Origin of the sequence: Streptomyces malaysiensis subsp. malaysiensis (genome assembly GCF_040653035.1) — a bacterium.
Classification (GTDB): Bacteria; Actinomycetota; Actinomycetes; order Streptomycetales; family Streptomycetaceae; genus Streptomyces; species Streptomyces malaysiensis.
This window is the reverse complement of record NZ_JBEZNG010000004.1, coordinates 229,326-285,614: the sequence shown is the minus strand read 5'-3', so window position 1 is coordinate 285,614 and position 56,289 is coordinate 229,326. Positions and strand designations below refer to the sequence as shown.

The 56,289-nt window shown below is 72.6% G+C and carries 51 protein-coding genes and 1 pseudogene (2 of these 52 running past the window's edge); 24 read left to right on the top strand and 28 right to left on the bottom strand.

Translation table 11 applies throughout. The features are described from left to right. Positions 1-1,091: the 5' portion of a 3-hydroxyacyl-CoA dehydrogenase family protein gene (locus tag AB0E24_RS10815; protein ID WP_359376084.1), read on the bottom strand. 748 nt of this gene lie to the left of the window's left edge; the window shows 1,091 of its 1,839 coding nt (coding positions 1-1,091); the start codon lies at positions 1,089-1,091; the stop codon falls past the left edge of the window. Between the two features lie 397 nt (positions 1,092-1,488). Here AB0E24_RS10815 and AB0E24_RS10810 point away from each other — a divergent pair, with 397 nt between their 5' ends. Further along, positions 1,489-2,160: a HEAT repeat domain-containing protein gene (locus tag AB0E24_RS10810; protein WP_069867031.1), complete on the top strand. Its 672-nt coding sequence runs from the start codon at positions 1,489-1,491 to the stop codon at positions 2,158-2,160. Positions 2,161-2,307: 147 nt separating this feature from the next. Here AB0E24_RS10810 and AB0E24_RS10805 read toward each other — a convergent pair whose 3' ends face one another. Beyond that, positions 2,308-3,342, bottom strand: a complete 1,035-nt coding sequence (locus AB0E24_RS10805) for an Rv2578c family radical SAM protein (RefSeq protein WP_359376082.1) — start codon at positions 3,340-3,342, stop codon at positions 2,308-2,310. A gap of 158 nt (positions 3,343-3,500) precedes the next feature. Here AB0E24_RS10805 and AB0E24_RS10800 point away from each other — a divergent pair, with 158 nt between their 5' ends. From AB0E24_RS10800 to AB0E24_RS10755, 10 genes are all read left to right on the top strand, one after another. Then, positions 3,501-3,944, top strand: coding sequence for an SRPBCC family protein (locus AB0E24_RS10800; protein WP_069867029.1), 444 nt, complete (start codon positions 3,501-3,503; stop codon positions 3,942-3,944). 208 nt (positions 3,945-4,152) lie between these two features. Then, entirely contained in the window at positions 4,153-6,702 is a 2,550-nt protein-coding gene (locus tag AB0E24_RS10795) for an MFS transporter (protein ID WP_435865262.1), read from the top strand. 169 nt (positions 6,703-6,871) lie between these two features. After that, positions 6,872-9,358, top strand: coding sequence for an ATP-binding SpoIIE family protein phosphatase (locus AB0E24_RS10790; RefSeq protein ID WP_359376079.1), 2,487 nt, complete (start codon positions 6,872-6,874; stop codon positions 9,356-9,358). Beyond that, a complete protein-coding gene (locus AB0E24_RS10785; protein WP_069867027.1) occupies positions 9,355-10,074 on the top strand; it encodes a class I SAM-dependent methyltransferase in 720 nt (239 codons plus the stop codon). The genes AB0E24_RS10790 and AB0E24_RS10785 overlap by 4 nt, the downstream gene beginning before the upstream one ends. Positions 10,075-10,211: 137 nt before the next feature. Beyond that, positions 10,212-11,045 (top strand): M55 family metallopeptidase, encoded by an 834-nt coding sequence (locus AB0E24_RS10780; protein WP_079259403.1) that lies wholly within the window; start codon positions 10,212-10,214, stop codon positions 11,043-11,045. Beyond that, positions 11,038-12,378: a M20/M25/M40 family metallo-hydrolase gene (locus AB0E24_RS10775; protein ID WP_069867025.1), complete on the top strand. Its 1,341-nt coding sequence runs from the start codon at positions 11,038-11,040 to the stop codon at positions 12,376-12,378. Before AB0E24_RS10780 ends, AB0E24_RS10775 begins: the two co-directional genes overlap by 8 nt. Further along, positions 12,375-14,498: a S9 family peptidase gene (locus AB0E24_RS10770; protein ID WP_359376076.1), complete on the top strand. Its 2,124-nt coding sequence runs from the start codon at positions 12,375-12,377 to the stop codon at positions 14,496-14,498. Before AB0E24_RS10775 ends, AB0E24_RS10770 begins: the two co-directional genes overlap by 4 nt. Further along, positions 14,495-15,238 (top strand): 4'-phosphopantetheinyl transferase family protein, encoded by a 744-nt coding sequence (locus AB0E24_RS10765; protein ID WP_069867023.1) that lies wholly within the window; start codon positions 14,495-14,497, stop codon positions 15,236-15,238. Before AB0E24_RS10770 ends, AB0E24_RS10765 begins: the two co-directional genes overlap by 4 nt. Further along, positions 15,231-15,785 carry a GNAT family N-acetyltransferase gene (locus tag AB0E24_RS10760; RefSeq protein WP_069867022.1) on the top strand — a complete coding sequence of 185 codons (555 nt, stop codon included), beginning with the start codon at positions 15,231-15,233 and terminating at the stop codon, positions 15,783-15,785. The genes AB0E24_RS10765 and AB0E24_RS10760 overlap by 8 nt, the downstream gene beginning before the upstream one ends. 200 nt (positions 15,786-15,985) lie before the next feature. After that, positions 15,986-18,229 (top strand): DUF5107 domain-containing protein, encoded by a 2,244-nt coding sequence (locus AB0E24_RS10755; RefSeq protein ID WP_359376073.1) that lies wholly within the window; start codon positions 15,986-15,988, stop codon positions 18,227-18,229. Between the two features lie 684 nt (positions 18,230-18,913). Here AB0E24_RS10755 and AB0E24_RS10750 read toward each other — a convergent pair. Further along, positions 18,914-19,270, bottom strand: a complete 357-nt coding sequence (locus AB0E24_RS10750; protein ID WP_359376071.1) for a hypothetical protein — start codon at positions 19,268-19,270, stop codon at positions 18,914-18,916. Here AB0E24_RS10750 and AB0E24_RS10745 point away from each other — a divergent pair. Then, positions 19,269-19,550 carry a hypothetical protein gene (locus tag AB0E24_RS10745; protein WP_359376069.1) on the top strand — a complete coding sequence of 94 codons (282 nt, stop codon included), beginning with the start codon at positions 19,269-19,271 and terminating at the stop codon, positions 19,548-19,550. The two genes, AB0E24_RS10750 and AB0E24_RS10745, sit on opposite strands and share 2 nt — an antisense overlap. 32 nt (positions 19,551-19,582) lie before the next feature. On the opposite strand, the gene AB0E24_RS10740 is transcribed toward AB0E24_RS10745, so the two are convergent. From AB0E24_RS10740 to AB0E24_RS10720, 5 genes are all read right to left on the bottom strand, one after another. After that, a complete protein-coding gene (locus tag AB0E24_RS10740) occupies positions 19,583-19,936 on the bottom strand; it encodes a VOC family protein (protein WP_069867020.1) in 354 nt (117 codons plus the stop codon). 23 nt (positions 19,937-19,959) lie between these two features. Further along, on the bottom strand, positions 19,960-20,769 hold the full coding sequence (locus AB0E24_RS10735; RefSeq protein WP_079259410.1) for a class I SAM-dependent methyltransferase: 810 nt from the start codon (positions 20,767-20,769) through the stop codon (positions 19,960-19,962). Between the two features lie 253 nt (positions 20,770-21,022). Continuing rightward, positions 21,023-21,406, bottom strand: a complete 384-nt coding sequence (locus AB0E24_RS10730; RefSeq protein WP_069867018.1) for a CBS domain-containing protein — start codon at positions 21,404-21,406, stop codon at positions 21,023-21,025. 146 nt (positions 21,407-21,552) lie between these two features. Further along, a complete protein-coding gene (locus AB0E24_RS10725) occupies positions 21,553-21,936 on the bottom strand; it encodes a DUF2795 domain-containing protein (protein ID WP_079259411.1) in 384 nt (127 codons plus the stop codon). A 90-nt stretch (positions 21,937-22,026) separates the two neighbouring features. Continuing rightward, positions 22,027-22,446 (bottom strand): hypothetical protein, encoded by a 420-nt coding sequence (locus AB0E24_RS10720; RefSeq protein ID WP_435865261.1) that lies wholly within the window; start codon positions 22,444-22,446, stop codon positions 22,027-22,029. Between the two features lie 333 nt (positions 22,447-22,779). Between AB0E24_RS10720 and AB0E24_RS10715 the strand changes: the two genes are divergently transcribed. Together AB0E24_RS10715 and AB0E24_RS10710 are read left to right on the top strand one after the other, a co-directional pair. Beyond that, a complete protein-coding gene (locus AB0E24_RS10715) occupies positions 22,780-23,247 on the top strand; it encodes a phage holin family protein (RefSeq protein ID WP_359376359.1) in 468 nt (155 codons plus the stop codon). Between the two features lie 6 nt (positions 23,248-23,253). Beyond that, a complete protein-coding gene (locus tag AB0E24_RS10710; protein ID WP_079259413.1) occupies positions 23,254-23,829 on the top strand; it encodes a TIGR03086 family metal-binding protein in 576 nt (191 codons plus the stop codon). A 985-nt stretch (positions 23,830-24,814) separates the two neighbouring features. Here the strand turns inward: AB0E24_RS10710 and AB0E24_RS10705 are convergent. The 5 genes from AB0E24_RS10705 to AB0E24_RS10685 form a co-directional block, all read right to left on the bottom strand. Further along, on the bottom strand, positions 24,815-26,914 hold the full coding sequence (locus AB0E24_RS10705; protein ID WP_359376065.1) for a catalase: 2,100 nt from the start codon (positions 26,912-26,914) through the stop codon (positions 24,815-24,817). Continuing rightward, positions 26,911-27,465, bottom strand: a complete 555-nt coding sequence (locus AB0E24_RS10700) for a type 1 glutamine amidotransferase domain-containing protein (protein ID WP_079259415.1) — start codon at positions 27,463-27,465, stop codon at positions 26,911-26,913. Before AB0E24_RS10700 ends, AB0E24_RS10705 begins: the two co-directional genes overlap by 4 nt. Before the next feature lie 92 nt (positions 27,466-27,557). Beyond that, positions 27,558-29,363 carry a thiamine pyrophosphate-requiring protein gene (locus AB0E24_RS10695; RefSeq protein ID WP_359376062.1) on the bottom strand — a complete coding sequence of 602 codons (1,806 nt, stop codon included), beginning with the start codon at positions 29,361-29,363 and terminating at the stop codon, positions 27,558-27,560. A 47-nt stretch (positions 29,364-29,410) separates the two neighbouring features. Next, positions 29,411-30,376 carry a TIGR03557 family F420-dependent LLM class oxidoreductase gene (locus AB0E24_RS10690; protein WP_359376060.1) on the bottom strand — a complete coding sequence of 322 codons (966 nt, stop codon included), beginning with the start codon at positions 30,374-30,376 and terminating at the stop codon, positions 29,411-29,413. Positions 30,377-30,602: 226 nt separating this feature from the next. Beyond that, positions 30,603-31,793 carry a PAS domain-containing protein gene (locus tag AB0E24_RS10685; RefSeq protein WP_359376057.1) on the bottom strand — a complete coding sequence of 397 codons (1,191 nt, stop codon included), beginning with the start codon at positions 31,791-31,793 and terminating at the stop codon, positions 30,603-30,605. Between the two features lie 174 nt (positions 31,794-31,967). Between AB0E24_RS10685 and AB0E24_RS10680 the strand changes: the two genes are divergently transcribed. Then, complete coding sequence (locus AB0E24_RS10680) at positions 31,968-32,756, top strand: ANTAR domain-containing response regulator (RefSeq protein ID WP_069867009.1); 789 nt, start codon at positions 31,968-31,970, stop codon at positions 32,754-32,756. On the opposite strand, the gene AB0E24_RS10675 is transcribed toward AB0E24_RS10680, so the two are convergent. Next, positions 32,680-33,222, bottom strand: a complete 543-nt coding sequence (locus tag AB0E24_RS10675; RefSeq protein WP_359376055.1) for a hemerythrin domain-containing protein — start codon at positions 33,220-33,222, stop codon at positions 32,680-32,682. The genes AB0E24_RS10680 and AB0E24_RS10675 overlap by 77 nt on opposite strands. A 104-nt stretch (positions 33,223-33,326) precedes the next feature. On the opposite strand from AB0E24_RS10675, the gene AB0E24_RS10670 reads away from it, so the two are divergent. From AB0E24_RS10670 to AB0E24_RS10655, 4 genes are all read left to right on the top strand, one after another. Then, positions 33,327-34,550, top strand: a complete 1,224-nt coding sequence (locus AB0E24_RS10670; RefSeq protein ID WP_359376052.1) for an aminotransferase class I/II-fold pyridoxal phosphate-dependent enzyme — start codon at positions 33,327-33,329, stop codon at positions 34,548-34,550. 61 nt (positions 34,551-34,611) lie between these two features. Further along, positions 34,612-35,766 carry an MBL fold metallo-hydrolase gene (locus AB0E24_RS10665; protein ID WP_079153166.1) on the top strand — a complete coding sequence of 385 codons (1,155 nt, stop codon included), beginning with the start codon at positions 34,612-34,614 and terminating at the stop codon, positions 35,764-35,766. A 117-nt stretch (positions 35,767-35,883) separates the two neighbouring features. Further along, positions 35,884-36,960: a right-handed parallel beta-helix repeat-containing protein gene (locus AB0E24_RS10660; RefSeq protein ID WP_359376049.1), complete on the top strand. Its 1,077-nt coding sequence runs from the start codon at positions 35,884-35,886 to the stop codon at positions 36,958-36,960. A gap of 11 nt (positions 36,961-36,971) precedes the next feature. After that, positions 36,972-38,045: a methyltransferase gene (locus AB0E24_RS10655; protein ID WP_359376047.1), complete on the top strand. Its 1,074-nt coding sequence runs from the start codon at positions 36,972-36,974 to the stop codon at positions 38,043-38,045. A gap of 93 nt (positions 38,046-38,138) precedes the next feature. Here the strand turns inward: AB0E24_RS10655 and AB0E24_RS10650 are convergent, their stop codons facing one another. The 9 genes from AB0E24_RS10650 to AB0E24_RS10610 all read right to left on the bottom strand — a co-directional run bounded on the left by AB0E24_RS10650 (position 38,139) and on the right by AB0E24_RS10610 (position 45,210). Continuing rightward, complete coding sequence (locus AB0E24_RS10650) at positions 38,139-38,864, bottom strand: class F sortase (protein WP_069867004.1); 726 nt, start codon at positions 38,862-38,864, stop codon at positions 38,139-38,141. A 198-nt stretch (positions 38,865-39,062) separates the two neighbouring features. Then, on the bottom strand, positions 39,063-39,638 hold the full coding sequence (locus AB0E24_RS10645) for a hypothetical protein (protein WP_069867003.1): 576 nt from the start codon (positions 39,636-39,638) through the stop codon (positions 39,063-39,065). A 348-nt stretch (positions 39,639-39,986) separates the two neighbouring features. Further along, positions 39,987-40,316, bottom strand: coding sequence for a TcmI family type II polyketide cyclase (locus AB0E24_RS10640; protein WP_069867203.1), 330 nt, complete (start codon positions 40,314-40,316; stop codon positions 39,987-39,989). A gap of 2 nt (positions 40,317-40,318) precedes the next feature. Further along, entirely contained in the window at positions 40,319-40,783 is a 465-nt protein-coding gene (locus AB0E24_RS10635) for an SRPBCC family protein (protein WP_069867002.1), read from the bottom strand. Positions 40,784-40,785: 2 nt separating this feature from the next. Continuing rightward, a complete protein-coding gene (locus tag AB0E24_RS10630; RefSeq protein ID WP_069867001.1) occupies positions 40,786-41,040 on the bottom strand; it encodes an acyl carrier protein in 255 nt (84 codons plus the stop codon). Beyond that, positions 41,040-42,278: a ketosynthase chain-length factor gene (locus tag AB0E24_RS10625; RefSeq protein WP_087684314.1), complete on the bottom strand. Its 1,239-nt coding sequence runs from the start codon at positions 42,276-42,278 to the stop codon at positions 41,040-41,042. Before AB0E24_RS10625 ends, AB0E24_RS10630 begins: the two co-directional genes overlap by 1 nt. Before the next feature lie 8 nt (positions 42,279-42,286). After that, a complete protein-coding gene (locus AB0E24_RS10620; RefSeq protein WP_069866999.1) occupies positions 42,287-43,555 on the bottom strand; it encodes a beta-ketoacyl-[acyl-carrier-protein] synthase family protein in 1,269 nt (422 codons plus the stop codon). Further along, positions 43,552-43,959: a cupin domain-containing protein gene (locus tag AB0E24_RS10615; RefSeq protein ID WP_069866998.1), complete on the bottom strand. Its 408-nt coding sequence runs from the start codon at positions 43,957-43,959 to the stop codon at positions 43,552-43,554. Before AB0E24_RS10615 ends, AB0E24_RS10620 begins: the two co-directional genes overlap by 4 nt. 72 nt (positions 43,960-44,031) lie before the next feature. Beyond that, complete coding sequence (locus tag AB0E24_RS10610) at positions 44,032-45,210, bottom strand: SchA/CurD-like domain-containing protein (RefSeq protein ID WP_069866997.1); 1,179 nt, start codon at positions 45,208-45,210, stop codon at positions 44,032-44,034. A 164-nt stretch (positions 45,211-45,374) separates the two neighbouring features. On the opposite strand from AB0E24_RS10610, the gene AB0E24_RS10605 reads away from it, so the two are divergent. Beyond that, the gene (locus AB0E24_RS10605; RefSeq protein ID WP_069866996.1) at positions 45,375-47,012 is read left to right on the top strand and encodes an FAD-dependent oxidoreductase; all 1,638 of its coding nucleotides are present in this window, start codon (positions 45,375-45,377) and stop codon (positions 47,010-47,012) included. Between the two features lie 429 nt (positions 47,013-47,441). On the opposite strand, the gene AB0E24_RS10600 is transcribed toward AB0E24_RS10605, so the two are convergent. Beyond that, complete coding sequence (locus AB0E24_RS10600; protein ID WP_167503854.1) at positions 47,442-48,107, bottom strand: DedA family protein; 666 nt, start codon at positions 48,105-48,107, stop codon at positions 47,442-47,444. Further along, positions 48,107-48,889, bottom strand: coding sequence for an MBL fold metallo-hydrolase (locus AB0E24_RS10595; RefSeq protein ID WP_099015359.1), 783 nt, complete (start codon positions 48,887-48,889; stop codon positions 48,107-48,109). Before AB0E24_RS10595 ends, AB0E24_RS10600 begins: the two co-directional genes overlap by 1 nt. A 132-nt stretch (positions 48,890-49,021) precedes the next feature. Between AB0E24_RS10595 and AB0E24_RS10590 the strand changes: the two genes are divergently transcribed. Both AB0E24_RS10590 and AB0E24_RS10585 read left to right on the top strand, forming a co-directional pair. Continuing rightward, a complete protein-coding gene (locus AB0E24_RS10590) occupies positions 49,022-49,246 on the top strand; it encodes a MarR family transcriptional regulator (RefSeq protein WP_347234018.1) in 225 nt (74 codons plus the stop codon). A gap of 60 nt (positions 49,247-49,306) precedes the next feature. After that, entirely contained in the window at positions 49,307-50,332 is a 1,026-nt protein-coding gene (locus AB0E24_RS10585) for a dipeptidase (protein WP_100809140.1), read from the top strand. Between the two features lie 148 nt (positions 50,333-50,480). Here AB0E24_RS10585 and AB0E24_RS10580 read toward each other — a convergent pair whose 3' ends face one another. Together AB0E24_RS10580 and AB0E24_RS10575 are read right to left on the bottom strand one after the other, a co-directional pair. Next, positions 50,481-51,236 (bottom strand): alpha/beta fold hydrolase, encoded by a 756-nt coding sequence (locus tag AB0E24_RS10580; RefSeq protein ID WP_359376043.1) that lies wholly within the window; start codon positions 51,234-51,236, stop codon positions 50,481-50,483. Continuing rightward, complete coding sequence (locus AB0E24_RS10575) at positions 51,233-52,402, bottom strand: FAD-dependent oxidoreductase (RefSeq protein ID WP_069866992.1); 1,170 nt, start codon at positions 52,400-52,402, stop codon at positions 51,233-51,235. The genes AB0E24_RS10580 and AB0E24_RS10575 overlap by 4 nt, the downstream gene beginning before the upstream one ends. A 130-nt stretch (positions 52,403-52,532) precedes the next feature. Between AB0E24_RS10575 and AB0E24_RS10570 the strand changes: the two genes are divergently transcribed. Next, positions 52,533-53,336, top strand: coding sequence for a TetR/AcrR family transcriptional regulator (locus AB0E24_RS10570; RefSeq protein WP_359376041.1), 804 nt, complete (start codon positions 52,533-52,535; stop codon positions 53,334-53,336). A 173-nt stretch (positions 53,337-53,509) separates the two neighbouring features. Here the strand turns inward: AB0E24_RS10570 and AB0E24_RS10565 are convergent. Further along, positions 53,510-53,950: pseudogene (locus AB0E24_RS10565) on the bottom strand (GNAT family N-acetyltransferase); the annotation flags it as partial. 305 nt (positions 53,951-54,255) lie between these two features. Here AB0E24_RS10565 and AB0E24_RS10560 point away from each other — a divergent pair. After that, positions 54,256-56,289: the 5' portion of a SpoIIE family protein phosphatase gene (locus AB0E24_RS10560; RefSeq protein WP_147967304.1), read on the top strand. 423 nt of this gene lie beyond the right edge of the window; 2,034 of the gene's 2,457 nt are visible here — the first part of the coding sequence; its start codon is at positions 54,256-54,258; its stop codon lies beyond the right edge, outside the window.

The following is a 56,289-nucleotide window of genomic DNA, read 5'->3' as shown; positions in this document are numbered from 1 at the left end:
TCCAGGGTCCGGCCGGCCAGCACCACCTCCAGGCCCGCCTTGGTGAAGACCTCGGCGATCCCGGCGGCCATCGTGCCCGACCCGGCGACGCCGACGGTGCGCACCGGGCGCGCGCCCTCCGCGGAGTGCCGCCCCTCGGCCGTCGCGGCGTCCGGGACGACGGTGCCACTGCCCGGCGCCTCGTACGTATAGAAGCCGCGGCCCGCCTTACGGCCGGTGAGACCGGCCTGGGAGAGCTGCCCCAGGATGGGCGCGGGCGCGTGCAGCCGGTCGCCGGAGGCGGCGTACATGGCCTCCAGGACGGTCCGGGCGGTGTCGACGCCGATCAGGTCCAGCAGGGCCAGCGGGCCCATCGGCAGCCCGCAGCCGAGTTTCATCGCGGCGTCGATGTCCTCCCGCGCCGCGTACCTGGCCTCGTACATCGCGGCGGCCTGGTTGAGATAGCCGAACAGCAGCCCGTCGGCGACGAACCCGGGCCGGTCGCCGAGCGCCACCGGCTCCTTGCCCAGATCGAGGGCGAGCGCCGTGACCGCCTCGACGGCCGCGGGGGCGGTCAGCACGCTGGAGACGATCTCGACGAGCTTCATCGCGGGCGCCGGATTGAAGAAGTGCAGGCCCAAGACCCGCTCCGGATGGGCGGATTCGGCGGCCAGCCGGGTCACCGACAGGGCGTTGGTGCCGGTCGCGAGGATCGCGGTGGGGCTGATGGCGGTGTCCAGCTCGGCGAAGACCTCGTGCTTGGTGTCGTAGTCCTCGGGCACCACCTCGATCACCAGCTCGGCGCCGGCGGCGGTACGCAGATCGGTGGAGACACGGAAGCGGTCGAGGATCGCGGCGCGCTCGCGCTCGCCGATCCGCTCGCGGTGCACGGCGCGGGCGGTGGCGACCTCGAGCGCGGTGACGGCTCGGCGGCAGGCGCTTTCGCTGATGTCGATACCGATCACCTCGCGGCCGGCCCGGGCCAGGATCTCGGCGATGCCGGTGCCCATCGTGCCGAGCCCGACGACGGCGACAGTAGTGAGCGGGGCCTTGGAGGGGGAGAGATCAGAGGGGGACGTAGTGCTGACGCCGGTGTGTGGGAGACGGTCCATCGCGGACTCCAGAGGGTGTTCCCCGGATGCGGGGATGAAGTGACGACTGAGGGGAGCTCGTGTCATGCCACGGACGCCGTACACGCCACACATGCGCTGGGGGCTGACGCGGCTGACACAAATCCCCGATGGAAGGGCTTGCACGCTCCCTTACGGACAGCGCCGCACGGAGGAGACTGCCCCTGGGAGACATGCGGCCGGCCCTGTCCCGGGGCCATGCCGTACTCGCTGTTCTGGAACTGCCGAACCGACGTCACACAAGGCGGCTGCGTCACCAGGCCGCCGGAGCAGGGGTGCTGCTCGTGTCGCCATATTAACTCGCGGGTAACCAAGATGCCAGAGCTCAATAGTGAGGCCGTGCGCCGGGGCGCGGCTCACCGGGGAGGGGAGACCTCGTATGGACGATGAATTCCGGACGCTGACGGAGCGGGTACGGGCCTCGCTCTCAACCCCCCAGGAAACCGCGGCCCATGCCTCGCTGCTCGCGCTCGTGCGCCAGGGCACCCCCGCCGCGCGTGAACAGCTCGCCCGCATCCTCGTCGCGCCGGAGCAGCCGCTGTGGGCGCGGGAGACGGCCGCCTTCGTGCTCGGCAGCGCCGGAGACCGCCGGGCCTTCGAAACCCTTGTCCTGTTGCTCAACTACCGCGAACCGGCCCGCTGTGCGACCGCCGCCCGGGTGCTGGCCCGCCTCGGCGATCCGCGCACCGCACGGGCCGCCGCCGCCCTGGCCACGAACCCGCTGCGCACCGCGTACTCCCTGCACCCCATCCGGCTGCTGGTGGAGCTGCGGGCCCCGGAGTCCGTACCGTCCCTGGTCGCCGCCCTGGAACGGCAGTTGGCGGCCCGCGACCGGCACTGGGCGATCGCCCGCGCCTGCGTCGAGGGCCTGGGCGCGATCGGCGACGAGCGCGCCATCCCGGCCCTGACCACCGCCGCCCAGCACATACGCCTCAGCGCGGCGGCCGCCGCCGCCCTCGCCCGTATCACCGGCGAGGGCGCCGTCACGGGCGGGGGCGCCCCGGAGCCGGCGGGCAAGGGCGGCGCGGCGGAGAAGGTGGGGGGTGGGTGAGACGCGCGTGCGGTGAGGGGAGCGGGGGCGCCGGGGGCGGGCCCTCGGGGCAGGGACGGCCGGGCCGACGCCGGCAGGCGTGCTCACGGCAGCGTCAGCCGGGACGGATCACAGCAGGGGCAGCCGGGCCGGCGGTCGCACGCCTCCTCACAGCAGCGTCAGCTGGGCCGGCTGTGGCGGTGGGTCGGTCCGGGCGTCGGGCTCCTCGGGCACATTGCGGTGGGTGCCCGCCGCGTACGGCCCGATGCCGTACTCGGCGGCGAAGTCATGGACCATCCCGGTGATCCGCCGCTGGTACCACTTCGGGGCGTAGGAGCCGCCCTCGTACAGCGCGTCGTACCGCCGCGGCAGCCGGGGGTGGTGGTGGGTGAGCCAGGTGGTGAACCACTCACGCGCCCCCGGGCGCAGATGGAGCACCAGCGGGGTCACGGAGGTGGCCCCGGCCTCCGCGATCGCCCTTACGGTGGCCCGCAACTGCTCGGGGGAGTCGCTGAGGAAGGGGATCACCGGGGCCATCAGCACCCCGCACGGGATCCCGTGGGCGGACAGCGTCCGTACGACGTCCAGGCGCCGCTCGGGCGAGGGCGTGCCCGGTTCGACGGTGCGCCACAGCTCGCCGTCGGTGAAGCCGACCGAGACGGATACGCCGATGTCGGTGACGCGCGAGGCCCGCCGCAGCAGCTCCAGATCGCGCAGGATCAGGGTGCCCTTGGTGAGGATCGAGAAGGGGTTGGCGCGCTCCGCGAGCGCCGTGAGGATGCCGGGCATCAGCTGGTACCGGCCCTCGGCGCGCTGATAGCAGTCCACGTTGGTCCCCATGGCGATGTGCTCACCGGTCCAGCGGCGGGAGGCCAGCTCGCGGCGGAGCAGCTCCGGCGCGTTGATCTTCACCACGATCTGGGAGTCGAAGCCGAGGCCGGTGTCCAGGTCGAGATAGCTGTGCGTCTTGCGCGCGAAGCAGTAGACGCAGGCGTGGGTGCAGCCGCGGTACGGGTTCACCGTCCATTCGAAGGGCATCCGGGAGGCCCCGGGCACCCGGTTGACGATCGAGCGCGCGCGGATCTCATGGAAGGTGATCCCGCGGAACTCCGGGGTGTCGAAGGTACGGGTGGTCACCGCGTCGGCGGCGAAGAGGGCCGGGGTGGCCGCCTTGTCGTCTCGGGTCAGATTGTCCCAGCGCATCGCAGGCACCTCCGGGTCTCGCTCGTTACCACAATAGAACACATGTTTGATTGGTTTTCGTCAACCCTGGATTTGGGCGGGTGCCGCTGAGGTGGTTGGCTTGCGCCTGTCAGGGCGTCGCGGCTCATGGCGCCACCTCGAGTGCGGAAGGAAATGCGATGGGGCAGGTCGAGGCCACCACGGAGCGGATCGTCACGGGTAAGCCCGAGGATGTGTTCGACGCGCTCGCCGATTACCGCGAGACCCGCCCCCGGCTGCTTCCGCAGCAGTTCAGCGAGTACGAGGTGCGCGAGGGCGGCGACGGTGAGGGCACCGTCGTGCACTGGAAGCTCCAGGCCACCAGCAAGCGGGTGCGCGACTGTCTGCTGGAGGTCTCCGAGCCGGCCGACGGCCAGCTGATCGAGAAGGACCGCAACTCCTCCATGGTCACCACCTGGACCGTCACCCCGGCGGGCGAGGGGAAGTCGCGGGTCGTCGTCACCTCGACGTGGACCGGTGCGACCGGTATCGGCGGCTTCTTCGAGCGGACCTTCGCCCCCAAGGGGCTGGCCCGGATCTACGACGAGCTGCTGGCCAAGCTCGACGCCGAGACCGCCCAGTAGTGCGCAAGGCGTCCTGATCCCGTCCCCCGGACCGAAGGTCGCACTCACCGGTTCGGGTGGTTTTCTCCGCGGTCCGGCATACCCCCGTACACACTCTCACCGGGGGTAATGCCGTTGGCGGCCCCTCGTCGGCGATTCGTCGCTGTTTGCCCCTGGTTGCGCGTGATGCGAGAAATGGGCGGCGCAGGTGTGACGAGGGGAGAAGGACGTGGGCGGCACCACCGGGGCCACCGTGCCGAAGCGGCGGGAGAGCCGCGAGCGGCGCGGGGGGTACGAACCGGCGGGCCCTCCCGCCCACGCCACCGACGGCGGGACCGACGGAGCCGGGGGCGCCGGGGCGGGTGCGCCCCTGGCGGCTGACGGTGCCGCACCGGCGCCGGTCCCGCTCAGCCCGGCCCGGGTGCGGACGGTCTTCTTCGGGCTGATGCTCGCGCTGCTGCTCGCGGCCCTCGATCAGACCATCGTCGCCACCGCCCTCCCCGAGGTGGTCGGTGAACTCCACGGTCTGGACAAGATGTCCTGGACCGTCACCTCCTACCTCCTCGCGGTCACCATCGTGCTGCCGCTCTACGGCAAGCTGGGCGACCTCATCGGCCGTAAGAGCGTCTTCGTCTTCGCGATCGTCGTCTTCGTCGCCGGATCCGCGCTCGCGGGCTGGTCACGCACAATGGACGAGCTCATCGCATTCCGGGCGGTACAGGGCGTGGGCGCCGGTGGTCTCATGATCGGCGTCCAAGCGATCATGGCCGATATTGTTCCCCCCAGGGAGCGCGGCCGGTATATGGGGCTCATCGGCGCCGCGTTCGGCCTCGCCTCGGTGGCCGGGCCGCTGCTCGGCGGATTCTTCACCGACCACGCCTCCTGGCGCTGGTGCTTCTACGTCAACGTGCCCCTCGGGCTGGTCACCCTCGCCGTCGTGGCCGCCGTCCTCAAGGTGCCGGAGCCGCCGCGGCGGGCGCGCTTCGACTATCTGGGCGCGCTGTTCCTGTCGCTGTTCTCCACCTGCGCGGTGCTGCTGACGAGTTGGGGCGGCACGGAGTACGCGTGGGGCTCCCGCGTCATCCTCGGGCTCGCGCTGGGTGCGGCGGGTTCGGCCATCCTCTTCGTCGTCGTGGAGTCCGTCGTCCCCGAACCGATCATCCCCATGCGGCTGTTCCGCGATTCGGTCTTCTGCGTCAGCGGGCTGATCGGCGCCGTCGTCGGCATCGCCCTCTTCGGCGCCGCCAGCTATCTGCCGACCTTCCTCCAGATGGTCGACGGCGTCTCGGCCACCGAGTCGGGGCTGCTGATGGTGCCCATGATGGGCGGCATGGTGCTGGCCTCCATCCTCTCCGGCCAGCTGATCAGCGCCACCGGCCGCTACAAGGTCTTCCCCGTCACCGGCGGGCTGATCTCCATCGCCGGTATGTGGCTGCTCTCCCGGCTGGAGGAGGACACCTCCCGCCAGGACTACAGCCTGTGGATGGGCGTCCTCGGGCTCGGCATCGGGCTCGTCCTGCCGGTGCTCGTCCTCGCCGTGCAGAACTCCGTGCCCGCCGCCGACCTCGGCTCCGCCACCAGTGCCAACAACTACTTCCGGCAGATCGGCGGCAGCGTCGGCGCGGCCGTCTTCGGCACCCTCTTCGCCAACCGGCTCGCCGACCGCCTCAAGGTCGATCTGCCCTCCGGGCCGGCGTACGGGCGCGGCGGAGGCGGGTCCGGTCCGCCCGACCCCGACTCGGTCACCCCGCAGATGGTGCACGCGATGCCGGGCCCCCTGCGCGACGGCTACATCGCGGCGTACGCCCACGCCATGCCGCGGATCTTCCTCTATCTCGTGCCGGTGCTCGTCCTGGGCTTCCTGCTCGCCTTCCTCCTGAAGGAGAAACCTCTGGTGTCCCACACCGACTATGCCGTCCAGCAAGACCCGCAAGATCTGCGAGACCCCGTGGTGCCTGCCGCGCGCATGGGCACCGGGCCCCGGCACGCCGGGGCGGCCGCCGCCGCGCCGCCGCCCACCGCGGGCGTCCCGGTCTGCGGCACGGTCCAGCACCACGACGGCACCTCGGTACCACGGGCCGCGTTGACCCTCATCGACGTCGGCGGACGTCAGATCGGGCGCGGTGCCACCGGGGAGGACGGGCGCTATGCGCTGAGCACGCCGGGCGCCGGGTCGTACGTCCTGATCGCGGCGGCCGGCGGCCATCAGCCGAGGGCGGTCAGCGTCACCGTCGGGGAGCGCCCGGTCGAGCTGGACGTGGTCCTCGGCGGCGCGGGGCGGCTCGCCGGTGCCGTCCTTACGGCGGACGGCACGCCCGTAAGGGAGGCGACCGTCACCCTGACCGATGTGCGCGGCGAGGTCGTGGCGGCCACTCGCAGCGGCCGTGAAGGGGGTTATGTGATGGACGAGTTGGTGGCGGGTGAGTACACCCTGGCCGCCAGCGCCCCCGCGTTCCGCCCCGCCGCCCTCCCCATCACCGTCCAGGCCGCCCGCGAGACCCGGCAGGACATCGAACTGGCCGGTGGCGCGGTGCTGCGCGGGGTCGTCAGGGCCACCGGGGGCCGGGTGGTGGAGGACGCCAGGGTCACGCTGCTGGACGCGGCGGGCAATGTGGTCGACACCGCGACCACGGGCCCGGAGGGCGCGTTCCGGTTCATCGATCTGTCGGCGGGCGAGTACACGGTCATCGCGGCCGGCTACCCGCCGGTGGCGACGGTCCTCCAGGTCGCGGGCGGCGGCCGTACCGAGCGCGATCTCCAACTGGGCTACGAGGACTAGAGCCTGCCATCCCCGCCGGGAGGTGCGCGAAAGCGCCTCCCGGCGGGGGCTCCCTCGCACGTCCCCGCACATGACACCTATTCGGGTATTGGCTCCCACGGGCGCCCGCGACAGCCGTACCGTTGGTAGCTGCTGTCGCGGATCTTGCGTGCGAAGGAGTCTTCCGCCTATGGAGTACGGCACGTCGCGCCGCGACGACGGCCTGGGCGAGCCGCCGGCGGTGCCGGAGCAGCGCGGGGGTGTCCACGGGAGGATGCCGCTCGCGGTGGTCGTCATCGACGCCGAGGGGCGTGTCACGCACTGGAGTTCGGGGGCGCACAGGCTCTTCGGGCCCACTCGCGGCCAGGCCGTCGGCCGTCCCGCCGTCGACCTGATGCCGGTCTCGGGGGCGTTACGCGGCGCGGAGGTGCGCACCGACGCGTCGGGCAGGCCGGAGCTCGACGACTCGCTGCTCGGCCCCGTGTACTACCGCACCGCGGGACGGGCCCGTATGGCGGACCCGGCGCATGGCCAGGTGGACGTGGTGTGGTGGGCGTATCCGCTGGTGGGCCCCGGGCCGGAGCGGCTGCTGGTGCTGTCGGCGGACGCCAAGGGGGTGGGCGGGGACGCGCTGGGGCGGGACGAGCGGATCGCGCCCGGGTTCGCGCTGCACACCGAGTTCCCCGGCGCCGAGCGGCTGGCCGGCCGACTGCCGGACCTCCTGCCCAACATGGGCCCGGCCACGGCCGGCCGGATCGTCGCCCAGGTGCTCGACCTGGGCTATCCGGTGCTGGAGATCAGCCACCACGAGCGCGTCCCGGTCACGCCGGACTGGGGGATGCCCCGCTACCGCGAGCGCCGGGCGCGCCAGGACGCCGTACGGCGGAGCGCGGTCACGGTGGACGGCGCACACGATGGGGCGCACGCCCCCGAGCGGTGGCCGGACCCCGGCGATGTGGACCTGGAGTACGCGGCGGTCCGTGAGCGGCTGGAGTTCCTCAACGAGGTCAGCGGGCGCATCGGCACCTCCCTGGACCTCACCCGCACCATCCGCGAGGTGACCAGCGCCGCCGTGCCGCGCTTCGCGGACTTCGCCGGTACCCATCTGCGCGCCCAGGTCCTGGCGGGCGAGGGCTTCCCCGACGGCCCGCCCGACGTCACCACCGTCTGGCACCGCGTCTGGGTCGAGCACAACGACGAACCGGGCCGCTGGGACGACACCGTGCCGGTCGGGGAGAGCATGGCGTTTCCCGAGCACACCCCGTTCTTCCGGTGCATGGTCACGGGTGAGCCGGTGCTGATCCCGCACCTCAGCGATGAGATGGGCGACCGGATCGCCGGGCAGTTCGAGAAGCGCGACCTCAGGCCCCTGATCAACGGGCGGTCGATCCTGATCGTGCCGCTCAAGGCGCGCGATGTGGTCCTGGGCTTCATGGTGCTGCTGCGGCGCCCCGGGCGTGAGCCGTTCGACGAGATGGACCGCACGACCGGCGCCGAACTGGCCGCCCGCGCCGGGCTCGTCCTGGACAACGCGCGTATGTACGCCTACCAGGAGAGCGTCGCCGAGACGCTCCAGGACAGCATGCTGCCCCAGGTGACCCCGCGCATGGCGGGCTGCGACACCGCCACCCGCTATCTGCCCGGGACCCGGCTCGGCCGGGTCGGCGGCGACTGGTTCGACACCATCAAGCTGCCCGGGTCGCGCACCGCGCTGGTGGTCGGCGACGTCATGGGGCACGGGCTCACCGCGGCGGCGATGATGGGCCAGCTGCGCACCGCCGTACAGACCATGGCCGCGCTCGACCTGCCGCCCGCCCAGCTGCTGCGCAACCTCGACGATCTGGCCCAGCGGCTCGGTGAGCACTATCTGGCCACCTGTCTGTACGCCGTCTACGACCCCGTCCGCTCCGAGCTGGTGCTCGCCAACGCGGGCCATATCCCGCCCGTGCTGGTACGGGCCCAGGACGGCCGCAGCGAACTGCTGGACCTGCCGACCGGCGCCCCGATCGGTGTCGGCGGGGTGCCCTTCGAGGCCGTGACGGTGCGGGTGGCGCCCGGTGACCGGCTGGTGCTGTGCACGGACGGCCTGGTCGAGGTGCGCGGCCAGGACATCGGCGCCGGGATCGCCGCGCTGTGCGAGTCCGCGGCGCATCCGGCGGCGTCCATGGACGACGCGTGCGACACCATCATCCGGGCGCTGGCCGCCGCCTCCCGGGACAAGGACGGCCGTGGCGGCCGTAAGGACGACGTGGCGCTGCTGATGGCCCGGCTGAACGGCATACCGGCCGGTGATGTCGCCCAGTGGCGGCTCGCGCTGGACCCCAGCGAGGTCGGGCGGGCGCGCCGGCTCGTCCGCGAGCGGCTGCTCAGCTGGGGGCTGCCGGAGTCCGTGGAGACCGCCCAGCTTCTGGTGAGCGAGGCGGTGACCAACGCGATACGGCACGCCCACACCCACCATGTGCGGCTGCGGCTGGTCCGCACCGACGCCCTGCTGTGCGAGGTCACCGACGACGACCACGAACTGCCGACGCTGCTGGGCGCGGACGGTGAGGACGAGAGCGGACGCGGGCTGCGGGTGATCAGCGAACTGGCACGCGAGTGGGGTACGAGCCGCACGGGGCGCGGTAAAACGGTCTGGTTCGAGCAGGCGTTGGCACACCCAGGGGAGCGGCGATGAGCGTCTCGGAGCGCTACCAGCAGGCATGGGAGAGCTACTGGCGGGAGACCTCGGACGCCCCGGGGGAGGCCATCTGGGACGCGGACCCCTCGCTGAGCGCCGCCCCGCATCTGGACCTGCTGGCGCCGCACGCCGACCTCTCGCTGCCGATCGTCGACCTGGGCTGCGGCAACGGCACCCAGACCCGCTATCTGGCCTCCCGCTTCGGACGGGCGGTGGGCGTCGATCTGTCCCTCGGGGCGGTGGAGCACGCACGGCGCGCCGACCCGGCGGGCGCGGCGGAGTACCGGCAGCTGAACCTGACGGACGCGGCCGGGGTGGCGGAGCTGGCCCGGCGGCTCGGCGACACCAATGTGTATATGCGCGCCGTCATCCACCAGAGCGACGCCGCCGACCGGCGTCCGGTCGCGGAGGCGGTGGCCACGCTGCTGGGGCGGCGCGGGCGGGGGTTCGTCGCGGAGCTGACGGCGGAGTCCAAGGCCGTGCTGGCGGAGCTGGCGGCGGGCCCGGGAGGTCCGCCGGCGAAGCTGCGCCGGGTCTTCGACCACGGGCTGCGGCCGGCCGACGCGGCGGACAAGGAGGTTCCGGAGGTGCTGGCGGAGGCCGGTCTCGAGATCCTGGCCGAGGGCCCGACGGCGCTGGCCCAAACGGAGCAGTGGCCGGACGGTTCACGGGTCGAGCTGCCGGCTCGCTGGTTCGTGGTGTCGCGGGCGTAGGACCGCTGGTCCCGGGGCGGTTCGGGCGCGGTCGACACCCGCCGGACGGGGCGGGCGCGGGCCCGGCGCGACGGTGGACTGGACCAGTTATCCACAGGGGTGGTTCGGGTCCGGCGCGGCGCGTAACGTGACGAGGCATGAAGATCCTCATCAGCGCCGACATGGAGGGCGCCACCGGCGTGACCTGGCCGGCCGATGTGCTGCCCGGCACCCCGCAGTGGGAGCGCTGCCGCCGTCTGTTCACCTCCGATGTGAGCGCGGCCGTCGCGGGGTTCCTCGAAGGCGGTGCGGACGAGGTGCTCATCAACGAGGCGCATTGGAGCATGCGCAATCTGCTGCTGGAGGAGCTGGACGATCGCGCCCAGATGCTCACCGGCCGGCACAAGAGCCTGAGCATGGTCGAGGGCGTGCAGCACGGTGATGTGGACGGTATGGCGTTCGTCGGCTATCACACCGGCGCGGGCACCGAGGGCGTCCTCGCCCACACCTACCTCGCCAACTCCATCACGGGAGTGTGGGTGAACGGCGCGCGGGCGAGCGAAGGCCGGCTCAACACCCTGGTGGCCGCCGAGTACGGAGTGCCGGTGGTGCTGGTGACCGGCGACGACAAGACCTGCGAGGACGCCGGGGACTATGCGCCCCAGGCCCGTTCGGTCGCGGTCAAGGACTATGTCTCGCGCTATGCGGCGGTGTGCCGCACCCCCGCCCGCACGGCCGCGGACATCCGGGCGGCCGCGCGGGAGGCGGCGGTGCTGGCGGTGCGCCATGAGCCCGCCCGCGGCGGGCCGTTCACCGTGGAGCTGGAATTCGACGCCGAGCATCTGGTGGGGGCGGCGAGCGTCGTGCCGGGCGTCGAGCGCAGCGGCGAGCGCCGCGTCGCGTACACCTCACCGACCATGTACGAGGGGATCCGCTGCTTCAAGGCCGTCACGACGGTCGTCTCGGCCGCGGTGGAGGAGCAATATGGCTGACACGGACCGTCCCGAGGCGATCGACGCCCAGGCGCTGGATGAGGTGGTGCGGTTCACCTCAGACCTGATCAGGATCGACACCACCAACCGCGGCGGCGGTGACGGCTCGGAGCGCGCGGCCGCCGAGTATGTGGCCGAGATGCTCGGTGATGTGGAGATCGAGCCCACCCTGCTGGAGCGGTCGCCGGGGCGCACCAATGTGGTGGCCCGCATCGAGGGCACCGATCCCTCCGCGCCCGCGCTGCTGGTCCACGGCCATCTGGACGTGGTGCCCGCCGAGCCCGCCGACTGGACCGTGCACCCCTTCTCCGGGGAGGTGCGCGACGGGGTCGTCTGGGGCCGGGGCGCCATCGACATGAAGAACATGGACGCGATGGTGCTCGCGGTCGTCCGGGCCTGGGCGCGGGCGGGCGTGCGGCCGCGCCGGGACATCGTGCTGGCCTTCACCGCCGATGAGGAGGACAGCGCCGCCTGGGGCTCGGGCTTCCTCGCCGAGAGCCACGCCGAGCTCTTCGAGGGCTGCACCGAGGGCATCAGCGAGTCGGGGGCCTTCACCTTCCACGCCGGGCCCGGTATGCGGATCTACCCCATCGCGTCGGGGGAGCGCGGCACGGCCTGGCTGAAGCTCACCGCACACGGCCGCGCCGGACACGGCTCCAAGGTCAACCGGGACAACGCGGTCAGCCGCCTGGCCGCCGCCGTCGCCCGGATCGGTGAGCACCGCTGGCCGGTCCGGCTGACGCCCACGGTGAAGGCCGCGCTCACCGAACTGGCCGAGCTCCAGGGCGTCACCGCCGATGTGGACGCCCCGGGCTTCGATGTCGACGCCCTGCTGGCCAAGCTGGGGCCCGCCGCCGCCCTGATCGAGCCCACTGTGCGCAACAGCGCCAACCCCACGGTGCTGGAGGCCGGTTACAAGGTCAATGTGATCCCGGGAAGCGCCACCGCCTATGTGGACGGGCGGCTGCTCCCCGGCGGCGAGGAGGAGTTCCACGACACCCTCGACCGGCTCACCGGACCGGATGTGGAGTGGGAGTTCCACCACCGGGAGCCCCCGCTGGAGGCGCCGATGGACACCCCCACGTACCGGGCGATGCGCGCCGCCGTCGAGCACTTCGACCCGGGCGCCCGCGCCGTGCCGTACTGCATGTCGGGCGGCACCGACGCCAAGCAGTTCTCCCGGCTGGGCATCGCCGGATACGGCTTCTCGCCGCTGCGGCTGCCCGAGGGCTTCGACTACCAGGCGCTCTACCACGCCGTGGACGAGCGGGTGCCGGTGGAAGCCCTGCACTTCGGCGTCCGGGTGCTCGACCACTTCCTACAGAGGGCGTGAGGATCACGGTGCAGCAGCAGACGGTTGTCACGGCCCCCTACGGAGCCTGGCCCTCCCCGGTCGACGCCGCGCTCGTCGCCTCGCACGACGGCCATCCGGAGTATGTGGGCACGGTCGGCGAGGAGGTGTGGTGGACCGCGCCACGCCCAGGCGAGGGCGGCCGCCGCGCCCTGATCCGGCGGCGGATCGACGGCGCGGAGGTCCCGGTGCTGGCCCCGCCGTGGAATGTGCGCAGCAAGGTGATGGGGTACGGCGGAATGCCCTGGGCCGCGGTGGACCGCGTGCGCTCCGGCCCGCTGGTGGTGTTCGTCCACTTCGCCGACCAGCGGTTGTACATCCATGAGCCGGACGCCCCGGGCGGGGGCGCGCCGCGCCCGCTGACCCCGCTGTCGGCGGTGGGGGAGGGGCTGCGCTGGGCGGATCCGGTGCTTCACCCGGAGCGCGGCGAAGTGTGGTGTGTGCTGGAGGAGTTCACCGGCCCCGGGCCGACGGATGTGCGGCGGGTGATCGCCGCCGTGCCACTGGACGGTTCGGCCGCCGGGGACCGCGCGGCGGTGCGCGAGCTGACCGACGACCGGCATCGCTTCGTCACCGGGCCCCGGCTCTCGCCCGACGGCCGGCGGGCCGCCTGGATCGTCTGGGACCACCCCCGGATGCCCTGGGACGGCACGGAGGTGATGCTGGCCGATGTCGCGGAGGACGGCTCCTTCGGCGGCGCACGGGCGGTGCTGGGCGGGCCGGAGGAGTCGGTCGCCCAGATCGAGTGGGCCGAGGACGGTGCGCTGCTCGTGGCCACCGACCGCACCGGCTGGTGGAATCTGCACCGTCTGGAGCCGCACGTTCTGGAGCCGCACCGACCCGAGCCGCACCGCCCCGAGCCCCCGGCGGAGGCGGCCGGTGGGCGGGAAGAGGCCCTGGGCGGGCGGCCGGTGGAGCTGTGCCCCCGTGAGGAGGAGTTCGCCGGGCCGCTGTGGAAGCTGGGCCACCGCTGGTTCGCCCCGCTGGCCGGCGGTCTGATCGCGGTGCTGCACGGCCGGGGCGCGCCGGTCCTCGGCGTCCTCGACCCACGGACCGGCGAGCTCGCCGATGTGCCGGGCCCATGGACCGAATGGGAGCCGGCGCTGGCGGTGAACGGCACCCGCGTGGTCGGCGTCGCGGCGAGCCCGTACAGCGGCCATGAGGTGGTGGAGCTGGATGTCTGCACCGGCCGCTCCCGGGTCATCGGCAGCGCCCACGCCGACGCCGTGGAGCCCGCCTACTACCCCCGGCCGCTGGCCCGCACCTTCACCGGACCGGACGGCCGGGAGATCCACGCCCAGCTCTATCCACCGCACCACCCCGGCCACACCGCACCGGACGGTGAGCTTCCGCCGTATGTGATCTGGGCCCACGGCGGGCCCACCGGCCGCGCCCCGCTCGTGCTCGACCTGGAGATCGCCTATTTCACCTCACGCGGCATCGGCGTAGCCGAGGTCAACTACGGGGGCTCCACGGGTTACGGCCGCGCCTACCGCGAGCGGCTGCGCGAGCGGTGGGGCGTGGTCGACGTCGAGGACTGCGCCGCCGTCGCCGATGCGCTCGCCGACGAGGGCATCGCCGACCGCGCCCGGCTCGCGATCCGCGGCGGCAGCGCGGGCGGCTGGACGGCGGCGGCCTCCCTCACCGCCACCGATCTCTACGCCTGCGCCACCGTCAGCTACCCCATCCTCGACCTGGTCTCCTGGGCCGCCGGGGGCACCCATGACTTCGAGTCGCGCTACACCGAATCGCTGGTCGGCCCGTTCGCGGAGGTGGCCGACCGCTACCGCGAGCGCTCCCCGCTCCACCGGGCCGACCGCGTCGGCTCGCCCTTTGTGCTGCTCCAGGGGCTGGACGACACCATCTGCCCGCCCGAGCAGTGCGAGCGGTTCCTGGAGGCGGTCTCCGGGCGCGGCGTTCCGCATGCGTACCTCACCTTCGAAGGCGAGGGCCATGGCTTCCGCCGCGCCGATACGATGATCCGCGCCTTGGAGGCCGAATTGTCGCTGTACATCCAGACCTTCGGGCTGATCAGATCCGATGTGCCTACCCTGGAGCTGCTGAAATCAGCGGTCCCGAACTCCACTGGAGGAGCGAGTTGACCACCTCACCGGCCCCGCGCATCGTCGGCCGCGAGCCGCTGCCCGCCGCCGTCGCCGATGGCTGGCCGCAGGGCGGCGAGCCCGAGACCTGGCTGCTCAGCGTCTCCCGGTACACCGCGGCCATGGACGCGGGCGCGCCCGGCACGATCCTGGACGCCGAGGAGCGGGAGCGGGCCGGGAAGTTCCTGCGGGCGGAGGACCGCGAGCGCTATACGGCGGCCCATCTGGGGCTGCGGGAGCTGCTCGGCGCCTATCTGGGCATCTCCCCGGCCGATGTGCCCTTCACCCGCGAGGCGTGCCCCGGCTGCGGCGGTCCGCATGGCCGCCCCGCCGTGTCCGGCACCCCCCTGCACTTCAATATGTCGCACGCCGGTGATCTGGTGCTCTTCGCCTTCGCGGGCACCCCGGTCGGCGTGGACGTGGAGAAGCTCCAGCCCGCGTCGGTGGTCGACCAGGTCGCCGAGAGCCTGCACCCGAAGGAGCGCGCCGAGCTGGACGCGCTGGCACCGGCCGGCCGGTCCGCCGCCTTCGCCCGCTGCTGGACCCGCAAGGAGGCGTATCTCAAGGGCCTGGGCACCGGACTCTCCCGGGACCCGGCGGTCAACTATGTGGGCACCGGGCTCTCCCCCGTGCCGGTCGGCCCGTGGGAGATGACCGACATCCCCGTGGACGGGGCCATACCGGGCGGCTCCGGCTATGCGGCGGCCATGGCGCTGCTGTCATCATTGCCGCATGCCTGACGTCCGGTATGTCACCCAGGGAACCCGGGCGGCCATCCGCCGCACCACCCGCGAGGACGGTGCGGAGTTCGTCAGGCTCGCCCGGGAGAGCGCGGCGTTCCACCGCCCCTGGCTCACCCTTCCCACCACTGAGCGGGCCTATCTGCACTACATCGGCCAGCTGGAGCGCGAGGACCGCGAAGGCTTTCTCGTCTGTGTCCGGGAGACGGGTGACATCGCCGGGTTCATCAACATCAACAACATTGTGCGCGGCGCCTTCCAGTGCGGCTCGATCGGCTACGGCGCCTTTCCGCCCGCCGCCGGACAGGGCTATATGTCCGAGGGGCTCGGGCTCGTACTGCGCCATGCCTTCGGGCCGCTGGGGCTGCACCGCGTCGAGGTCAACATCCAGCCCGGCAACAAGGCGTCGATCGGGCTGGTGAAGCGACATGGCTTCCGGCTGGAGGGGTTCTCCCCTGACTTCCTCTATATCGAGGGCGCCTGGCGCGACCATGAGCGCTGGGCCATGACCAGCGACATGCTGGACCAGCGGACCGGTGCCGGCTGAACGGTGGCCGTGGTCGGTGGTGGTTCTGACCGACGGCGGTCCTGGCCGGGGGCCGGTCCTGGACTGTTGCCGGTCCTGGCTGACGGGTCACCATGATCGGTCCGAAGCGGCTCTGTTCAGCGGGCCCATCGGCGTTGTTCCATGGTCATCGGACGGTCGCCGCACCGAGGTGACCCAAGGCAGTCGGAGCGAGGCAGCCCGTGGCCACGATCGTGCGACGTACCACCCTGACCCTTCCCACCGCCCCCGTAGGGCCCGACAACCCCCTGCCCGCGCTGCGCCCCCTCGACGAGGTGCACCACGTGGACGACCACGTCCGGGCCACCCTCCCCGCCGATATGGCCCGTCAGGTCGCCTATGAGCCACTGCGGTCGGTGCTGCCGGTGCGGCTGCGCGACGGCTACGGCCGTGACCGCGCCCCCGCCGAGCTCGACGCCATCGTCCTGGAGAACGACCATCTGCGGGCCACCGTGCTGCCCGGGCTCGGAGGCCGGGTCCACTCGCTGATCCACAAGTCCCGCGGCACATCCGCCGACCGGGAGCTGCTCTACCGCAATCCGGTGCTCCAGCCCGCCGACTTCGCCCTCAACGGCGCCTGGTTCTCCGGCGGGATCGAGTGGAACATCGGCGCCACCGGCCACACCACCCTCTCCTGCTCACCCCTGCACGCCGCCCGCGTTCCCGCCCCCGACGCCGCCGACGGGGGCGCGATGGTGCGGCTGTGGGAGTGGGAGCGGCTGCGCGATCTGCCCTTCCAGGTGGATCTGTGGCTGCCCGCCGACTCCGCGTACCTCTACGTGGGCGTCCGGATCCGCAACCCCCACCACCTCCCCGCCCCCGTCTACTGGTGGTCCAACATCGCCGTCCCCGAGGACGAGCACACCCGCGTCCTCGCCCCCGCCGACGACGCCTGGCACTTCGGCTACGCCCGCACCCTGAGCAAGGTGCCGGTCCCCGAGTGGGACGGCGCCGACCGCACCTATCCGCTGCGCGGCGCCTACCCCGCCGACTACTTCTACGAGCTGCCCGAGGACGCCCGCCGCTGGATCGCCTCGCTCGACGCCGACGGCAGCGGCCTCGTCCAGACCTCCACCGATCTGCTGCGCGGCCGCAAGCTCTTCGTGTGGGGCGCGGGCCCCGGCGGACGGCGCTGGCAGCAGTGGCTCACCGAGCCCGGCACCGGCGGCTACGCCGAGATCCAGGCCGGGCTCGCGCGCACCCAGCTGGAGCACATCCCGCTGGAGGCGGACGAGGAGTTCGCCTGGCTGGAGGCGTACGGCCCGCTGACCGCAGACCCGGCCGCCGTCCACGGCACGGACTGGGCGGCCGCCCGCCACGAGACCGAGACCCGGCTGGAGGCGGCGCTGCCGCGCGCCGCGGTCGACGCGGCCTACGCCGCCTGGCGTCCGCACGCCGACGCGGAACCGGCGGAGCGCCTCGCGACCGGCTCCGGGTGGGGCGCGCTGGAGGTCGAGCGCGGCGGGTTCCAGCTGCCCGGTACGCCCTTCGACCCGGGCACGCTGGGGGAGGAGCAGGAGCCGTGGCGCCGGCTGCTGCGCTCCGGCGCCCTCCCCGACTGGGAGCCCGGCCCCTCCCAGGCCGACCCCGGCGCGTCCCTGGTCGCGCCCGCCTGGCGTGACCTCCTCGAAGCGGCCCCCTCGACCGCGGCCGCCGAGTACCACCTGGGCGTCGCCCAGTGGCACGCGGGCGACCGCGCCCAGGCCGAACGCAGCTGGGAGCGGTCGCTGCGCTGCGCGGAGACGCCCTGGGCGCTGCGCTGTCTGGCCGTCGCCGACACCGCCGCGGGCCATCCGGCACGGGCGGCGGAGCGGCTGCTGCGCGCCGTACGGCTGCTCCTCGCCTCGGCCGTCGCCGTCCCGCCACCGGAGGAGGCGGCCCCGGTGCTCGAAGCGGCGGGTACGGGGCAGGAATCGGGAGCGGGAGCGGGGCAGGGACCGGAGCCGGTACCGGGAGCGGGGCAGGGGACGGCCGTCTCACTGGCCGCACCACCCGTCGCCGCCGAGCCGGTCGACCCGGAGGCGGTCGAGTCGGAGGCGGTCGACCTGGAGGCGGCCGAGGCGGCCGAGGCGGCGCTCGGCCGGGAGGCGATCCTCGCGCTGCTCGCGGCCGACCGCGCCGACGACGCACGGGCGGTCCTCGACGCACTGCGCCCCACCATCCGGGCGCGCGGCCGCTTCCGGCTGCTGCGCGCCCAGGTGCTCATGGCCCAGGGCGACGCCCCGGCCGCCCGCGCCGTCTTCGACGAGGGCTTCGAGGTCTGCGATCTGCGCGAGGGCGACGAGGCGTTGAGCGACACCTGGTACGCGATCGTGGAGCGCCTGGCGGCAGGGCCCGAAGAACCACTGACCGAGGAGGCGCGGGCGCAAGCCAGGACCGAGCACCCGCTCCCCGCCCCCTACGAATTCCGAATGCGCCCCGCGTAGCGGGCCTACGGCCCGCACTGGGCCGGTCAGGGGCGCTGCCCGCCCAAGCGCTCCGCTGGAAGCGCGCTGAGCTGCCGTCGATCGGCCGCGACGCCGTCGTGGCCGATCGCCCGCGCGGCGGAGCCGCATATCGACACAGCCGCGGCGGAGCCGCACATCGACACAGCCCCGCGCCCCTTTGGCGCGCCTTGCGAACCGCGGCCGACTTCCGCCGAGTCGCCGAGCCGCCGAGCCGCCGAGCGAACGGCCCAACCGGCGCGCCTGGGAGGCGGGCGCTGTCCGGGACGCGCCCGCAGACGGTCTCGCCCGGAGGCGGCCTGCCCGGCCCCCGCACGATGTCCAGCTCCGGGTAGCGGGCGAGACCGGTGACATACCGGCCGAAGATGTTGCCGCTGCTCAGGATGCCGATGCGATGGGTCTTTCCGGCCATGGCCGTGATACCTCTCCCAGGAGTGGCGCACGGAATGCCCGGTGGCCCTCGCCACCAGGGCGGACGTCTTCGGCGACCGAGGGGATGGCCCGGTGTCGCGCCGTAAGTGGCCCGCGTCCTGCGAGTGGTGTGCGGCTGTACGGGGCCTGCCCGGCTCGCCCGCGCGGGCGGGTTGTGCCTTGTACGTGGCGTGGCCTGGGGTCCGCATAACGGCCCGTAACGGCCCGTCCGGCTTGCGCTCAAAACGGGCGGTCTCACCCGGGACGAGGCTGGTCGGGGTGCGCCCGCCAGACGCCGACTTCCCGTATCGCGGTCTGTCCGGTTCGGGCGTCGCGCCGCGGGTTCACGTCCGCGTCCGCATAGGACTGCCCGTCCAGGGGCACCCGGGCACGGATGTTGACGCGGATGTCGCTGTGGTGCGTGAGCGGGAAGGAGGCGCCGAGATGAGGAGAGTGCATGATCCCGGGGCGGATCCCGAGGACGAGGGGATGCCCGATCTCCAGGACGGCACGCCCGAGCAGCAGCGGGCTGGGGATCCTGAGCAGTTGCCCGTGGCCGGGGACGAGCCGACGATCGCCGTGTACCGGGACACCACGAGCGCGGAGACGCATGAGCGGGAACCGCTCGAGGAGCGTTTGGCCGACGAGGAGCCGGAGACGGGCGAGCCGGTCGGCACCGGCGGGGCTGCTCTACGACGAGCCGGACCCCGATCTCCCGCGCGAGCAGGACATCTACTCCCAGGAGGGCTCGACCAGCGGGCTGTCCGCCGAGGAGGAGGCGGTCCGGATCAAGAGCGATGAGCTCCGTGACGTGGACGATCTCTACGATCTCTACGAGGACGAGGAGTTCGCCGACGAGGAGCCCACCGAGGATCCGGGACCGCCCTCCTGACGGGTCTGCCGGACGGTGTGTTCACGCGCGGGTCACGCCATCGGATTCCGGTCGACGTACTCGAAGATCGAGCCGTCGGGGTGGCGCGCCACCAGCGTGCGGCCCACCGGCGCGGGCAGCGGACCGGCGACGATCTGCCCGCCGACCGCCGTGAGATCGGCGATCGCCTCGTCCACGTCCTTCACCGCGATCGTCGCCGTGATCTTGCGGAGAATCGACAGCTCCGACTCCGGTCCGCTCATCAGAAAGAAAGGGCCGACCGCCGCGACCGCGACGGGGCCGCGCTGGAAGCGAACCGCCTCGGCCCCCGTCAGCCGTTCGTAGGCGGCGATCGCCGAGTCCAGATCGTCGACGCACACACGCAGTGAAGTCCCCAGAATATCCATGCGGGCGAGCCTAGTTGAACTGCTCAGACGCGGCAGAGGATCTCACCGTGCAGGACGGCGAACCATCCGTCCGTGGCCCCGCCCCACGTCCGCCACGCCGCCTCGATCGACCGTAGCTCCTCCTCGGTGGCATGGCCGCCGTCCACCGCGAGCCGGGCGTAGGAGGAGGCGACCGTGCGGTCCGCCCACAGGCCGCTCCACCACGTCCGCTCCTCCTCGGTGGCGTAGCACCACGCCGTGGCGGTCGAGGTGATGTCGGTGAACCCCGCCTCCAGGGCCCAGGAACGCAGCCTGCGACCGGCGTCCGGCTCACCGCCGTTGGCCCGCGCGACCCGGCGGTAGAGGTCCAGCCAGCCGTCCAGCCCGGGGACGGACGGATACCAGGTCATGGCGGCGTAGTCGGAGTCGCGCACCGCCACGATCCCGCCGGGCGCGCACACCCGTCGCATCTCGCGCAGCGCGCCCACCGGGTCGCCGACGTGCTGGAGCACTTGATGGGCGTGGACCACGCAGAAGGAGTCGTCGGGGTGGTCCAGGGCGTGGACGTCGGCGACCGCGAACGACACATTCGCCAGCCCGCGCTCCTCGGCCACGGCGCGGGCCCGCTCCAGGACGGACTCCTCGGCATCGACGCCCGTGACCTGCCCCTGGGGGACCAGCTCGGCCAGGTCCGCGGTGATCGTGCCGGGGCCGCAGCCGATGTCCAGGATCCGCATATGGGGCCGGAGATGGCCGGTCAGATACGCGGCGGAGTTGGCCGCCGTACGCCAGGTGTGCGAGCGCAGCACCGACTCATGGTGGCCGTGGGTGTAGACGGCGGTGTCCTTCGGCATGGCGGAACTCCCCCTTGGGGACCGGTGAGCGGGTGGTCGGGTGGCTCCACCGTAGAAGGCATCTCGTATCACGAGAAGATCTGTCTCGCTATTCGGGCAGGTTGGTGCGGGGTCACGAGGCCACGGGGTCGCGGGGCCACGGGTTGCAGGGCCATGGGGTCGCCGGGCCGTATGGCCGCTTTGCCTCATGGCGAAGGGGCGGTGCGGGAACGCGGTCCCCACCGCCCCTTCGGCGGAATGTGATGGCCGGTGTTCAGGGCGGCTCCAGCACATCGCCCAGGCTGATCACGCCCAGCGGACGCCCCGCCTCGACCACCGGAAGCCGTCCCACCGCATGCCGCCGCATCCGTGCGGCCGCCTCGGCCACCTCCTCGTCCGGCCCGATGGTCACCGGGTGCGGAGTGCATACCGCATGGCAGGTGACGGCGAGGGGGTCGACGCCCTCGGCGACGGCGCGCAGGGTGATGTCGCGGTCGGTGAGCACACCGAGGAGCTCCCCGTCGCCGGCGACAAGCACATCGCCGATGTCCTGTGCGCGCATCAGCTGAGCGGCCTCCACCAGCGAGGCATCGGGGTGCACCCAGATCGCGGGCCGCGTCATGACCTCCCGCACATAGCGAGGTGGGTTCTGGGACATCTGTCCACCTCCCCTTCGTGGGTGATGTGCTGCCCGCAGTACCCGCGTGCGGCGGGGCTATGCGCGACGGATGCACACCGTCCCCACGCGGCGGTCCCTGCGTGTACGCGCCGTACGCCGTACGCGCCGTTTCTACGTGCTCGGGCCTACGTGCTCGGGCGCAGCCCCAGCGCCGAGACCACCTCCTGCACGGTGTGGAACGTCCGGTCCGTGGGCAGCTCCTCGGCCAGAGCGATCAGACCGTCCGGTGCGTGCCGGTCCTCCAGGACGCTCAGCAGCCCCTCACGGTCGGTGGGGAACGACGTACGTCCCAGTCGGCGCGCGAACTCGAACCGCACCGCCTCGGCCTCACCGGTCGTCCCCCGCGCGGGGACCGGCCCCAGGGTCACCTCCGGGTCGTCGTCGGCGGCCGGCTCCGGGTCGTGCCACTCCTCGGCGCGGGTCGGATGCCCGGAGCGGATCAGCCCCTGGAGCTCGTGCTTCATCTCATCGTCCTTGTGGACGCTCAGCCGATCGCTGCCTCGCTGCATGTCGGTCCCCTTCCTCAGCGGGTCCGTATGTCTCCCGGGTCGGTTGTCTCCCGGGGGTGTGTCGGGTCGCGGTGTGTCGGTCGCGGTGTGTCAGTTCATACCGTTCATGCCGTTCGTGCCGCCCTCGTACGGCCGGCGCGGCAGTGCGCCGAGGCCGCCCACCGGGATGTCGCCGCCGTTCGTGCCCCCGTCGGCCGACGGTGACACCGTCGGCACCTCGGCGCCGGTGACCGCGGCCGAGCGGATCAGCGCGTCGTCGGCGCGGGCCGGGGACGGCCGGGAGCCGCCCGGATACTGGACAGCGGTACGGCGCACGGCCGGCTGGTCCGGTTCGGTGCCCACCCATACCTCGCGGTGGAGGTCGGGCCCGTCGGGGCGTATCAGCAACGAGCCTATGCGGTGTTCGCGCGCCGCGTCGACCAGCGCCGGAACCCCCTCGGCGGCTTCCACGCGCCCGCCCGAGGGCATCCGGCCCGCCCGGAACCGCTCCCTCGCCGTCTCGCCTCGCATGTACTCCCTCCAGGTGTCGCGTCCCGGTTTCGGGTCCCCCACACGTACCCGTCTCGGCGGCATCGACACGAGGTCGTCGGGACGACGTCGTCCAGGACGTTTGGGGCCCGGTTTCGGGTTCGACGTTTGAGGGTCTCGGGGGATGGGGACTCGTCGTTCGGTCGAGCGGCCCGTAGGGAGTGAGGAGCGGCGTCGGACGTGGGAAATCAGGGGCCCCCGTCCGGCGCCGTGCCCTGCGGATGTGCCCGCGCGTACCCGTGCCGTGTGCGTGTTAACGCGGGCGAGGCACGGGTACCCGGCGGCACATGAAAATCGGCCTACCCGAAGGCGGGCCTGCCCACGGCCGGGGACCTGGCGGAGCCGGTCGCACGGGCCGTCCGCGAAGAAGTCCGCCGGGAGCTGCGTGAGCGGTCCGGGCGGCGCGCGTTCCGGCTCTACGGCGGCGCGGCGGCGGCCGCGCTCTACGCCGGGGGTGCGCTGACGGCGTGCCTGGTACTGCTCTTCGCCATCGCGCTTCCGGCGTGGCTGGCGGCGCTGATCGTTTTTGTGCTGTTGCTGGGCGTGGCCGCGTGGCTGAAGACCTCCGCGGCGCGGGGGGCGGGGCCCGGTGCGGCTGCTGGGCCGCCCGCGCCGTCGACGCCTTCCGCCCCTTCGGGGCCCGCCGATTCTTCCGGGCCCTCCGCGCCTCCGACGCCTCCGACGCCTCCGGGGCCCGGGGCGGCTCCGGGGTCTGGGGCGGCTCCCCAGCCCCCACAGTCCCCCTATCCTCATCAGCCTCCTCATCCTCCTCAGACGGGGTGATCGCCCATGGCGGAGAATCCGCTGCTGGCCAGGCATCGCGAGGCCCTGGACCTCTTCACCGAACGGGTGCACACGATCCGGCCCGATCAGTGGGACGACCCGACGCCCTGCACCGAGTGGACCGTGCGCGACCTGGTGAACCATCTCGCGGTCGAGCAGATGTGGGTGCCGCCGCTGGTCCGGGAGGGGGCGAGTGTCGCCGACCAGAGCGATGAGCTGGAGGGCGATCTGCTCGGTGAGGACCCCGTCGCCACGTGGGACGTGGTGGCGGCCGCGGCACGGGACGCCTTCCGCGAGCCGGGGGCGCTGGACCGGATGGTCGATCTCTCGTACGGGGAGAGCCCCGCCACGAACTACTGCGCCCAGATGACGGCTGACGCGGCCGTGCACGCGTGGGATCTGTCGCGGGCCATCGGGGCGGATGAGCGCATTCCGAAGCCGCTGGTGGACTTTTCGGTGCGGGAGGTCGCGCCGTATGCGGCGGATCTGGAGGAGACTGGGCTTTTCGCGGCGCCTGTTGAGCCGCCGCGGGGGGCGGATGCGCAGGCGCGGCTTTTGGCGTTGCTGGGGCGTGAGCCGTAGGGGCTTCCCCCACCCCGCCCCTCCCCGAAACCGGGGGACTCCGCCCCCGGCCCCCACCGGGGCTCCGCCCCGAACCCCGCTCCTCAATCGCCGGAGAGGCTGAAATGCGGCCCAAGGCCGCGCCCGCATAACAGCGCCTCACCATGCGGGGCGCACCCCGCTGCCGAGATGGGAGGGCCCCGGCAACGGGGCAGGATCGCCCACAGTCGCGCCCCACCCGTGAGCGCCTGCGGTCGGGAGGGGATCCGCACATGGACGTGCCCCGAGGACGCGTGCGACCCGCACACGGGCGCGCTCCGCAGTCGGGCGCGCCGCGTACACGACGCGACGCAGCCTGGTGCGCCCCGTTGGTCGGGACCGGCACACGGACGTGACTCGGCCGGGAGCGATCCGTAGGCGGCCCCGCATCCCGGCGGATCAGCACTCGGGCGGGATCCGTAGACCGGCGCGCCCCAGGACAGGTGGGGGCCCGTCGCGCATGGGCAGGACCCGTTGCGCATCGGCGGGGCCCGCGCATGGGGCGCGCCCCATGCGCGGACGCGAGTGAGCCGGGCGGGCCAGCACACGGTCGCGCCCATGAGCTGGGCGCGACCCGCACCCGCCTGGGCGGCCCCCGGCAAACGGACGCGACCCGCACTCGTACCCGGGCCCGTCCAGTACGCCCGGGCGCGGGCCGGGGCCCGCCCATGAGGTGCCCTCGCGCATGAGGTGCCCTCGTGTATTGCAGTCCACCGGCCGGCCGTGCATCGAGACCTCGTGCCGTGCCGGAGCGATGGTCAGGGGGCCGACGGTGAGCACCGGTTCCGGCGGCGTGGCGGCGGCGGTGGCAGCGGTGGAGGTGCCCTTGCCCATGAGGTGTCCTCGCCCATGAGGCCCTTGCCCAATAGGCGCCCTCGCGCAAGACGCCCCGGCAGGGGTGTGGGCCGGAGGCGTTCTCCGGCCCACGTCCCTGCCGGTCACCCCGCCCCACCGCGGCCCGCGGAATTCAGCAGCGGACCGGTGGGCGGTTCCAGTGGCGGTGGGCGGCTATGGCTTCTGTGAAGGCTCGGGTGAAGTCTTCGCTGGCGGCGCCCGTTGTGGTGTCGGTGACGACGCCGCGGTCGGTGCAGACGTGGCCGTGGCCCGAGGCGATGTGGAGGCCCTCGGGTTCGAGGGTGGAGAGGATGCCGACGCCGGAGCCGAGTGCGCCGATGGGTTTGCCGTGACGGTAGGCGTCGCGGACGAAGCGCATGGCGGCGCTGTCGGAGCCCAGGGCGGGGGTGCCGGTGGGGCCGCCGGGGAGGAGGACGGCGTCGTAGAGGACGGAGGCGACGGTGGGGAGGGCGCGGTCGACCGCGTAGCCGTTGCCGTCGGCGCCGAGGACCTTGCCGTCGTGCGGGGCGATCGCCTCGACGACGGCGCCCTGGTTGGTGAGCGCCTCCTGGGCCTGGGCGAGCTGGCCGGTGTCGACTCCGTCGGTGACCAGCACCGCGATCTGGCGGGTGCGGATCGAGCCGTCGCCATGCAGGTTGTCCAGGCTCAGCGCGGGTGATGCCTGGGGTTTGTGGTTGTTGGCGCCGGGTTCCGGCATGGCCACGCCGATGCCCTGGGCGACCCGTGAGGCGAGGTCGTAGTCGACATGGGCCAGCTGTTCGACGGTGCGTTCCCGCACATGCACCGCGTCGACCTTGCCCAGCTCGAATTGGAAAGCCTCCACGATGTGGCGCCGCTCCCAGTCGGTCATGCTGTTCCAGAACAGCGCGGCCTGGCTGTAGAAGTCCTTGAAGGACTCGCTCCGTTTGCGGATCTTATGGCCCTCCACCCGCTCCGCGTAGTGGGAGAAGGCGTAGCCGTCCGCCCCGGCGAGGGCCGGGCAGCCTCCGCCGAGTGAGTTGGGGGAGTAGCTGGTGCCCTTGTGGATCATGGTCTGGTGGTAGCCGTCCCGGTGGTTGGTGCGGGCCGGGGCGACCGGCTGGTTGACCGGGATCTGTGAGAAGTTGGGCCCGCCCAGCCGGATCAGCTGGGTGTCCAGGTACGAGAAGTTCCGGGCCTGGAGCAGCGGGTCGTTGGTGAAGTCGATACCGGGGACGACGTTCCCGGTGTGGAAGGCCACCTGCTCGGTCTCCGCGAAGAAGTTGTCCGGGTTGCGGTCCAGGACCATATGGCCGATCGGCCGCACCGGCACCTGCTCCTCCGGAATGATCTTCGTGGCGTCGAGTAGATCGAAGTCGAAGTTGAACTCGTCCTCCTCCGGGACCAGCTGCACCCCCAGCTCGTACTCGGGGTACTGTCCCGCCTCGATCGCCTGCCACAGATCGCGCCGGTTGAAGTCGGGGTCGCGGCCCGCGCACTCCTGCGCCTCGTCCCACACCAGCGAGTGGACGCCCAGCTTCGGCTTCCAGTGGAACTTCACAAAGGTGCCGTGCCCCTGCGCGTCCACGAAGCGGAAGGTGTGCACCCCGAAGCCCTGCATCATCCGGAAGCTGCGCGGAATCGCCCGGTCCGACATCAGCCACATCATCATGTGCATGGTCTCGGGCTGGAGCGAGACGAAGTCCCACAGCGTGTCATGGGCGGAGGCGCCGGTCGGGATCTCGTTCTGCGGCTCCGGTTTGAGCGCGTGCACGAAGTCGGGGAACTTGATCCCGTCCTGGATGAAGAAGACCGGCATGTTGTTGCCGACCAGGTCGTAGTTGCCCTCCGAGGTGTAGAACTTCGTGGCGAAGCCCCGTACGTCCCGCACTGTGTCCGCCGAGCCCCGGGGCCCCTGCACGGTGGAGAACCGTACGAAGACCGGGGTGCGCACGGACGGGTCCTGGAGGAAGGCGGCGCGGGTGAACTCCGCACAGGACTCGTACGGCTCGAAGTAGCCGTACGCGCCCGCGCCCCGCGCGTGCACCACCCGCTCCGGGATGCGCTCATGGTCGAAGTGGGTGACCTTTTCGCGGAAGTGGAAGTCCTCCATCAGGGTGGGGCCGCGTTCGCCCACGGTGAGGGAGTCATCGGTGTGGTCGACCGCCACGCCCTGGTCGGTGGTCAGCGGTCCTTCGGCGGGGTCGGCGGCACGGTACTTCTCGCGCTGCCGCTCCTTGCGGTCCTCCGTCATCGTGCCGCTCCCTTCGTCGTCTTCGCGAACTCCTCCAGGAACGCCTCGCGGAACGCCTTGAGATCATCGGGGTTACGGCTGGTGATCAGCGTGTTGGGCCCGGCCGTGCAGACCTTGACCTGCTCGTCCACCCAGGTACCGCCGGCGTTGCTGATATCGGTCCGCAGGCTCGGCCACGAGGTCAGGGTGCGGCCGCGCACCACATCGGCCTCCACCAGCGTCCAGGGGGCGTGGCAGATCGCGGCCACCGGTTTGCCCGCGTCGAAGAAGCCCTTGGCGAAGGCGACGGCCTTGCGGTCCAGGCGCAGGAAGTCGGGGTTGGCGACCCCGCCGGGCAGCACCAGGGCGTCGTACTCCTCGACCGTCGCGTCCTTCACCGCCTGGTCGACCTCGAAGGTGTCGGCCTTGTCGAGGTGGTTGAACGCCTGGATACGGCCGGGTTTGGTGGACACCAGACGGGGGGTGCCCCCGGCGTCCCGGACCGCCTGCCAGGGGTCGGTCAGCTCGACCTGCTCCACGCCTTCGGGGGCGACGAGAAAGGCGACCTTCATTGCTGCTCACGTCCTTCCGGTCCGGGTATCGCATTCGTCCGGTGCGGCGGGTAGCCAGCGGGGACGGGGTCGAAACGGGAACATCGGGAACATCAGGAGTCGCCCGGAGCCTTCTTCCGGTGCGGCAGGAACTCCTGCACCTTCGCCTTCAGCCCCTGGCGGACCATGCCGGCCCGGTCCGTGTCGCCCTTGACGATCGACCCGACGGTGGCCTCCATCTGCTCCCAGGTGGCATGCGGCGGGATCGGCGGTACGGCCGGATCGGTGCGGAACTCCACCACCGCCGGGCCGTCCGCGCTCAGCGCCTCGTGCCACGCCCCCTCGACCTGCTCGGGCTTCTCCACCCGGATGCCGGTCATCCCCAGCGATTCGGCGAACCGCGCGTAGGAGACATCGGGGAGCTCCTGCGAGGGCAGGAACTGCGGTGCCCCGCCCATCGCCCGCATCTCCCAGGTGACCTGGTTGAGGTCCTGGTTGTTCCAGACGCCGACCACCAGCCGGGGGTCCTCCCACGAGGTGTGGTACTTGGCCACCGTGATCAGCTCCGCCAGGCCGTTCATCTGCATCGCGCCGTCCCCGACCAGCGCGACGGCCGGCCGGTCCGGACGGGCGAACTTGGCGCCGATCGCGTACGGCACCCCGCAGCCCATCGTGGCCAGCGTGCCCGAAAGCGAGGCCCGCATCTCGCCGCGCATCCGCAGATGGCGGGCGTACCAGTTGGCGACGGAGCCGGAGTCGCAGGTGACGATGGCGTCGGTGGGCAGCAGCGGATCCAGGCAGTGGGCCACATACTCGGGGTTGATCGGGTCGGCGGACACCTCGGCGCGCCGCGCCATCACCTCGCGCCAGCGCTGCACCCCCGCGATGATCCTCTCCTGCCAGTCGCGCGACTCCTCGCGCTCCAGCAGCGGCAGCAGCCGCAGCAGGGTCTCGCGCGCGTCGCCGACCAGGTTGACCTCGTACGGATAGCGCATCCCGATCATGTGCGGATCGAGATCGACCTGGACGCCGCGCGCCTTGCCGAACTCCGGCAGGAACTGGGCGTACGGAAAGCTGGAGCCGATCGTCAGCAGCGTGTCGCAGTCCCGCATCAGCTCGTACGAGGGCCGGGTGCCCAGCAGTCCGATGGAGCCGGTGACATAGGGCAGTTCATCGCTGAGCACATCCAGGCCGAGCAGCGCCTTGGCGACCCCCGCGCCGAGGGTCTCGGCCACCCGCTGGACCTCGGCGCGCGCCCCGGCGGCGCCCTGGCCGACCATGATCGCCACCCGCTCGCCCGCGTTCAGCACCTCGGCGGCCCGCTCCACCGAGGTCCCGGAGGGCACCGCGGACCAGCCGCTGCGGTCCAGGCTGGAGGGCACCATCTTGAACTCATGGGTGGGCGCGGCGTAGTCGAGCTCCTGCACATCCGCCGGGATGATCACGGCGGTGGGGGCGCGGCGGGCGTAGGCGGTGCGGATCGCCCGGTCCAGGACGTTGGGCAGCTGTTCGGGGACGGTGACGGTCTCCAGGAAGTCGGAGGCCACGTCCTTGAACAGGCTGTGCAGATCCACCTCCTGCTGGTACGAGCCGCCCATCGCGCTGCGGTGGGTCTGGCCGACCAGCGCCACCACCGGCACATGGTCCAGCTTGGCGTCGTACAACCCGTTCAGCAGGTGGATCGCGCCGGGGCCCGAGGTGGCGGCGCACACACCGAGGCGGCCGCTGAACTTGGCGTAGCCGACGGCCTCGAAAGCGGCCATCTCCTCGTGCCGGGCCTGGATGAACCGGGGCTCGTTCCCGGCCCGCCCCCATGCGGCGAGCAGACCGTTGATGCCGTCCCCCGGGTAGCCGAACACATGCTCGATACCCCACTCGGACAGTCGGGCGAGGATGTAGTCGGCCACTTTCATGGTCATGGTGGGTCATCGCTCCTCTCGGTGATCGCCTTTCTGAGCGATCACGGTCAACCGGCCACCTGCGGCAGCACCTTGGTGCGGTAGAAGTCGAAGAAGCCGCGCTGGTCGGGGCCGATCTGATTGACGTAGACGGTGTCGAACCCGGCCTCGGCGTAGGCGCTCAGCGCGCCCACGTGCGCGTCCGCGTCATCCCCGCAGACCACCTTCCCGGCCATCCGCTCGGGGGTGACCAGCTCGGCGGCCTGCTCGAACTGGCCCGGGGTGGTCAGCGTCGACAGCAACTCACCGGGCAGCCCCTCGGTCGGCCACAGTCGGTGGGCGGTGCCCAGCGCCTCGTCCGGATCCGGGCCGTAAGCCACCTTCAGGCCGCCGCTGGCCATTTTGCTGTTGCCCCCGGCGCCGCTGCCGCGCCGGAACCGCGCCACCAGCTCCGCGTCCGGGGCCATGGTGATGAAGCCGTCGCCGACCCGTCCGGCCAGCGCGGCGGCGGTCGATCCGAAGGCCGCGATGTCGATGGGCACCGGCTCCTCGGGCACGGTGTACAGCCGGGCGTTCTCCACCGTGTAGTGCTTGCCGTGATGGGTGACGCGGCGCCCCTCGAACAACTGGCGCATCACCGTCACGGCCTCCTCCAGCATCTCCAGCCGGATCGGCGCCGGCGGCCAGCGGTCGCCCAGCACATGCTCGTTCAGCGCCTCTCCGCTGCCCACGCCCAGCCGGAAGCGGCCCTCCAGCAGCACCGAGCTGGTCGCGGCGGCCTGGGCCACGATGGCCGGGTGCATACGGATGGTGGGGCAGGTCACCGCGGTCTGCACGGGCAGGCTGGTGGCCTGCGCGAGGGCGCCGATCACCGTCCAGACGAACGAACTCTGGCCCTGGGCGTCGTTCCAGGGGTGGTAGTGGTCCGAGATCCACAGATGGCTGAAACCGGCCTGCTCCGCCATCCGGGCCTGCTCGACGAGTTCCGCGGGCCCGTGTTCTTCGGCGGCCAGGAAATAGCCGTACTCGGTCATGGGGCCCTCCTCGAGCGCGGATGCCGGCAGACGCCGGCAGATGCGACGGGTAACCGGCGCCCAGGGAAGGAAACCTCGTTTGACACCGCGTGGGAGGGGCACGCGGCTCTGTGTACTTCGGCATCCGTATCTTCGGCATCTTGGGCATCCGTATGACGAAGCCCTGGGGACCGCCCGCCCGGCCGGGCGGGTCGGCCCCGGCGCCGCCCGAGCCCATGTGCGCGGGTTACGCCCCGGGAGCCGCGGCGCGCGGGGCGGTGCGCGGCATGGCCAGGGCGATATGGCGGGCGATCCGGTCCGCCACGCCCGCCTCCGCCATCTCGAAGACACCGCGCCCGCCGGTGCGGAAGAACGTGAGCGCCCCGCGGACCGGGCCCGTGGCGGAGGCGCGCAGGGGTATGCACAGCAGCGAGGTGACTTCTTCCCGCACCAGCACGGGCGCGCCCGTGGCGTCCTGCCCGAAGGCGTCGGCGTCGTACGGGCTCATCCGCAGCGCGGAGACCCCCTCGCGCAGCGCGTCCACCACCAGGGGGCAGTCCGCCGGGTCCTGTTCGGCCAGGGACGCCGTACGGTCGCCCACCGCCTCCCGCGGGCCGAGCGCCACCACCCGGCGCGGGGCGCCCGGATCCGCCTCCGGTGCCAGATCGGCGATCACCCAGTCGGCGAACCGGCCGTGCAGCACCTCCGCTGCCCCGGCCAGCACGGCCTCCGGACCGGCCCCGGCCAGCGCCGTCCGCAGCAGCGCCGCCGCCATGTCGTCCACCAGGTCCAGCAGCTCGGCATGGCGGGTCACCTCCGCCAGATCCGGCCGGGACTCCGGGCGCCGCGCCCCGGCCGCCCCCTCGCCCGGCGGGCCGGCCATCCCGGGCTGGAACGCCGCCAGCACCGCCGGATGGGGCTCGCCCGGCGGCCGCAGCGCGGCCAGGGTCACCCGCGCCTCGCCGTCGGCCGTCGGCTGCGACAGCCACACCGTCAGGCTGCGGTCGCCCTCGCCGCGCGCGACCGCGGCGACCTGCGAGCGCAGCGCCGCCTGCGCGTCCTGCCGCAGCGAGGTGGTGAGCGGGCGCCCGGTGGCGTATCCGGCGCGGGTGTTGAACAGCTGGGTGGCGGCGAAGTTCATACGCCGCACCACGGCGTCGCGGTCCAGCAGCACCGCCGCGACCGGCAGCCGCTGGAACAGCGCCCGCAGCAGCTGCTGCTCCTGCGGGTCGGCGCGGCCACCGCCGGGGCCACGGGTGGCGGCCGCCAGCTCCTCGTACCGCGGCCACAGCACGTCCACCGCGTGCTGGAGCTCGAAGAGGGCGGCGTCCAGCAGGGACGGCCGCTCCTGTGAGGGCAGCGCCCGAGCGGTCCGCAACTCCTCGACCCGCCTGCGGAAGTCCGTGAGCTCCGCACCAAACTCCTGTGCGCCTGGCATGGGCACACCGTAGCCTGACCGACCCCACCGGGCCGCATGGGCGTTGTTTTCCTCCCCAATGACGTGGAGAGGCGAAAAATCGGGGCCCCGGGAGGACGGGGCCGGACCAGCACATCCCACCGCAAAGCAAGCACATCGCACCGCGGCGAAAGGACGAAAGGAGCGGATCCGGCGATGCCCGACCGTACGCATCTCCGCGTGGCCCGTCAGACCGACGCGCCCTCCCTCGGGCGCGGCCTGGCCGAACTGGCGGAGCAGGCCGCCGCGGGCACCCCCGACAGCTGCGGGGCCACCGCCACCGCGGTACTCGCCGATGCGCCCTCCGGCGGTGTGGCCGCCGAGCGGACCACGGCGGCCACCCACCCCGATCTGTCCGCGCTGGTGGCGGTCCAGCTGAGCGCGGGCGAGGGCCCGATCCCCATGGCGCTGGACACCGGCCGCCCGGCGGGCGCCGACGATCTGCTGCGCGACGACCGCTGGCCGCACTACCGGGCGCGGGCGCTGGACGCGGGCGTACGGTCCTCCGCCGCGCTGCCCTTCGTCCGCGACGGGCTCACCGTGGCCGTCTCGGTCTACGGGCTGCGCCCAGGGCCCCTGGGCAAGGCCGCCCAGGGCGCCACCGAACTGCTCGGCGACCTGGCCACCGAGAGCATGGCCCGGGACCGGCTCTACCGCGCAGCGCTGGTCCAGGTCGACCAGCTGGACACGGCGCTGCGCACCCGGCCGGTGGTCGACCAGGCGTGCGGCATCGTCATGTACGTCCTGGGCTGCGACCCGGACCAGGCGTTCGACCTGCTGCGCCGCCTCTCCCAGCGGACCAACCGCAAGCTGGCGGAGCTCGCCGGGACCGTGGTGCGCACCCGCGGCCGCGGCCTGGAGGAGAACCTCATCGCGTTCGGCCGGTCAGCCGCTCCCGGACCCGGTCGGCCAGCGTCCGGCCCGGACCTGGACCCTCCGGGCTGACCGGGGGCACGCCCCGCGCCGCGGCCGCCGCCTCGCCGACGCGCAGGCCCAGCACCATCCGCTCCTCGGGGGTGAGCCGCTCCCGCAGCTCGGGGAAGACCAGGTCCTCCTCGCCGCGGATATGCATGGACACCACGTCCATCAGATCCCGCACCAGCGGGTCGAAGCTCCGGTCCCCGGGGTCCACCGCGTCCAGGTCGGACAGGATCCGCTCGGCCTCGGCCAGCTCCTCGATCTCCTCGTCGGCGATCCGGTCGCCGTTCGGCAGCGCCTTGCGGACCGTGGGGTACAGATAGGTCTCCTCGGTCACCGAATGGCGCACCACCTCCACCGTCATCCGGTGCACCAGCTGCCTCCGCCGCTCCGGGTCGGTGGTGGCGCGGTACCCCTCGAAGAGGGTGCGCACCGTGTGGTGGTCCGCGGTGAGCACGTCCACCACATCGTGTTCTTCCGGCATCGCTGTCATGGCGCCCGGGTCCCCCGGGCCACTTCCGCGAAACGGCGCCGGAGATCTGCGAAGGTGGACATACGTGGGCGGAGGCGCGCCGGACACGGGCGGAGGTGTGGACGATGCAGCGGCAGTGGACCGCTCCGGCTCCGGCGGACCGGGACGACGGCGGGCTGCCGGTCCTCCCGGAGCTGCTGGACAGCTTTGTCGCGGCGGCCGGTCACACCGCGCCGCAGCCGGTCGGCGGCTCGGCCGAGCTGCGCTCGGCCGCCTGTGGCTACTGGTCGCGGCGCGGGCTGTGGACCGACCCGGAGCACGTCGTGGTCGCCCCCGGCGCCGAGCCGCTGCTGCTGGCGCTGCTGGCCTCCGCGCCCGGCGGCGATGTGCTGCTGCCCCGCCCCTGCGCCGCCTGGTACGCGCCGCTGGTGCGGCTGGTGGACCGGCGGGCCCACCACGCTCCCGTCCCGGCCGAATGCGGTGGGCTGCCCGATCCGTTCGCGCTGCTGGAGACCGCCCGCAGGATCCGCGCCGAGGGCGGGGTGCCCCGGGTCCTGCTGCTGTCGGCGGCCGACGACCCCACCGGCACCGTGGCCCCGCCCGAGCTGCTGCACGAGGTGTGCGAGGCGGCCGTGGCCGAGGGGCTGCTGATCGTCAGCGACGAGACCTGGCGGGACACCGTCCACCATCCGCAGGGCACGGTGCTGCTGAGCCCCGCCGAGATGAGCCCCGAGCATGTGATCGTGCTCTCCGACCTGGTGAGCGCCTTCACCCCGGCGGGCTGGCCCGCCGCGATCGCCCGGTTCCCCGCCACCGAGCGCGGTGCGGAGCTGCGCGGCCGGGTGCTGTCCCTGCTCGCCGCCGTACGCTCCGGGCTGCCGACGTCCATCGCCGCGGCCGCCGCGTACGCCCTCGGCGAGCCGGAGCCGGTCCGGGGCCGGATGGCGGCGGCGGCCCGTGCGCACGGGGCCGTGGCCGCGGCCGTCTACCGGGCGCTGACCGCCGTCGGGGCGCTGACCCGCCCGCCGCAGGCCGGCCGGCACCTCTACGCCGACCTCGACGAGCTGCGCGGGGTGCTCGCCGCCCGTGGCATCACCGACTCGGTGGAGCTGGAGCGCGAACTGGTCCGGCGGATCGGTCCGAGCGTGGCCGGGGGCCATCGTTTCGGCGACCCCCCGCACACCCTGCGGCTCCGGCTGGCGACCCTGCCGCTGCTCGGCGCGGCGGAGGAGTCGCGGCTGCGGGCGCTCCAGGCGCCCGATCCACTGGAACTGCCCCATGTGGCCACGGCGTTGGCCGACTTCGAGACGGCCTTCCGCGACCTGATCGAGGACGGCCCGGTGCCCTGAGCCGCCGGGCCATGACATGCCGGCGGGAAGGGCCGGCCCAGATACGGAAGGGAGCCAGGCCATGACCGACCACGCCGAGCAGGCCGAACCGGCGGAACCGGCGGAGCGGCGCCGCGCCACACCCGGCGCCGCCGCCCGGCCCCGGCTGGCCCCGGCCGCCCCCGTGCCGGGCGCCCCGGAGCTGGGCATCCCCGAGGCGGGCGTCCCCGGGACGGCCGCCCCCGAACCGCCCGTCCCCGAACCGGCCGCCCCGCGTCCGCTGGGCGAGAGCCGCCGCTGGCCGCGGTCGTTCGCCGACCGGCTCACCTCCCCGCTGCCGGGGGTGCGGGCGCTGGCCCGGCTGGCCCGGGAGGGCCGGCTCAGGCCGCCCCTGGAGAGCCTCCGGGAGATCCCCGAGCTGCCCTTCGAGCCGGGTCCGCTGCCGCTCACCGGCCCCGGCGAAACCGCGCTCACCTGGGCGGGGCACGCCAGTTGGGTGCTGCGGATCGGCGGGCTCACCGTGCTCACCGACCCGGTCTGGGCCCGCAGGATCCTCGGCACCCCGGTCCGGGTCACTCCGGTGGGGGTCCGCTGGGAGGACCTGCCGCCCGTCGACGCGGTCGTCATCAGCCACAACCACTTCGACCATCTGGACGCGCCCACCGTCAGACGGCTGCCGACGGCGACGCCGGTCTTCGTCCCCGCCGGGCTCGCCCGCTGGTTCCGGGCCCGCGGATTCACCCGGGTGACCGAGCTCGACTGGTGGGAGGCGGCCGAACTGCCCGGCGCGGACGGCCCGGTGCGCTTCGACTTCGTACCGGCCCACCACTGGAGCAAGCGCACCCTCACCGACACCTGCCGCTCGCTGTGGGGCGGCTGGGTCATCACCGCGCCGGACGGACAGCGGGTGTACTTCGCCGGGGACACCGGCTACGGCCACTGGTTCCAGCAGATCGGCCGCCGTTATCCGGGTATCGACGTGGCGCTGCTGCCCATCGGCGCCTATGAGCCGCGCTGGATGCTGAGCGGGGTGCACATCGATCCGGAGCAGGCCGTACGGGCGCATCGGGACCTGGGGGCGCGGGTGCTGGCGCCCATGCACTGGTCCACCTTCCTGCTCTCGGCCGAGCCGCCCCTGGAGCCGCTGCACCGGATCCGCGCCGCCTGGGAGGCCACCGGCCGGCCGCGCGAGGAGCTGTGGGATCTGCCGGTCGGGACGTCCCGGGTGCTCGAATAGGCCGCCCGGCCGTCGTGGGCGGGCGTTGCCCAGGGGGCCAAGTGGGGTAATCCGGTGCGTAGCTGACGGGTGGGACATAAGTGGCGAGTGGTGTGGAGCGCACCTAGCTTCCTGTTCATGCGCACACCTAAACTTCGTCACCTCGCGGGCCTCACGGCCGTCGTCGTCATCGAACTCGCCCAGCTCCCCGCGGCCCACGCCGCCCCCGCCGACCAGGCCGCCACCCGCCATGTGGTCCAGCCGGGCCAGTCCATCCAGGCCGCCGTGGACGCCGCCGCGCCCGGTGACACCATCGAGATCCGCCCCGGCACCTACCGGGAGAACATCCAGATCACCACCGACCGGCTGACCCTGCTCGGCGCGGGCGAGTCCACGGTGCTCTCCCCGGCCGAGAAGCCCTCGGACAACGCCTGTGGCGAGGCCGGCCACGGCATCTGCGTCACCGGGACGGCCGAAGACCCCGTCTCGGATGTACGGATCGGCTCACTGAAGGTCACCGGCTTCCCCAAGAACGGCATCTGGGGCTCCGGCACCGACCGGATGACCGTACGGGACAGCGTCTCCGAGGCCAACGGCCAGCAGGGCATGGGCCAGGAGATGTCCACCCGCGGCACCTTCGCCGACAACGTCTCGCGGAACAACAAGCAGTCCGGTGTCTTCCTGGCCAACACCATCGACGCCGAGGGCGGCGCCACCGACGCCCTGGGCACCCTGGTGGCCGGCAATGAACTCAGCGGCAACCGGACCGGTGTCGTGGTCCGCCGGCTGCGCGACCTCACGGTGGAGCGGAACACCATCACCGGCAACTGCGCCGGGGTGTTCATCGTCGGCGACGAATCGACCCCGCGCGCCGGGGACCTGAACGTCCGCCACAACTCCGTCTTCGAGAACAACGCCTACTGCGAGGCCACCGACCGGCTCCCCTTCATCCAGGGCGCCGGCATCGTGCTCACCGGCACCGAGGGCACCCGGGTGACGGGCAACCAGGTGAACGGCAACGTGGGCACCTCGCCCATGTCCGGCGGGATCGTGCTCTACACCAGCGTCGTCGGCGCCCCCAACGCCAAGAACGCCATCAGCCGGAACGTGCTGAGCGGCAACCAGCCCGCCGACCTGGCCGACCGGGACAAGGGCCCCGACAACACCTTCACCGACAACGTCTGTGAGCTGTCCGCGCCCACGGGCCGGTGCTGAGAGGCGGCGTGATGACCACTGTGGACACCACCTCTGCTTCCGCGGCACAGCCCCCACCGGCGGCCGCACTCCCGCCGCCCATGCGGCTGCGGGAGATCGTCTTCGGCGCCGCGCGTGCGGCCTCGGTACGCGCCGCGGTCCGGCTGCGGATCCCCGACGCGCTGGGGGAGCGGCCCGCCTCCATCGGCGAACTGGCCTCCGCCGTGGACGTCGAGCCCGATCCGCTGCGCCGGCTGCTGCGCTCCCTGGCCTGCTGCCAGATCTTCGCCGAGAGCGACGACGGCCGCTTCCGGCACACCGAGATGTCCCGGCTGCTGCGCGAGGACACCCCGGGCAGTCTGCGGAACATCGCCCTGTGGTGCACCGAGCCATGGACCTGGGACGCGTGGCCGCTGCTGGACCGGGCGGTGCGCACCGGCGGCTGTGTCGCCAAGGAGATCTACGGCAAGGACTTCTTCGCCTATCTCCATGAGGACGCGCCCGAGTCGGCCCGGGTGTTCGACGCCGCGATGACCACCTCCAGCCGGCAGTCCGCGGCCGACGTCGCCGCCTTCCTCGAACTCGACGGGGTCAAGGAGGTGGTGGACATCGGCGGCGGCCAGGGGCATGTGCTGGCCAGCCTGCTGGAACGGCACCCGGCGCTGCACGGTGCGCTGCTGGATCTGCCGCAGGTGGTGGCGAACGCCGATCCACGGCTGCGGGACGGCGGGGCCCTGGCCTCGCGGGCGACGCTGGTGCCCGGCGACTGCCGCCGTGAGGTCCCCGTCGAGGCCGACCTCTACATCATCAAGAACATCCTCGAATGGGACGACGAGAGCACCCGCCGGACGCTCGCCAACGTGGTCGCGGCGGCGCGGCCCGGCGCCAGGGTGGTCGTCATCGAGAATCTCGTCGACAACAGCCTCTCCTCCTTCACCACCGCGATGGATCTGTTCCTGCTGCTCAATGTGGGCGGCCGGAAGCACACCGAGAGCAGCATGGTGGCGCGGATGACCGAGGCCGGTCTGAACGTGACCGACATCCGGCCCGTCAACGGCGCGCTGCACGCCTTCGACTCCACGGTGCCCGCCACGGCCCGCCGCTAGCGGTACGCCAACGCCACGGTGCCCGCGTCGTCCTTCCTCGACGACGCGGGCACCGTGGCGTATCCGCGCGCTTCCCGCGGAGCGCTCGGTGGGTCAGCTGTACCGGTACGAGCTGAGGTGCGCGAACACCACCACATTGGCCGTGTAGTCCTTGGCCGTGTGGTCATAGACCCCGCCGCAGGTGATCAGCCGCAGCTGGGCGTTGGAGGTGTCCCCGTAGACCTTCTCGTCCGGGAAGGCGTTCTTCTTGAACGTCTTGATCTTGTCGACCACGAAGGTCGCCACGATCCCGTCCTCGCGGGTGATGGCCACCTTGCCCTTCGGCTTGAGCTGGCTGAGGGTGGCGAACACCGCGGGGCCGACCTTGGTGTCCACATGGCCGGCCACGATGGCGTTGCCGCGCTCACCGGGCGAGGGGCCGCCCTCGTACCAGCCCACCAGGTTCTGCTCGGTGTCCGGGGGCGGGACCAGCACCCCCGCGGCGTCGAGCGCCAGCGGGACGAAGGGCGCGCTCACCCCGATCGAGGGGATGTCCAGATGGGACGCGGGGGAGCGCGGCAGCGCGGGGCCCGGACGGGACTCGGGGGCGGTCTGTGACTCCGAGGAGTCCGCGTACTCGTCCTCGTTCGAGGTGTCGCTCTCCGGTTCGGAGATGGACGCGGGGGCGCTGGCCGTGGGCCGGGCCACCGACGGAGTGTTCTGGGAGGCGGCGTCAACGGAGTTGTAGATGAGGAATACGCCGATGAGGGCCGACGCGGCGGCCCAGCGGAGGATACGGGTGTTGCCATCGGCAGCGCCCTGCTTGGCCGGCTTTCCCATAGGGGTGTTCGCCTTTCTTACAGCGCCTTGTCTCATAGCGCCTTGTCCCAAAGTGCTCTGTCCCGCAGTGCTCTGTAGCACATTGCTTTGCCCAAGGCGCTTTTCTCACGGCCGCTTTTCTCATAGCGCTCGTGGAACTGCCGTGGCACCACCGCTCGGCGGAGGTGCCACGGCAGCACAGAATACGAAGGGTCAGGCTCAGATCGCGGTGCCGGTCGGCTTGCGGCGACGCAGGGCGTAGGCGCCGGCGCCCAGACCTCCGAGGAGCAGGACCGAGCCGGCGGCCATGCCGCTGCCCGAGTTGGCCAGACCGCCACCACCGGTGTGAACGCCACCGCGCGGCTTCTCGCCCTTCTCGTGGTCCTTCCAGGAGCCACCGGACCAGTCGTGGTCGCGGTCGTGCTCGCGGCCGAAGTCGTGGTCGCGGCGGAACTCGTGCTCCCTGTCCTCTTCCTTGCCCTCTTCCTTGCCCTCTTCCTTGCCGTGGCCGAACTCGTGCTCCTCGCCCTCGTCCTTGCCCTTCATCTCTTCCTTGCCGTGCTCTTCCTCTTCCTTGCGGTGCTCTTCCCGGCCTTCCTCGCGGCCGTGGTCGTCCTTGTCCTTCCAGGAGCTGCCGCCCTGGCCGTAGCCGTCCTCGGAGGACTCCTGGCTGCTCGAGTACCCACCGTGACCGCCCGGGTCCGAGACGTCGGCGGCGAACGCGGCGGCGGGGGCGCCCAGGGTCAGGGTGGCGGCAATCGCCGCCCCGGTGAAGAGTGCGCGAGTAGATCGCATGAGTCATTCCTTCCGGCGCCGTCGCGATACTGACTATTTGCCAGATAAAGGGATCGCATCGGCGTCTCAACCACCGTCAGCGAAGAGGGCTCCCCCTGCCACTCGGCGCGGCCTGCGATCTGCTCGGTTGTAAGCCCTCTGGGTGGAGATAAGCGCAATGATCACTCATTTGCCGCGCGAACGGGCTGATGCCCTTTCACCTTTTCAGCAGACATCATTCCGATGAGCCCAGTAGTGTGAGATTTTCATCCGCCGGGCATGACGAAACCGCGGCGGATGACGAAAGCGGATGACGAAAAGGGCCGCCGGGAGGTGTGAACTCCGTCGGCGGCCCTGTGCGGCGCTGCGCTACCCCTGAGTGCGGTCCCAGCGGTAGAACTCGTGCGCCATGGCGTCCTTGGGCTCACGCCAGGTCTCCGGGTCGTACGCCTGCATATAGGGCTGGAGGCGCGTGCTGACGTCGCGGAACTCCGGGTGCTTGGCGTACTTGGTGACCTCGGTGGCCGGCGGCCGCTCGGCCTCGATCAGGTGCAGATACACATCGCCGAACTGGAAGAGGCTGCGGCCGGTGACGCCGATCAGTTTGGGCAGCTCGCCGCGGTCGGACTCCGCGAAGATCTTGGCGACCTGGGGAGCCGCGTCCCGCTGCATCTTGGCCACGATCATGGTGCGGTACATGGTCATGCCCCCACCGTTTCGCGGGCCCGCTGCTCGATCTTGTCCCGGATCAGATCCATCTGGATACGGGAGTTGCGGTTGATGTGATCCGTCATCGTGGGATCGTCGACCGGCGCCTCGGGCCGCATCTCGAAGTCCTGGGTCCAGCGCATGCGGGTGCCCTCGGACTCCTCCTCGTACTCCCAGCGGATGTTCATGTACGCGAAGGGGCCGGGCTCCACACGGCGCGCCCAGACCGTGCGCACATCGCGGGCGGTCTCCCGCTCGGAGACCCAGCTCCAGACCTTGCCGTCCTCGTCGGGGTGCATGGTGAGGCGGAAGGTGGTGGTGTCACCGGTCCGCTGGAGCACCTCGACCGAGGCGTACTCGCTGAACAGCTGCGGCCAGTTCTCCAGGTCGTTGGTCATGTCCCAGACGAGGTCGAACGGCGCCTTGATCATGACCTCGTTGTCGGTGTGGCCTGCCATCTTCATGCTCCTGTGAGTGAGGTGTTGATGACGTCGAGGAAGTCACCGGGGGTCTTGCAGCTTTCGGCGCCCGGTTCGATCGGGGTGCCGTAACGGTTTTCCAGCTCGCCCACGATGGCGAGCAGACCGAGCGAGTCCAGGCCGTACTCCTCGAAGGTGGAGTCCGGCCGGGCCTGCATCATGTCCGGGTCGACGGTGAGCCCGGCGCACCGCTTCATCAGCGTGGCCAGTTCCCCGTAGGACAGTTGAGTGGACATCAGTAATCTCCTTCCGGTCCGCGGAGCACGAGCGCCGCGTTGCAACCCATGAGCCCTCGGCTGAGCACCAGCGCCGTCCGCGGCTCGGCGGGGCGGGAGCTGCGGGTGACGAGGTCGAGGTCATGGCAGACGTCGGTGACGTACGGGGTCGGGGGCACGACGCGGTGCTCCATCGAGAGCAGCGCGGCCACCACGTCCAGCGTGGGAGCCGCGCAGTGCACCCGGCCGAACCCGGTCTTCGGCGCGGTCACCGGGACCCGGGTGCCGTGCGGCCCCAGGGCGTCGGCGATCGCCAGCGCCTCGGCGCGGTCCGCCTCGGGCACGCCGAGGGCGTCGGCGAAGACCACGTCGATCTCCTCCGGGGCGCACTCCGCGTCCTCCAGGGCCACCCGGATGGCCTGGGCGAGCCCCTCCCGCGACCGCTCCCAGCGGGACGGCCCGGTGAAGGTCGAGCCGTAGCCCGCGATGAAGCCCCGGATCCGCACCCCGCGGCGCCGGGCGGCCCCCTCCTCCTCCACGACCAGCATCGCCCCGCCCTCGCCGGGCGCGAATCCGCAGGCGTCCTCGGTGAACGGCAGATAGGCCCGGCCCGCGTCACGGGCCCGGCTCAGCTCGTCCCAGCCGAGCATGCAGACGATGGAGTACGGCGCCAGCGACGCCTCGGAGGCGCCCGCCACCACCGCGTCCGCCCCCCGCCGGATGGACCGGCGGGCGTGCGCCAGCGCTTCCAGACCGCCGGCCTCGTCGTTCGCCACCACTCCGCAGGGGCCCTTGAACCCGCCCCGGATGGAGACCTGGCCGGTGCTGGCCGCGTAGAACCACGCGATGGACTGGTACGGGCCCACATAGCGCGGCCCCTTGCCGTACAGCTGCTGGAGCTCCCGCTGGCCGAACTCACCGCCGCCGGAACCGGCGGCGGTCACCACGCCCACGGCGAACGGGGACATGTCGTCCACCGGCAGCCGGGCGTCGTCCAGCGCGAGATCGGCCGAGGCCATCGCGAAGTGGGTGAAGCGGTCGGTCTGGACGAGGAAGCGCTCCTCGATCATCGAGCCCGGATCGAACCCGCGGACCTGGCCGCCGATCCGGACCGGGAAGTGTTCACTGCCCTCGCGGGAGATCCGGTCGAGGAAGGTGATGCCCTCCCGGGTGGCCTTCCAGAAGGCGTCGGTGCCCACCCCGCCCGGGGCGATCACACCGATACCGGTGACGGCCGCGCCCCGGGTACGGGCGCTCATCGGGGATTTCATGCCGCACTCCCGTCCGCCCGGCTCAGCACCACCGCGGACTGGAAGCCGCCGAACCCGCTGCCGACCGACAGCACATTGCGCAGCGGGAGGGCGCGGGCGGTGCGCGGGACGTAGTCGAGGTCGCATTCGGGGTCGGGGGTCTCGTAGTTGGCCGTCGGCGGCACCACGCCATGGGCGAGGGCCATGGCGCAGGCGACCACCTCGATGGCGCCGATCGCCCCCAGGGAATGGCCCACCATGGACTTGATCGAGCTCATGGGGGTCTTGTACGCGTGCTCGCCCAGGGACCGCTTCACGGCCGCCGTCTCATGGCGGTCGTTCTGCTTGGTGCCCGAGCCGTGCGCGTTGACGTAGTCGACGTCGGAGCTGTTGACGCGGGCGTGGCCGAGGGCGTGGTCGATCGCCTCGGACATCTCCAGCCCTTCCCGGGTCAGACCGGTCATGTGGTAGGCGTTGCCGTAGGTGGCGAACCCCCGGAACTCGCAGTACACCCGGGCCCCTCGGGCACGGGCGTGCTCCAGCTCCTCCAGGACCAGCACCGCGGCGCCCTCGCCGAGGACGAAGCCGTCCCGGTGGGCGTCGAACGGCCGGGACGCGGTGGCCGCGTTGTCGTTGTTGGCCGAGGTGGCCTTGATCGAGTCGAAGCAGGCCACGGTCAGCGGGGTGATCGGCGAGTCCGCGGCCCCGGCGACGCACACATCGGCCCGCCGCTCCTCGATCGCCTGGAAGGCGTATCCGATGGCGTCCAGACCGGAGGTGCAGCCGGTGGAGACCGACTGCACCGGGCCCTGCGCCCCGGTCAGCTCCGCCACCCCGGAGGACAGCGCGCTCGGGGAGAACGCGTGCTGAAGGTGCGGACCCGCCTTGCGGTGGTCCACATCCCAGTGCTCACCGGCGTCGCTGACCTTGACGTAGTCCTGCTCCAGCCGGGTGGAGGCGGCGACCGCGCTGCCCAGTGAGACCCCTATCCGCCAGGGGTTGAGCGCCTGGAGGTCCAGACCGGAGTCCCGGACCGCCTCCTGGGCGGCCACCAGGGCGAACTGCACATAGCGGTCCGAGCGTTCGATCTGCTCGAAGCTCAGACCGCCGGCCAGCGGGTCGAAGTCGCATTCGGCGGCGATGCGGGAGCGGAACCGCTCCGCGTCGAAGAGCGTGATGTTGCGGGTGGCCGTACGGCCCGCGGTCAGCATGTCCCAGAACGCCGGAACGCCTAGCCCGCCAGGGGCGACGACGCCGAGCCCGGTGACCACCACCCGTCGGGTCACGACGTCGCCTCGGCGGGTTCCGCGGCCTCGGTGTCCACATGACCGAGCTCGGGGCGCGGCGCCAGGGGCCCGAGGTGGAAGACCATCCGGGCCTCGGTGGTGCCCACGTTGCGGAACCGGTGCCGCATGTTGATGGGGATGAGGAGCGCCTGGTCGGGGCGGAGGGGATGCGCCTCACCGTCCAGGTCCACCTCCATATCGCCGCTGACGACGTACACGAACTCCTCGGAGTACGGGTGGTAGTGCTCGGCGACCCGCTCACCGGGCCCCACGATGGCCATCCCCATGAAGCCGCTCGTGGCGCCCACCAGGGTCGGGGTGAGCATGGCGCGCACGTCGCCACCGCGCCGGCGGTTGGGGGCGACCGCGGCGAGGTCGACGACGAGAGGGGACTGCGTGGTCATGATGGCTTCCTCCAGGTAGCGTTGCGCGGTCCGCGCCAAGGGGTGGAAAGGTGCGAAGAGGGAGAGACGTCGTCAGTGGTCCGCCGCCTGGCGGTCGGTGATCGGGGTCATGTCGCAGCCGGCGAGGAAGCGGCGCAGCCCGTCGTCGACCGACAGATCGATCACCGCCCCGTCCGCCCCGAGGTCGAGGAGGCGGCCCAGCACGGCGGCCGCCCGCCGTCCGCTCACACCGGCCGCCATGGCCGGGTGGTGGTCCAGCGGCACGCTCAGGTCCACCAGCCGGACCACGATGTCGTCACGCTGGAAGATGGTGCTGCTCAGCAGGGTCTTGGCGGACTGCTCCGCGGCCATCTCCTTGTTCACCGCCAGCTCGTCCTGGCGGGCCAGCAGACTGGCCACCGCCGGTCCACAGCCGGTCTTGACCGGGTAGATCAGGGCGTGCCGGTGGACGCCCTGGGCGGGGCGCGGCCCACCGGTCGTCATGTGGTGGACCACCGGAAGGGAGGCGCGGGCGAAGAACTCCCGTGCCGAGCCGGGGTCGTCGAGGTTGCGGTCCTCCTCCAGATACGGATTGATGGCCTCCTCGACGGCCCTGATCTCCGGCTGCCGGGCCACGAAGCGCAGCGCCGCGGTCAGATCGCCCTTGACCTCCACGGCCCGCACCACCCGGTTGGCGCTCATGAACACGGAGGTGCGGGAGAGCCGGGTGGTCTCGTCGACCCGTGCCTCGGGGGAGGCGTAATCGGCGAGGATCTTGGCAACGGCGTCCTCGCTGCCGGGCTTCACCGTGAAGGTGAGCGCCTGCCGGACCAGCCCGTCGCCGACCCGCAGCGCGGCGTCGACACCCCGGGTGGTGACATCGACGGGTGCGGATCCGGCGGTCAGGGTCTCCCGCAGGATGCTGAACCGCAGTGAGCGGGTGTCCTCCACACAGCCGTGGAACGGCTTGACCATCTCCCGGTGCGCGGGGCTGTCCACCCAGGCCAGGAACGGAGGGGCGCTTTCCCATTCGCTGGTGATCAGCCACTGCGAGGGATTCTCGATCGACTGGCACAGCTGGTCGCTGATGTGCCCGGGCACCGCGGCCACCTGCTGGGACAGCTGATCGTAGGCACGGAGAAAGCGCTGCTCGGCACCGCTGTTGACCTGCACCAGCAAGACGACGCGCAATCTGGTGTCGGTGAGAGCGGATTCCACGGTCGCCGGTGACTGATTCACCGTGGTCTCCGGAATGTCGGACAGGGTGCTCATATTCCACTCCTTATTTCGCGGACGCGTCCTTCCGGGCATCGAGGACACCCGCTCGTTAGACGATCGTGGGGCGCTCCCACCAATGGCGCGAGATATGTGAGCCATCCGAGCGACGCCTGGTCAGCGCCCCGGAGGAGCCCGGAAACACCGGGCATAGCAGCAAAATGAACCGTCTTGCCGACAATGCTGAGCGTGTGCCCGTCCTCATCGTGGGCGGCTCCCTGGTGGGCCTGTCCGCCTCACTGTTCCTGGGCCGACTGGGGATCGGTCATCTGCTGGTCGAAAAACACCCGCGCACCTCGCACCACCCGCGCGGACGGGGGAACAACATCCGGACGATGGAACTGTTCCGCACCGCCGGAGTGGAGTCCGCGATCCGCGAGGCAGCGTCCGTCCTGGCCGACAACCACGGAATCCTCCAGACCCCGTCCCTGACCGGTACGGAGGGCAACTGGCTCTTCCGGGAGATGGATCCGGGTGGCAAGGCCGCCCGGATCAGCCCCGCCGGATGGTGTCTGTGCAGCCAGAACGACCTGGAGCCGGTGCTGTTGGACGCGGCCCAGGGGCTCGGTGGCGAGCTGCGGTTCTCCACCGAGCTGATCTCCTTCGAGCAGGACCCGGACGGGGTCACCGCCACGCTTCTGGACCGCAGGTCCGAGCGGCGCTCCACGGTCCGCGCCGACTACCTCATCGCCGCCGACGGCCCCCGCAGCCCGGTGCGCGAGGCGCTCGGCATCGGGCAGAGCGGACGCGGTGAGCTGTTCCACAACGTGTCCGTCACCTTCCGCGCCAAGCGGCTCGCGGACGCGGTCGGGGACCGCCACTTCATCGCCTGCTACCTCACCAACCCGGAGGCCGACGGGGCGCTGCTGCCGGTCGACAACCAGGAGCAGTGGGTCTTCCACGCCCCCTGGCACCCCGAGCACGGCGAGCCGCTGGAGGCGTTCGACGACGAGCGCTGCGCCCGGCACATCCGCACCGCCGTCGGCATGCCCGACCTGGAGGTCGAGGTCACCGGAAAGGCGCCCTGGCACGCGGCCGAGCGGGTCGCGGACCACTACTCCGACGGCCGGGTCTTCCTCGCCGGGGACTCCGCCCACGAGATGTCGCCCACCGGCGCCTTCGGCTCCAACACCGGTATCCAGGACGCCCACAACCTGGCCTGGAAGATCGCCGCCGTCATGGGCGGCTGGGCGGGCCCCGGACTCCTGGAGACCTACGGCGTGGAGCGGCGGCCGGTCGCCAAGGCCACCAGCGCCCGCGCCGCCGCCCGTTCGGCCGAGCACAGCCACCCCGGCTACTCGGCACCCGCCACCGAGGGCCCGCAGAGCAATGTGATGGCGGTCGCCATGGGCTACCGCTATGTGCGCGGCGCGGTCGTCGGCGCCGACCCCGCCGCGCCCGCGGTGCCCGACCAGTTCGAGGTCTCGGCCGAACCCGGCAACCGCGCGCCCCATATGTGGGTGCACCGCTGCGGGGTGCGGCTGTCCACCCTCGATCTGTACGAGCGCACCTGTGTACTGCTCACCGGACCGGGCGGCGCCTCCTGGTACGAGGCGGGCCACCGCGCCGCCGACGCCCTCGGCGTACCGCTGGACTGCTACCGGGTGGGCGAAGGACCCGACCATGAACTCGCCCCAGAACCGGGCGTGGACTGGGCCGAACTCCACGGCACCGCCCCCGACGGAGCGGTCCTGGTCCGCCCCGACGGCTTCGTCGCCTGGCGGGTGGAGCGCTCGGTGCCCGACCCGGAGGCCGCGCTGACGCGTGCGCTGCGCGAGGTACTGCGGCTGGATGGCTGATGCCGTCTTCCTCCTGTGCGCCACCCACCCGTGGTCGGCGGGACACCCCGCCGACCGGGGTGACGAGCCCCGCCGCGGAGGCGCCCGGACGAACCCCGGGCTTCCGGGCCGCCGGGTCCGGGTCGGGGCGCCTGCGGCGGGCGAGCCCCCTCCCCGCCCGTGGACCCCGCCGGGGCTACGCCCCGAACCTCCGCTTCCGAGCCGCCCGGACCCCCGGGGTCCAGGGGCGGAGCCCCTGCCACGTGGCGGAGCCACATATCGACGCTGCGGGAAGGGGCGGGGCGGGGAAAGATCCGCCGGACACTCCCGTAAGAGGCCGACGTCGGGCGGTGGCGAGCCTCGCCGCGTAAGGCGGGCCGGGCGGGCCGGTGCGGCAGGGGTGTTGCCGGAGCGCGCCGGGCCGTCGGGCCCGGTCCGGGCGAAGGGGCGTCAGCCCGCGGCCTCGCTCCGGGCCTCGCTCCGGGCGTCGTGCGGGGTACGGCGCCGAAGCCGCCGCCACAGCGCGGGGGTCGTGCTGATCACGACCGTCAGCACCACGGCCGCCGCCACGCCCTCCCACGGTTCGGGGAAGAGCGAGCCGCCCAGGATCCCGATCAGCTGGTACGTGGCGGCCCATGCCAGCGCCGCGGGTCCGGCGCCCCGTGCGAACCTCCGCAGCGGCCAGCGCGCCAGCAGACAGGCGAGCATCACCGGTATCCGCCCCGCGGGGATCAGCCGGGACAGCACCAGAACCGCCACCCCGTGCTCCTCCAGCCGCTCCCGCGCCTGGTTCAGCCGCTCCGGCGCCGCGTGGTCGTGGATCCGCTCCAGCCACCGCGAGCCGTTCTTCGAGCGCACTCCGCGCCGCCCGAGCCAGTAGAGCATCACATCGCCGGAGAAGGCCGCCAGCGCGCCCACCCCGAAGACCACCAGCAGCGACAGCGGGGGAGCGGTCTGGTGGATGGCGACCACGGCCGCCGAGGAAACCACCGCCCCGGTGGGCACCACCGGCACCAGCGACCCGAACACCACCAGCAGGAACAGCGAGGGGTACCCCACCGCCTGCTGGGTCGACTCGGACGGCACGCTCCGCGCGAGATCCGCCAGATCCCCCATCACCTGGCGGGCTCCAGCCGGACGCATTCCCCGTGGCCCAGCCGGTGCACCACCGTGTCGGGGGCCAGCCGCTCGGCGTGGCGCACGAAGTCCTCGCCGGGGGAGTGGAATTCATGCGGACGGATGGCGTCCATCCCGATCGGCCAGTACGTCCCGTAGTGCACCGGCACCGCGCAGCGCGCCCCCAGCCGCGCCAGCGCCTGTGCGGCGCGGCCCGCGTCGAGATGGCCGGGGCCGAGGTACGGTCCCCAGCCGCCCACCGGAAGCAGCGCCACATCGCACGGGCCCACCACCTCCGGCATCCGGTCGAACAGCCCGGTGTCCCCCGCGAAGTACGTGGTCGACTCGCCGCTGAGCACATACCCCAGCGCGGGCACCCGGCTCGGCCCGTACGGCAGCCGCCGCCCGTCGTGCGCGGCCGGAACCGCCCGGATCCGCACCTCGCCGACCGTGCACACGTCCCCCGGCACCATCTCGGTCACCCGCAGCCCCCGCGCCGCCACCACCCGCCGCAGCCCGGGCACCGCCCGCCCGGCCCCGCGCGGCACCACCAGCCGGGTGCCGGGCGGCAGTTTGGCCAGCGAGCCGGGGTGCAGATGGTCGGCGTGCAGATGCGAGACCAGCGCCACGTCCACCACCGCCGCGGCCGCCGGTGGTACGGCCCCGCGGCGGCGCCGCAGATGGGCCAGGCGCCGTACGAAGAGGGGATCGGTCAGCACCCGTACGCCGGAGTCCCGCACGGTCGCGGTGGCATGCCCCCACCAGGTGATCTCCACCGACATCTGCCGCCTCCGTCCCTCGGGCCGTGTGTCCGATCCTCTCACCCCGCCGGGCGGCGCATCGGCTCACCCAGCCACGGCGCCGGCGATCACGGACGATCCGCTCGCCGCCTGGCCGCCGCCTCCCGTCCGAGCATGAGCGCGGCCGCCGCGCTGATCGTGCTCCGCGCCGACCCCGGTGTGAGCGTGACCGAGCTCGGCCGCCGGGTGGGGCTCACCCAGTCCGCGGCGGTGCGGATGGTCGCCGGGCTGGAGCGGGAGGCGCTGGTCGAGCGGCGGCGCACGGTCGGCGGTGTCCACGCCGGGGAGGCGATCCCCGTCCGCCGCAGGAAAATCCATGGACCGGCGGGCCGCCCGTAGGTCACGATGACCGCCGCCGTCCCCCTCCCCGCCGTCCCACGAGAGGCCATCGACACCCGTATGAGCGATGCACTCCACCGGCGCGCCGTCGTCGCCGACGCCCATAACGACCTGCTGATAGCCGTCACCGCCCGCCCGCCGCACCGCTGGGCCGGGTACTTCCGGGAGCGCTGGCTGCCGCAGCTGCGCGAGGGCGGGGTGGACCTCCAGGTGCTGCCGGTCTTCATCGACGACCAGTTCCGCCCCGAGGGCGCGCTGCGCGAGACGCTGCGGATGATCGAGTGCGCCCACACCCTCGCCGAGGGCAACGCCGACGAGGTACGGCTGTGCCTGGACGGCGACGACATCGACGCGGCGCTCGCCGACGGCCGTATCGCCCTGGTGCTGGCGCTGGAGAGCGCCCCCGGGCTGGACGCGAATGTGGAGCTCCTGCCGACCCTGCACCGCCTCGGGGTGCGTATCGCCTCGCTCGCCCACTGGGGCCGTACCGCCCTGGCCGACGGCAGCGGTGAGGACGCCACCGGGAGTCGGCTCACCGAGGCCGGGGTCCTCGCGCTGAAGGAGATGGAGCGTCTGGGCATCCTCTTCGACGTCTCCCACCTCGGCGCCTCCGGGGTCGCCCACGTGCTGGAGCTGGCCACCCGCCCCGTGCTGGCGACCCACTCCTCCGCCCGCGCGCTGCTCGACCACCATCGCAACCTCACCGACGAGCAGTTGCGCGGGATCGCCGCGACCGGCGGCACGGTGTGCGTCAACTTCCTCGGTGAGTTCCTGGCCGTGGACCAGGCCGACCGCACGGTGGACCGGCTGGCCGATCACATCGTCCACATCGCCGAGGTGATCGGCGTCGGCCATGTGGGTCTGGGGCCGGACTTCATCAAGGAGGTCAGTGTGGACACCACCCCGCCCTGCTGCGAGGACGTCGAGTACGCCCGGTGGCTGGTGCCCGGCCTCGAAGGCCCCCGCGGACTGCCTCTGGTGACCGAGGCGCTGGTCCGAAGGGGCCTTTCCGAGGGGGACATCGAGAAGATCCTCGGCGGCAATGTGCTGGAGCTCTTCCGCAAGGAGCTGGGGCGCCCCGCCTGAGGACTGCCCCGTCTGAGGACTGCCCGTCTGAGGACGACCCCGGCTGAAGGGGGTGGTGGCCGCCCCGAAGGGGCGCGTCCGGCCACGACGGCGTCGCGGATGAGCCAAGGCATCCCACTGCGCTTCCCACACCATCCCGGTGGAGCGCTCATCGCCCGATGGAGGCCAGGAAGTCGTCGATCGCGGCGAAGGCGGTCTCCGGGGCCTCCCGGGTGGGGAGGTGGCCCGCGCCCGGGATCAGCGCGAAGCGCGCCCCGGGGATGGCGGCGGCGTACGCGCGGCCGAAGTCGGGCGGGACGACGGTGTCGTCCGCTCCCCACACCGCGAGGGCGGGCACCGTCACCCGGGCCAGCCGGTACAGCAGCTTCGGATCCGACTTCGACGGCCCCGCGTAGGCCACCAGCGCCTGGAGGGCCGCGGGCGAGGGGCCCCGGCGCGGTGCGGGCGCGCCGGGGCCCTCACCGGGCGGCGGGCCGGGCGGTGCGGTGGGGAACCGCACCTCGTGCCCTTCGACCTCCGGTCCGAAGGCGCCCATGATGATCAGCCCGCCGATGCGGTGGCCCCGGTCGCGCACGGTCATCTCGGAGGCGATCCAGCCGCCGAAGGAGCTGCCGATGACCAGGACATCGCGCAGATCGTGGTCGTCCAGCAGGTCCAGATAGGTCTCGACGAGGTCGCCCACGTCCGAGAACCACTCGGGCCGCGGGGTGTCCTCCCAGCCCGGGTGGGTCGGCGCCAGGACCCGGGAGGTGGCGGCGAAGTGGTCCACGACACCGGCCATGGTGGCGGGCCCGCCACCGCCGTGCAGGACGAGCACGGGCCGGCCCGCGCCCACGTCCCGCACCGTCAGGGCGAGGCCGGGGTAGGGCTCGAGCGTGAATCCGCCGGTCCGGTGGGTGGTCATCGGGCCTCACCGCCCGAGGTGAGCGCGATGAAGGTCTCGCGTGCGATCCGCAGACCGTCCGGGTGGAAGAAGTCGGTGAGGTTGTCGGCGGACTGCGCGGCCGCCGCTTCGGCGCGCGGGAACATGGGTGTCTCGTAGGCGTTCAGAGCCGTCTCCAGATCGTCGTGGGTGGCGAGGGCGAGGCCGAGTTCCGCGCCGTCGAGCATGGCGAGGTTGGCGCCCGCCCCGGCGAAGGGGGACATCAGATGGGCGGCGTCGCCCAGGAGCGTGACACCGGGCATCCGGTCCCAGCGGTGGTCGATGGGCAGGGCGTGGATGGGCCGGGCGACGAGCGGGCCGTCGCTTTCGGCGATCAGCGCGCGCAGCCCCTCGTCCCAGTCGGGGAAGAGGTCCAGCAGCCGCTTCTTGGCCGCCACCGGGTCGGCGGGGTCGATCAGGCCCGAACGGCTCCACTCCTCCGGCGCCTTGACGGCGGCGTAGACGCGGACCCGGTCGCCGCCGTTGCGCTGGGCGATCAGCCCCTTCTCGTCCGCCAGGGCGAACATCGTTCCCCGGCCCACGAGTTCGGCGACGGCGGGGTGCCGGGTGTCGACGTCGCGCAGCAGACAGTCGACGTACGACAGCCCCGAGTAGACCGGGTCGGCTTCGGACACCAGGGGCCGGATCCTGGACCACGCCCCGTCCGCGCCGACCAGCAGATCCGCCTCGACGGTCCGGCCGTCGGACAGGGTGAGCGCGGGCCGCCCCGGGCCGGGGGAGGCCGAGCGGATCTTGTGGCCCCAGCGGACCGTCCCCTCGGGCAGTGAGCGCAGCAGCAGATCCCTCAGCGCCCGGCGGTCGATCTCGGGGCGCTCCTCGCCCTCGTCCCCCTCGCCCGGTTCCGGCGCGGGGATGCGGAAGCCGACCGTGGCGTCCTTGCCGAGCAGGCGCAGCTCCCCGTCCTCGGGGCGGCTGAGCGGCCGGAACTCCTCGAGCAGACCGGCGTGCAGCAGGGCTTGCCTGCCGGACTCCGGATCCATGTCCAGCGAGCCGCCCTGGTCGCGGGCGGTCGCCGACGCGTCCAGCTCGTAGACGGTCGAGGCGATGCCGTGGACGTGCAGGACACGCGCCAGCGTCAGCCCTCCCAGCCCTGCTCCGGCGATGGCGATACGGGGTGCTGTGGACATGGAGATGCCTCCCTGGCTCGGCCCCGGCTTGGCGCCGGTACGCGGCGGATGGCATGAGCGTAGGGCGACGAACGCGTTCGTGGCAAACGCGTTCGTCGCGAACGCGTTCGCCAACGGGTACGATGGCGCCATGACAGCGCACCCCACCGCCCCGCGGAGCCGCCGGGAACGTCCGGCGAAACCGGCCCTGACCCGCGAAGGCATCATCGCCACCACGGTCGAACTCATGCGCGCCGAGGGCCTGGAGCGGGTCACGATGCGCCGCCTGGCCAAGGAGCTGGACACCGGTCCTGCCTCGCTCTACGTCTACGTGCGCAACATGGCCGAGCTGCACGCGGCGGTCCTGGACGAACTCCTCGGCGAGGTCGACCTGAGCCCGGCGGGGGCGGACGGGGACTGGCACGACCGGCTGGTGCGGATCCTCACCTCGTACACCTCGGTGCTGTTCGAGTACCCCGGTCTCGCCCAGTCCGCCCTGGTGGCCCGCCTCTTCGGGAAGCACTATCTGAACCTGGTGGAGGCGCTGCTCGCCCTGCTGGACGAGGGCGGTATCGAGCCCGACCGGGCCGCGTGGCTGATCGACCTGCTGCTCCAGTTCGCCACCGCGACCGCCGCCGAGCACGCCCACCGGACCCCCGGCGACACCCCCCAGAGCGAGGACGACTGGCGGGCGCTCGCCTCGGTGGTGCGGGGCGTCTCACCGCGGACCCATCCGCATATCGCCGCACTCGGCCCACGGCTGCTGTCCGGCTCTCCCCAGGACCGGCTGGCCTGGGGCTTCGACGTCCTCCTCGCCGGGGCGCGGCACACCCCGCTGCCGGAGGTGCTCTCCTCGTCCCCGGCGGACTTCCCGGAGGACCCCGCGGTGGCGTCCGAGGCGTCCGAGGCTTCCGAGGCTTCCGAGGCGAAGTCCCGGGTGGACCCCGGGGACTGAGGCGGCGGGGCTCAACTCCGCCGGAGCGCCTTCTCCATGACCAGCTCCCGGGTCGAGCCGTCCGCCGACGCAGCCGCGAGGGCGGGGCCCCCGGTGACGGGGGTTGACGGTGAGGGCCGACGGAGGGCCCTGTCGTGGCCGATCGTCCCGGGGGCCGGGACGGGCACGCACACCCCGGCCGCCGGACCCGGCTCCCGGGTGGCGACGAAGCCATGCCGCTCGTAGAGGGCGATCGCCGGCGCGTTGTCCGGGAGCACCGCGAGCCGCAGCGCCGTGGCGCCCGACCGCAGGGCCCAGGTCTCGACCGCCCCGATCAGCAGGGCGCCGACGCCGTGGCCGCGCGCCTCGGGGCTGACCCAGACGGACCTCAGCTCCGGCGGCCTCCCGCCGTCCCCGGGCATGCCGCCCGCCATCCCGACGGTCCGGCCGTCCAGCAGGGCGACGACGTGGTAGGCGCCCGGCAGCTCCAGCCGGGCGCGCCACCGCTCCTCGCCACCGCGGTGCCAGTCGGCGAGCCGGGCCTTGAAGGCGTGCGGCGCCTCGGTCAGCGCGGCCAGGCGGGCGTCCCGCCACAGGGGCCAGTCGTCCGTCGAGACCGCCCGCAGTCGCACCATGGGGCTCAGTCTCCCGTGCACCGCCGATCGCGTCGAGCCTGCCCGGCGCCCCACCCGGCCCCCGTCCATCCCCTCATCCGGCCCTCATACGGCCCGCATCCAGCCGCGCCCGCCCCATGAGGGAGATGGCCGGGTTCGGCCCGCTGTGCCATGCTTTGAGGAGAGGCGCCATCCCTTTCGAGGGGGCGCGGCAGCGAAGGCCCCGCCGGTGGTCGTGTCCGGTCGCCGCGCGGAGGCCGATTCAATGGCCCGGGTACGCCCACGAGACCGGCGGTTCACGCGCACGGAGGCGGTGCAGGCGTGCTGTGACCGGGCATGTTCTGGCGTTCACGGGGACCGCGTTGGTGGCTGTCTATGTGCTGGACGCGGAAGGTGCCGAGCTGCGGTTGGCCGAGACGGTGCGCAGCGCCGGGCGGTCGTACGCGCTGCCGGCCCACTACCCCGTGTCCGGGCGCTCGCCCGTCGCCGACGCCTTCCGCGCCGGACACCCCCTGTGGCTGACCCCCACCGAACTCGCCGCCTACGGCCCGGCCGGCCCCACCACGCCCGAAACCCCCACCACGCCCGGCGTCTCGCTGGGGGCGCTGCCGCTGGGCGGGGACGGCAAGGGGCTGGGGTGTCTGGTGGTGGTGGACGACGCGCCCGGCGGTATCGACGCCGACCGCCGCGGCTTCATCGAGCTCTACGCCCACCATGTGGCCGCCGGGGTCGAGGCGGCCGGTCCGCAGGCGCTCACCCAGCCGAAACCCGAGCTTGGCCCGACCCTGGACCGGCTGCGGGTCGGCTCGTTCGCGCTGCTCCTCGACAGCGGGCGGATGACCGCCGACACCCAGGTGCTCGAACTCTTCGGCATTCCGGGGGAGGGCTTCGACGGAAGGGTGGAGACCCTGCTGGCGGTCACCGTCCCGGACGATGTGCCCGCCCTGATGACGGCATTGGAGCCCGACCTGCTGACCTTTGGCACCGCACAGCTGGAGTTCCGGATCCGCCGGCCCAACGGGGAGCTGCGCTGGCTGGGCCTGCGTGCCCGGGTCGAGACGGGGGCGGACGGCACACCCCGACGGATGCTCGGCGTGGTCGCGGAGACCTCGTATCTGCGGCCGAGCGCCGACGAGGTGTCCTTGGTGCAGCGGTTGTCCGCCGCCCTGGCCGGGGCCACCACCGTCCGGGACGTGGGCCGGGCCGTGGTCGGCGCGCTGCGCGATCCGCTGGGGGCCGGCCGGGTCGCGGTCGCCGAGCTCCAGGCCGATCAGCTGGTGGTCGCCGTCCTCACCCCCGCCGAACCCACCGCCTGGCCCGAGGTGTGGCGGACCGCCTGGCGGTCCGAATGGCCCGAGCCGCCCAGTCACGCCCTGCCCTCGCTGGCGGAGGCGCTGCGGGGGAGGCAGATCAGCATCTGGCCCGAAGGCGCCGACCTCGAACCCGGGCTCGCCGGCATCGGCCCCGGCGGCCTCGCCGTCCTCCCGCTCCCGGCGGACGGCCGGATCGTCGGGGTGTGCCTGATCGGATGGGAGCGGCGGCATGAGTTCGGCCCGGAGGAGCGCTCGCTGCTGACCGCGACCGCCGGTCTGGTGGGGCAGGCCCTGGTGCGCGCCCACGCCCTGGACGCCGAGCACGAACTGGCCACCATGCTCCAGCGCAGCCTGCTGCCCCGGAAGCTGCCGGAGCTGCCCGGAGGAGTGGCCGTCACCCGCTATCTGCCCGCGACGATGGGCTTGGAGGTGGGCGGCGACTGGTACGACGTGATCCCGCTGCCCGACGGCCATGTGGCGCTGGTCATCGGCGATGTGCAGGGCCACAGCGCCGCGGCCGCCACGATCATGGGCCAGATGCGCACCGCCATCCGGGCCTACGCCGTGGAGGGCCATCCGCCCGATGTGGCCGTGGCGCACGCCAACCGCCTCCTCGTCGACATGGAGACCGATCTCTTCGCGACCTGCTGCTACGCCGACCTCGACATGGAGGAGGGCGAGGCGTGGTTCGTCCGGGCCGGACACATCCAGCCGCTGCTGCGCCTCCCGGACGGCACCACCCAGGAGCTCGACGTCGAGGGCGGCCCGCCGCTGGGCGTGGTCGCGGACGCCGAGTTCCCGATGACCGCGGCCGGGCTGTCCTCCGGCACCCTGCTCGCCCTGTTCACGGACGGCCTGGTCGAGTCCGCCCGGCTCGACCTGGACGACGGGGTGCGCCGGGCGCGCCAGGCGCTCGCCCGCGCCGACCCGGCCGACCCCGGAGGGGTGGCGGACGAACTGCTCGGCGGGGACAGCCGCCGCGAGGACGATGTCGCGCTTCTGTTGCTGCGCTACGACGGGATGCGGGTGCGGCCCACCCGGGCGAGC

Coding starts and splice junctions, on each gene's coding strand:
- AB0E24_RS10810 (WP_069867031.1), top strand. CDS start 1,489: ATGGACGATGAATTCCGGACGCTGACGGAGCGGGTACGGGCCTCGCTC.
- AB0E24_RS10805 (WP_359376082.1), bottom strand. CDS start 3,342: ATGCGCTGGGACAATCTGACCCGAGACGACAAGGCGGCCACCCCGGCC.
- AB0E24_RS10800 (WP_069867029.1), top strand. CDS start 3,501: ATGGGGCAGGTCGAGGCCACCACGGAGCGGATCGTCACGGGTAAGCCC.
- AB0E24_RS10790 (WP_359376079.1), top strand. CDS start 6,872: ATGGAGTACGGCACGTCGCGCCGCGACGACGGCCTGGGCGAGCCGCCG.
- AB0E24_RS10785 (WP_069867027.1), top strand. CDS start 9,355: ATGAGCGTCTCGGAGCGCTACCAGCAGGCATGGGAGAGCTACTGGCGG.
- AB0E24_RS10780 (WP_079259403.1), top strand. CDS start 10,212: ATGAAGATCCTCATCAGCGCCGACATGGAGGGCGCCACCGGCGTGACC.
- AB0E24_RS10775 (WP_069867025.1), top strand. CDS start 11,038: ATGGCTGACACGGACCGTCCCGAGGCGATCGACGCCCAGGCGCTGGAT.
- AB0E24_RS10760 (WP_069867022.1), top strand. CDS start 15,231: ATGCCTGACGTCCGGTATGTCACCCAGGGAACCCGGGCGGCCATCCGC.
- AB0E24_RS10745 (WP_359376069.1), top strand. CDS start 19,269: ATGAGCGGGAACCGCTCGAGGAGCGTTTGGCCGACGAGGAGCCGGAGA.
- AB0E24_RS10750 (WP_359376071.1), bottom strand. CDS start 19,270: ATGCGTCTCCGCGCTCGTGGTGTCCCGGTACACGGCGATCGTCGGCTC.
- AB0E24_RS10740 (WP_069867020.1), bottom strand. CDS start 19,936: ATGGATATTCTGGGGACTTCACTGCGTGTGTGCGTCGACGATCTGGAC.
- AB0E24_RS10735 (WP_079259410.1), bottom strand. CDS start 20,769: ATGCCGAAGGACACCGCCGTCTACACCCACGGCCACCATGAGTCGGTG.
- AB0E24_RS10730 (WP_069867018.1), bottom strand. CDS start 21,406: ATGTCCCAGAACCCACCTCGCTATGTGCGGGAGGTCATGACGCGGCCC.
- AB0E24_RS10725 (WP_079259411.1), bottom strand. CDS start 21,936: ATGCAGCGAGGCAGCGATCGGCTGAGCGTCCACAAGGACGATGAGATG.
- AB0E24_RS10720 (WP_435865261.1), bottom strand. CDS start 22,446: ATGCGAGGCGAGACGGCGAGGGAGCGGTTCCGGGCGGGCCGGATGCCC.
- AB0E24_RS10710 (WP_079259413.1), top strand. CDS start 23,254: ATGGCGGAGAATCCGCTGCTGGCCAGGCATCGCGAGGCCCTGGACCTC.
- AB0E24_RS10705 (WP_359376065.1), bottom strand. CDS start 26,914: ATGACGGAGGACCGCAAGGAGCGGCAGCGCGAGAAGTACCGTGCCGCC.
- AB0E24_RS10700 (WP_079259415.1), bottom strand. CDS start 27,465: ATGAAGGTCGCCTTTCTCGTCGCCCCCGAAGGCGTGGAGCAGGTCGAG.
- AB0E24_RS10695 (WP_359376062.1), bottom strand. CDS start 29,363: ATGACCATGAAAGTGGCCGACTACATCCTCGCCCGACTGTCCGAGTGG.
- AB0E24_RS10690 (WP_359376060.1), bottom strand. CDS start 30,376: ATGACCGAGTACGGCTATTTCCTGGCCGCCGAAGAACACGGGCCCGCG.
- AB0E24_RS10685 (WP_359376057.1), bottom strand. CDS start 31,793: ATGCCAGGCGCACAGGAGTTTGGTGCGGAGCTCACGGACTTCCGCAGG.
- AB0E24_RS10680 (WP_069867009.1), top strand. CDS start 31,968: ATGCCCGACCGTACGCATCTCCGCGTGGCCCGTCAGACCGACGCGCCC.
- AB0E24_RS10675 (WP_359376055.1), bottom strand. CDS start 33,222: ATGACAGCGATGCCGGAAGAACACGATGTGGTGGACGTGCTCACCGCG.
- AB0E24_RS10670 (WP_359376052.1), top strand. CDS start 33,327: ATGCAGCGGCAGTGGACCGCTCCGGCTCCGGCGGACCGGGACGACGGC.
- AB0E24_RS10665 (WP_079153166.1), top strand. CDS start 34,612: ATGACCGACCACGCCGAGCAGGCCGAACCGGCGGAACCGGCGGAGCGG.
- AB0E24_RS10660 (WP_359376049.1), top strand. CDS start 35,884: ATGCGCACACCTAAACTTCGTCACCTCGCGGGCCTCACGGCCGTCGTC.
- AB0E24_RS10655 (WP_359376047.1), top strand. CDS start 36,972: ATGACCACTGTGGACACCACCTCTGCTTCCGCGGCACAGCCCCCACCG.
- AB0E24_RS10650 (WP_069867004.1), bottom strand. CDS start 38,864: ATGGGAAAGCCGGCCAAGCAGGGCGCTGCCGATGGCAACACCCGTATC.
- AB0E24_RS10645 (WP_069867003.1), bottom strand. CDS start 39,638: ATGCGATCTACTCGCGCACTCTTCACCGGGGCGGCGATTGCCGCCACC.
- AB0E24_RS10640 (WP_069867203.1), bottom strand. CDS start 40,316: ATGTACCGCACCATGATCGTGGCCAAGATGCAGCGGGACGCGGCTCCC.
- AB0E24_RS10635 (WP_069867002.1), bottom strand. CDS start 40,783: ATGGCAGGCCACACCGACAACGAGGTCATGATCAAGGCGCCGTTCGAC.
- AB0E24_RS10630 (WP_069867001.1), bottom strand. CDS start 41,040: ATGTCCACTCAACTGTCCTACGGGGAACTGGCCACGCTGATGAAGCGG.
- AB0E24_RS10625 (WP_087684314.1), bottom strand. CDS start 42,278: ATGAGCGCCCGTACCCGGGGCGCGGCCGTCACCGGTATCGGTGTGATC.
- AB0E24_RS10615 (WP_069866998.1), bottom strand. CDS start 43,959: ATGACCACGCAGTCCCCTCTCGTCGTCGACCTCGCCGCGGTCGCCCCC.
- AB0E24_RS10610 (WP_069866997.1), bottom strand. CDS start 45,210: ATGAGCACCCTGTCCGACATTCCGGAGACCACGGTGAATCAGTCACCG.
- AB0E24_RS10605 (WP_069866996.1), top strand. CDS start 45,375: ATGAACCGTCTTGCCGACAATGCTGAGCGTGTGCCCGTCCTCATCGTG.
- AB0E24_RS10600 (WP_167503854.1), bottom strand. CDS start 48,107: ATGGGGGATCTGGCGGATCTCGCGCGGAGCGTGCCGTCCGAGTCGACC.
- AB0E24_RS10595 (WP_099015359.1), bottom strand. CDS start 48,889: ATGTCGGTGGAGATCACCTGGTGGGGGCATGCCACCGCGACCGTGCGG.
- AB0E24_RS10590 (WP_347234018.1), top strand. CDS start 49,022: ATGAGCGCGGCCGCCGCGCTGATCGTGCTCCGCGCCGACCCCGGTGTG.
- AB0E24_RS10585 (WP_100809140.1), top strand. CDS start 49,307: ATGAGCGATGCACTCCACCGGCGCGCCGTCGTCGCCGACGCCCATAAC.
- AB0E24_RS10580 (WP_359376043.1), bottom strand. CDS start 51,236: ATGACCACCCACCGGACCGGCGGATTCACGCTCGAGCCCTACCCCGGC.
- AB0E24_RS10575 (WP_069866992.1), bottom strand. CDS start 52,402: ATGTCCACAGCACCCCGTATCGCCATCGCCGGAGCAGGGCTGGGAGGG.
- AB0E24_RS10570 (WP_359376041.1), top strand. CDS start 52,533: ATGACAGCGCACCCCACCGCCCCGCGGAGCCGCCGGGAACGTCCGGCG.